This is a genomic window from Bombiscardovia coagulans (assembly GCF_002259585.1).
Lineage (GTDB): Bacteria > Actinomycetota > Actinomycetes > Actinomycetales > Bifidobacteriaceae > Bombiscardovia > Bombiscardovia coagulans.
Window position 1 is genome coordinate 114,205 of the sequence record NZ_MWWS01000004.1, and the last position, 57,671, is coordinate 171,875.

49 protein-coding genes and 3 tRNA genes (1 of these 52 running past the window's edge) are annotated in these 57,671 nt (G+C 46.0%); 8 read left to right on the forward strand and 44 right to left on the reverse strand.

What is annotated here, in order from left to right:
- The 17 genes from BOCO_RS02250 to BOCO_RS02330 form a co-directional block, all read right to left on the reverse strand.
- Positions 1-658 carry the 5' portion of a carbohydrate ABC transporter permease gene (locus BOCO_RS02250; RefSeq protein WP_244568712.1) on the reverse strand. The gene continues 47 nt to the left of window position 1, outside the view, so only the first 658 of its 705 coding nucleotides appear in the window; it begins with the start codon at positions 656-658; the stop codon falls past the left edge of the window.
- A gap of 190 nt (positions 659-848) precedes the next feature.
- Positions 849-1,790 carry a carbohydrate ABC transporter permease gene (locus BOCO_RS02255; RefSeq protein ID WP_244568713.1) on the reverse strand — a complete coding sequence of 314 codons (942 nt, stop codon included), beginning with the start codon at positions 1,788-1,790 and terminating at the stop codon, positions 849-851.
- An 8-nt stretch (positions 1,791-1,798) separates the two neighbouring features.
- Positions 1,799-3,082, reverse strand: coding sequence for an extracellular solute-binding protein (locus tag BOCO_RS02260; RefSeq protein ID WP_094722491.1), 1,284 nt, complete (start codon positions 3,080-3,082; stop codon positions 1,799-1,801).
- Between the two features lie 1,301 nt (positions 3,083-4,383).
- Positions 4,384-4,456: transfer RNA gene (locus tag BOCO_RS02265), tRNA-Asn, on the reverse strand.
- A 112-nt stretch (positions 4,457-4,568) separates the two neighbouring features.
- Complete coding sequence (locus BOCO_RS02270; RefSeq protein ID WP_094722492.1) at positions 4,569-4,865, reverse strand: transcriptional regulator; 297 nt, start codon at positions 4,863-4,865, stop codon at positions 4,569-4,571.
- Between the two features lie 5 nt (positions 4,866-4,870).
- Entirely contained in the window at positions 4,871-5,623 is a 753-nt protein-coding gene (locus BOCO_RS02275) for a hypothetical protein (protein WP_094722493.1), read from the reverse strand.
- A 326-nt stretch (positions 5,624-5,949) separates the two neighbouring features.
- Positions 5,950-7,002: a tRNA (adenosine(37)-N6)-threonylcarbamoyltransferase complex transferase subunit TsaD gene (gene tsaD / locus BOCO_RS02280; RefSeq protein ID WP_094722494.1), complete on the reverse strand. Its 1,053-nt coding sequence runs from the start codon at positions 7,000-7,002 to the stop codon at positions 5,950-5,952.
- Positions 7,003-7,012: 10 nt separating this feature from the next.
- Positions 7,013-7,525, reverse strand: coding sequence for a ribosomal protein S18-alanine N-acetyltransferase (gene rimI / locus BOCO_RS02285; protein WP_094722495.1), 513 nt, complete (start codon positions 7,523-7,525; stop codon positions 7,013-7,015).
- Entirely contained in the window at positions 7,522-8,343 is an 822-nt protein-coding gene (tsaB, locus tag BOCO_RS02290) for a tRNA (adenosine(37)-N6)-threonylcarbamoyltransferase complex dimerization subunit type 1 TsaB (protein WP_094722496.1), read from the reverse strand. The genes rimI and tsaB overlap by 4 nt, the downstream gene beginning before the upstream one ends.
- Positions 8,340-8,888 (reverse strand): tRNA (adenosine(37)-N6)-threonylcarbamoyltransferase complex ATPase subunit type 1 TsaE, encoded by a 549-nt coding sequence (gene tsaE / locus BOCO_RS02295; RefSeq protein ID WP_094722914.1) that lies wholly within the window; start codon positions 8,886-8,888, stop codon positions 8,340-8,342. Before tsaE ends, tsaB begins: the two co-directional genes overlap by 4 nt.
- Before the next feature lie 68 nt (positions 8,889-8,956).
- Positions 8,957-9,931 carry a DNA polymerase III subunit delta gene (gene holA, locus BOCO_RS02300; RefSeq protein WP_169711880.1) on the reverse strand — a complete coding sequence of 325 codons (975 nt, stop codon included), beginning with the start codon at positions 9,929-9,931 and terminating at the stop codon, positions 8,957-8,959.
- A gap of 53 nt (positions 9,932-9,984) precedes the next feature.
- A complete protein-coding gene (locus BOCO_RS02305) occupies positions 9,985-11,841 on the reverse strand; it encodes a ComEC/Rec2 family competence protein (RefSeq protein ID WP_158520392.1) in 1,857 nt (618 codons plus the stop codon).
- A gap of 113 nt (positions 11,842-11,954) precedes the next feature.
- Positions 11,955-12,623: a ComEA family DNA-binding protein gene (locus tag BOCO_RS02310; protein WP_158520393.1), complete on the reverse strand. Its 669-nt coding sequence runs from the start codon at positions 12,621-12,623 to the stop codon at positions 11,955-11,957.
- A 107-nt stretch (positions 12,624-12,730) separates the two neighbouring features.
- A complete protein-coding gene (gene leuS / locus BOCO_RS02315) occupies positions 12,731-15,634 on the reverse strand; it encodes a leucine--tRNA ligase (RefSeq protein WP_244568743.1) in 2,904 nt (967 codons plus the stop codon).
- A gap of 160 nt (positions 15,635-15,794) precedes the next feature.
- Positions 15,795-16,664 (reverse strand): glutamate ABC transporter substrate-binding protein, encoded by an 870-nt coding sequence (locus BOCO_RS02320; protein ID WP_094722500.1) that lies wholly within the window; start codon positions 16,662-16,664, stop codon positions 15,795-15,797.
- 10 nt (positions 16,665-16,674) lie between these two features.
- Entirely contained in the window at positions 16,675-17,625 is a 951-nt protein-coding gene (locus BOCO_RS02325) for a magnesium transporter CorA family protein (protein WP_094722916.1), read from the reverse strand.
- 251 nt (positions 17,626-17,876) lie between these two features.
- The gene (locus BOCO_RS02330; RefSeq protein ID WP_094722501.1) at positions 17,877-18,902 is read right to left on the reverse strand and encodes a D-2-hydroxyacid dehydrogenase; all 1,026 of its coding nucleotides are present in this window, start codon (positions 18,900-18,902) and stop codon (positions 17,877-17,879) included.
- Positions 18,903-19,018: 116 nt separating this feature from the next.
- Here BOCO_RS02330 and BOCO_RS02335 point away from each other — a divergent pair.
- Together BOCO_RS02335 and BOCO_RS02340 are read left to right on the forward strand one after the other, a co-directional pair.
- Positions 19,019-19,091: transfer RNA gene (locus BOCO_RS02335), tRNA-Ala, on the forward strand.
- Positions 19,092-19,408: 317 nt separating this feature from the next.
- On the forward strand, positions 19,409-21,424 hold the full coding sequence (locus tag BOCO_RS02340) for an AMP-dependent synthetase/ligase (RefSeq protein WP_420835395.1): 2,016 nt from the start codon (positions 19,409-19,411) through the stop codon (positions 21,422-21,424).
- Positions 21,425-21,453: 29 nt separating this feature from the next.
- Here BOCO_RS02340 and era read toward each other — a convergent pair whose 3' ends face one another.
- The 6 genes from era to BOCO_RS02370 all read right to left on the reverse strand — a co-directional run bounded on the left by era (position 21,454) and on the right by BOCO_RS02370 (position 26,925).
- Entirely contained in the window at positions 21,454-22,455 is a 1,002-nt protein-coding gene (era, locus tag BOCO_RS02345) for a GTPase Era (protein WP_094722502.1), read from the reverse strand.
- Positions 22,456-22,560: 105 nt separating this feature from the next.
- The gene (locus BOCO_RS02350; protein WP_094722503.1) at positions 22,561-23,928 is read right to left on the reverse strand and encodes a hemolysin family protein; all 1,368 of its coding nucleotides are present in this window, start codon (positions 23,926-23,928) and stop codon (positions 22,561-22,563) included.
- Positions 23,925-24,488, reverse strand: a complete 564-nt coding sequence (gene ybeY, locus BOCO_RS02355; protein ID WP_094722504.1) for an rRNA maturation RNase YbeY — start codon at positions 24,486-24,488, stop codon at positions 23,925-23,927. Before ybeY ends, BOCO_RS02350 begins: the two co-directional genes overlap by 4 nt.
- Complete coding sequence (locus BOCO_RS02360; protein ID WP_094722505.1) at positions 24,485-25,591, reverse strand: PhoH family protein; 1,107 nt, start codon at positions 25,589-25,591, stop codon at positions 24,485-24,487. Before BOCO_RS02360 ends, ybeY begins: the two co-directional genes overlap by 4 nt.
- Positions 25,592-25,676: 85 nt before the next feature.
- Positions 25,677-26,039, reverse strand: coding sequence for a histidine triad nucleotide-binding protein (locus BOCO_RS02365; protein WP_094722506.1), 363 nt, complete (start codon positions 26,037-26,039; stop codon positions 25,677-25,679).
- A 97-nt stretch (positions 26,040-26,136) separates the two neighbouring features.
- On the reverse strand, positions 26,137-26,925 hold the full coding sequence (locus BOCO_RS02370) for a 16S rRNA (uracil(1498)-N(3))-methyltransferase (protein ID WP_094722507.1): 789 nt from the start codon (positions 26,923-26,925) through the stop codon (positions 26,137-26,139).
- 168 nt (positions 26,926-27,093) lie between these two features.
- On the opposite strand from BOCO_RS02370, the gene BOCO_RS02375 reads away from it, so the two are divergent.
- Both BOCO_RS02375 and BOCO_RS02380 read left to right on the forward strand, forming a co-directional pair.
- A tRNA-Leu gene (locus BOCO_RS02375) sits at positions 27,094-27,181 on the forward strand.
- Positions 27,182-27,331: 150 nt separating this feature from the next.
- Positions 27,332-28,189, forward strand: coding sequence for a TrmH family RNA methyltransferase (locus BOCO_RS02380; RefSeq protein WP_094722508.1), 858 nt, complete (start codon positions 27,332-27,334; stop codon positions 28,187-28,189).
- Between the two features lie 87 nt (positions 28,190-28,276).
- On the opposite strand, the gene BOCO_RS02385 is transcribed toward BOCO_RS02380, so the two are convergent.
- The 11 genes from BOCO_RS02385 to aroC form a co-directional block, all read right to left on the reverse strand.
- Positions 28,277-29,569, reverse strand: coding sequence for a uracil-xanthine permease family protein (locus tag BOCO_RS02385; RefSeq protein WP_094722918.1), 1,293 nt, complete (start codon positions 29,567-29,569; stop codon positions 28,277-28,279).
- 154 nt (positions 29,570-29,723) lie between these two features.
- On the reverse strand, positions 29,724-30,206 hold the full coding sequence (locus BOCO_RS02390; RefSeq protein WP_420835396.1) for a metal-sulfur cluster assembly factor: 483 nt from the start codon (positions 30,204-30,206) through the stop codon (positions 29,724-29,726).
- A 30-nt stretch (positions 30,207-30,236) separates the two neighbouring features.
- Complete coding sequence (gene sufU, locus BOCO_RS02395) at positions 30,237-30,839, reverse strand: Fe-S cluster assembly sulfur transfer protein SufU (RefSeq protein WP_169711881.1); 603 nt, start codon at positions 30,837-30,839, stop codon at positions 30,237-30,239.
- Positions 30,840-30,902: 63 nt separating this feature from the next.
- Complete coding sequence (locus BOCO_RS02400) at positions 30,903-32,174, reverse strand: SufS family cysteine desulfurase (RefSeq protein ID WP_094722510.1); 1,272 nt, start codon at positions 32,172-32,174, stop codon at positions 30,903-30,905.
- A 57-nt stretch (positions 32,175-32,231) separates the two neighbouring features.
- Complete coding sequence (gene sufC / locus BOCO_RS02405) at positions 32,232-33,011, reverse strand: Fe-S cluster assembly ATPase SufC (RefSeq protein WP_094722511.1); 780 nt, start codon at positions 33,009-33,011, stop codon at positions 32,232-32,234.
- A gap of 1 nt (position 33,012) precedes the next feature.
- On the reverse strand, positions 33,013-34,239 hold the full coding sequence (gene sufD / locus BOCO_RS02410; RefSeq protein WP_094722512.1) for a Fe-S cluster assembly protein SufD: 1,227 nt from the start codon (positions 34,237-34,239) through the stop codon (positions 33,013-33,015).
- A gap of 1 nt (position 34,240) precedes the next feature.
- Positions 34,241-35,740 carry a Fe-S cluster assembly protein SufB gene (gene sufB, locus BOCO_RS02415; RefSeq protein ID WP_094722513.1) on the reverse strand — a complete coding sequence of 500 codons (1,500 nt, stop codon included), beginning with the start codon at positions 35,738-35,740 and terminating at the stop codon, positions 34,241-34,243.
- Positions 35,741-35,945: 205 nt separating this feature from the next.
- Positions 35,946-37,607 (reverse strand): CTP synthase, encoded by a 1,662-nt coding sequence (locus BOCO_RS02420; protein WP_094722514.1) that lies wholly within the window; start codon positions 37,605-37,607, stop codon positions 35,946-35,948.
- A gap of 337 nt (positions 37,608-37,944) precedes the next feature.
- On the reverse strand, positions 37,945-38,430 hold the full coding sequence (locus BOCO_RS02425; protein ID WP_094722515.1) for a type II 3-dehydroquinate dehydratase: 486 nt from the start codon (positions 38,428-38,430) through the stop codon (positions 37,945-37,947).
- A 46-nt stretch (positions 38,431-38,476) separates the two neighbouring features.
- Positions 38,477-40,102, reverse strand: coding sequence for a bifunctional shikimate kinase/3-dehydroquinate synthase (locus tag BOCO_RS02430; RefSeq protein ID WP_169711882.1), 1,626 nt, complete (start codon positions 40,100-40,102; stop codon positions 38,477-38,479).
- Positions 40,099-41,301, reverse strand: a complete 1,203-nt coding sequence (aroC, locus tag BOCO_RS02435) for a chorismate synthase (protein WP_094722516.1) — start codon at positions 41,299-41,301, stop codon at positions 40,099-40,101. The genes BOCO_RS02430 and aroC overlap by 4 nt, the downstream gene beginning before the upstream one ends.
- Before the next feature lie 46 nt (positions 41,302-41,347).
- Between aroC and BOCO_RS07645 the strand changes: the two genes are divergently transcribed.
- Complete coding sequence (locus tag BOCO_RS07645) at positions 41,348-41,833, forward strand: prepilin peptidase (RefSeq protein ID WP_420835389.1); 486 nt, start codon at positions 41,348-41,350, stop codon at positions 41,831-41,833.
- 11 nt (positions 41,834-41,844) lie between these two features.
- Here BOCO_RS07645 and mltG read toward each other — a convergent pair whose 3' ends face one another.
- The 7 genes from mltG to rpsD all read right to left on the reverse strand — a co-directional run bounded on the left by mltG (position 41,845) and on the right by rpsD (position 48,560).
- Complete coding sequence (mltG, locus tag BOCO_RS02440) at positions 41,845-43,038, reverse strand: endolytic transglycosylase MltG (RefSeq protein ID WP_094722517.1); 1,194 nt, start codon at positions 43,036-43,038, stop codon at positions 41,845-41,847.
- On the reverse strand, positions 43,031-43,516 hold the full coding sequence (gene ruvX / locus BOCO_RS02445; RefSeq protein WP_094722518.1) for a Holliday junction resolvase RuvX: 486 nt from the start codon (positions 43,514-43,516) through the stop codon (positions 43,031-43,033). Before ruvX ends, mltG begins: the two co-directional genes overlap by 8 nt.
- Positions 43,517-43,525: 9 nt before the next feature.
- Positions 43,526-46,204, reverse strand: a complete 2,679-nt coding sequence (gene alaS, locus BOCO_RS02450; RefSeq protein ID WP_094722519.1) for an alanine--tRNA ligase — start codon at positions 46,202-46,204, stop codon at positions 43,526-43,528.
- Between the two features lie 99 nt (positions 46,205-46,303).
- A complete protein-coding gene (locus BOCO_RS02455; protein WP_094722520.1) occupies positions 46,304-46,558 on the reverse strand; it encodes a hypothetical protein in 255 nt (84 codons plus the stop codon).
- Positions 46,558-46,989, reverse strand: a complete 432-nt coding sequence (locus BOCO_RS02460; protein ID WP_094722521.1) for a DUF948 domain-containing protein — start codon at positions 46,987-46,989, stop codon at positions 46,558-46,560. Before BOCO_RS02460 ends, BOCO_RS02455 begins: the two co-directional genes overlap by 1 nt.
- A gap of 80 nt (positions 46,990-47,069) precedes the next feature.
- Complete coding sequence (locus tag BOCO_RS02465; RefSeq protein WP_094722522.1) at positions 47,070-47,741, reverse strand: histidine phosphatase family protein; 672 nt, start codon at positions 47,739-47,741, stop codon at positions 47,070-47,072.
- Positions 47,742-47,933: 192 nt separating this feature from the next.
- The gene (gene rpsD / locus BOCO_RS02470; protein ID WP_094722523.1) at positions 47,934-48,560 is read right to left on the reverse strand and encodes a 30S ribosomal protein S4; all 627 of its coding nucleotides are present in this window, start codon (positions 48,558-48,560) and stop codon (positions 47,934-47,936) included.
- A gap of 934 nt (positions 48,561-49,494) precedes the next feature.
- On the opposite strand from rpsD, the gene BOCO_RS02475 reads away from it, so the two are divergent.
- Both BOCO_RS02475 and BOCO_RS02480 read left to right on the forward strand, forming a co-directional pair.
- A complete protein-coding gene (locus tag BOCO_RS02475) occupies positions 49,495-50,784 on the forward strand; it encodes a nucleobase:cation symporter-2 family protein (protein WP_094722921.1) in 1,290 nt (429 codons plus the stop codon).
- Positions 50,785-50,916: 132 nt separating this feature from the next.
- Positions 50,917-52,242 carry a CAP domain-containing protein gene (locus BOCO_RS02480; RefSeq protein WP_158520394.1) on the forward strand — a complete coding sequence of 442 codons (1,326 nt, stop codon included), beginning with the start codon at positions 50,917-50,919 and terminating at the stop codon, positions 52,240-52,242.
- 99 nt (positions 52,243-52,341) lie between these two features.
- Here BOCO_RS02480 and BOCO_RS02485 read toward each other — a convergent pair whose 3' ends face one another.
- Together BOCO_RS02485 and BOCO_RS02490 are read right to left on the reverse strand one after the other, a co-directional pair.
- Entirely contained in the window at positions 52,342-54,930 is a 2,589-nt protein-coding gene (locus BOCO_RS02485; protein WP_094722525.1) for a UvrD-helicase domain-containing protein, read from the reverse strand.
- Between the two features lie 180 nt (positions 54,931-55,110).
- The gene (locus BOCO_RS02490) at positions 55,111-55,338 is read right to left on the reverse strand and encodes a hypothetical protein (RefSeq protein ID WP_094722526.1); all 228 of its coding nucleotides are present in this window, start codon (positions 55,336-55,338) and stop codon (positions 55,111-55,113) included.
- Between the two features lie 265 nt (positions 55,339-55,603).
- Here BOCO_RS02490 and BOCO_RS02495 point away from each other — a divergent pair, with 265 nt between their 5' ends.
- Positions 55,604-56,191: a xanthine phosphoribosyltransferase gene (locus BOCO_RS02495; RefSeq protein ID WP_094722527.1), complete on the forward strand. Its 588-nt coding sequence runs from the start codon at positions 55,604-55,606 to the stop codon at positions 56,189-56,191.
- A 155-nt stretch (positions 56,192-56,346) separates the two neighbouring features.
- Here the strand turns inward: BOCO_RS02495 and BOCO_RS02500 are convergent, their stop codons facing one another.
- On the reverse strand, positions 56,347-57,531 hold the full coding sequence (locus BOCO_RS02500; protein ID WP_244568714.1) for an aminotransferase class I/II-fold pyridoxal phosphate-dependent enzyme: 1,185 nt from the start codon (positions 57,529-57,531) through the stop codon (positions 56,347-56,349).
- Positions 57,532-57,671 lie beyond the last annotated feature (140 nt).

Below are 57,671 nucleotides of genomic sequence, written 5' to 3' on the forward strand. Positions count from 1 at the left end.
GGAAGATGAAGAGCAAGAGTATTGGCGTTACCACAAGCACGGCACCAGCTAACAGAACACTATAATTGGTGGCATTTTGCCCAGTCGAGTATAAGGATAAGGCCACTGGCAAGGTATACATCGTATTCGATTGTGCAGCAACTAAAGGCCATAAGAAATTATTCCAGGACGATAAGAAGGTTAGAACCGCCAAAGTGGCTAGGGGCGGCTTGCACTGTGGTAAAACTATTTGGAAAAAAATTCGTAATTCACTCGCTCCGTCTATACGTCCAGCTTCCAAAAGGGCGTCAGGAATCCCCTGCATAAACTGCCGCATAAGGAACACGCCTATCGGCTGTGTAAGGAAGGGCAATATTAGAGCAAAATAAGTGTTTAACATATGTAAGTTCGATATGATCACAAAGAGAGGAATAAAAGTTGCAACACTTGGCACCATTAGGGTAATCATAACCAACAGGAACAGGATATTCTTACCAGCGAAATCAATCTTAGCTAGCGCATACCCAACCATAGAACAAAATATCAGATTCCCCAACATCGTAAAGAAAGCGACTATGAAACTATTACTAAAGTAATTACCAAAGTGAAGCTGTGTAAACCATTGAACAAAGTTTGCTAATGTTGGATTTTGCGGAAGCAAGGTTGGAGGAACTGCCATAATTTCTCTTTGGGTTTTTAGCGAACCAAGAACCATCCAGAAAAATGGAAATACCCATATGATCCCAACAATGGTTAAAACAACATACGTGATTCCATGTGCCTTTCGAAACCGCTTCCACAAACTTATCCGATTGAGCTGAACATACTGGGGTAACTTCGTTGATACATCTGACATATTCTCCCCTCCCCTAATCCTCTGACTTCAGAATCTTGAATTGCAAGAGACTTACCACCGCAATAATGATGAAAAGCACATAGCTTGCCGCTGAAGAAATACCGTATTGCCCGAATCCAAACTTTTCGTAAATATAGTAAGAAGCCGACAAGGTTGAATCCAGAGGACCCCCTTGGGTCATTACGAATGATTCCTCAAAAAATTGCAAGTAGACAACCGACTGCAAAACTGCCCCTAAGAGCAAGGTAGGCTTTAACAAAGGAAGCGTGATACTACAGAATGTACGCCATTGTGAAGCACCATCCATTTGTGCTGCTTCCAAAACTTCTTCAGAAATAGATTGAAGACCAGCCAAGAAAATAATCATTAACGTACCCATATTCCGCCACAAGGTCATGATCATGAGTGCAGGCAAAGCGGTTCTGGTGTCGTGTAACCAATCTGGTCCCTGTATTCCTACAAAGGCCAAAATTGTATTCAGTAAACCGTCTTGCTGTAGGATGTACCTCCAAACAACTGAAACAGCAACCGTACTGGCCACAACCGGCGCATAAAAAAGAGCTCTAAAGAAGGCATTAAGATGACGTAATCCTTTGTTTAATGCCATCGCAAAAGCCAGAGCCACAATCATAGTTAGCGGCAAGCCCACAATCACAAACATACCTGTTGTTCCCAACGAATGTAGGTACCTGGGATCCTGGAAAAGATGAATATAGTTGCTTAAACCAGTAACATTAACGTTAAATGGCGTCTGAATGTCCCTGGCTGTTATATCCGTAAAAGACATCAACAATGAGGCAAGCAAAGGAATCAACATAAATATAGCAAAGACCACGACGAAAGGTAAGGAAAATCCCCAGGCAATAAGAGTTCTTCTACGACGAACGAATTGCATTGAGCCGTTCTGAGTAGAAGAACCAATTCGCCTGTTGTCTAAACGAGGCAAAGAACTCATAGCAGACCTTACATTCCTGTCCCTATAGAGTCCGCCTGTTGCTGGAGTTCTTTGAGCCCTTCATCGACAGAAATTGTGCCTTTGTTCATCTTTTCGTAGATAGTGTCGGCGGTCTTGCTCATTTCACCCCAGGTATACGTGACAGGCATTGACTGCACGTGTTTAAGCTGTTCTCCAAACGCTTGAAGTTTCGTGTTTTCAGTAAGTTCTTTATCTTTCCAAGCCTGATTCGAAGCTGGTAAATCAGCAGTAACCTTATACCAATTAACTTGCGTTTTCGGCTGAACGAACCACTGAATAAATTTCCAAGCAGACTGCTTATTGTTAGAGGACTTGAATACAGACAAGTTGCAGCCTCCTACAAAGGAAGTAGAAGATGTCTTTGCAGGCATAACAGCTGTAGCATACTTGTCGGAAAAACCTGGACCTCCCAGTTCGTTAATCTGCCCAGCAGCTGTCGGCCCTTCGAGCATCATCGGCGTTGCTCCAGAAACAAACTGTTGCATGTTAGCACCCGGAGTTACATCCGCATTGACATTTGCCAGACCATCTTTGAAGAGACTCGTTGTATAGTTCAGTGTTTCTTTAAGCTCAGGAGTATTAAATGTATAAGACTTGTTGTCCTTGCTCACAAACTGCGAACCAGCTGAGAACGCAAAAGGAGACATGCCTTGGAAGCTATCGGTTCCCGTGGGGAACATGAAAAATCCAAATTTGACTCCATCGACTTTCTTTAAATCCTGAGACATCTTCTGTAGTTCATCCCAGTTCTTAGGAGCATGTCCCCAACCTGCCTGCTGAGCGATATCAGTGCGATAATACAAGACTCTTGTATCTACATACATAGGAACTCCTACCTGCGTATTACCTACTTTGCCACTTGATTTCAGTCCTTCGTTCAAATCCTTCATATCCAAGTTTGATGGAACTGGAGAAAGTGCCTTGGAATATGTAGCCATATCCGTATTTCCCATCATGGCAACATCTGGACCAGTACCTGCAGCAATGGCTGTTTGAAACTTGTCCTTGTAACTAGACCACGGGATAGAGGTGACAGAAATTTTGACGTCAGGGTTCTCCTTTTCAAACTGCTTTATAAAGCCGCCCATCTTCTCACCCTCGTTACCCATAGCCCAGATAGTCAACTGACCGTTGGCTTTTGAACTATCAATACTCGTCACAGCAGTATCATCTTTTCCCGCATCCTCTTGAGTGCGTCCACATGCAGTGAGCGAGACTAAAGCAGCAATGCTGACCATCCCTGCAATAAGAGTATGAAAACGCGATATCATCTGAACCTCCTTGATCAGGTATCTAAACGCTTAGATAGCAACATCAGTATAAACGATTAGGTGCACTCGTGTCAACTGTTTAAGGCACTACAACAATGAGCAAATAACAGACTTTAGACATACTGAATTTATCCATGTATGTCCGTTAACTAGATGCCGATATGTAGCACTTTTCTGAGTAGAAATAACAGCATGTAATACAGTGCTTGTTACTTACGTTCACACTCACCATAGATGAACAAGAAACAATCGAAACTGTTACCATATCTTGTCTGAGACATTCATAGGCTCGGAGAGTCTCACTGCATACGTTCATCAGTCAGAACACAGAATGAAACATTCTGTCATGTACACTGATAAGTAGAGAAGAATCGCTTTTTCAGCGTGCATGTACTATTTCGCCAATAACCACAGCGTCAACAAGACTACCAGCTATCCGTCATGCAACTGTTTCTTCCGCATCAGCAGCTTCAGCAGGTTCTTCTTTCCAATACTTACGCATAGGCCAAGCAAGAAGTGCAGCTATGAATGAAATCACAGCAGCCAGCAGAAAAGTCTCTCTAAAACCAAAATACGTAGTAACAAATCCCGCTGCCTGGGAACCGATAGCAAATCCGATAACACCCTGTCAGCAAGCGTTGATAGTTCTTCTTCACTCAACTTATTCCAGATGACAAACGCACAATCCCCAAGTTGTTAATTTATCCTAATACTTTCTGGTCATTTTACTGCCAGTATGGTGAACCCTCCTCTGAGCTTGTCCAAAATGTGGACTGTAGTGGAAAATACTTATCTGCGAAGACAACCTTATCAGCACAAGAACAGAAAAGTCGCTTGCAAAGCTGACTTACCGGAATAATAAATGAATTGTTTCCAACTTTTTTGCGGATGTTTCTAGTTGTATTTATACACATACGACGTCCTGCATATGGTCTATCTTCAGGGCAACCACCGTCTCTACGAAAACTAGTTGATCGATTCTCTTATTTTCAGTATTACTTTTTCAAGTAATTATGGAAGATCGACCATTCCTCAGCAAATTGGAATGAGACAGTATGTTGCTCAAGTTCATACCCATTACCAGTAACTAGGAGGAGTATTTAGTACCTGCATAATCATATGCGAACACCACATATACCAGCCAGGCAATCATAAGAGATAAAGCACTATGATCTCCCTGCCCAGCACATCCAAACCCAACCTCTTGACCGAGTACAGCTGAGTCCTTGTCGCTTGAGAGTGAGAAGCAATGGTTGGAGAGAAGCAAAATAAAAGCCGCCGACGTATCGGCGGCTAGTGAGCTCCCGCGGCTGGGCTTGAACCAGCGACATTTCGATTAACAGTCGAACGCTCTGCCAACTGAGCTACGCGGGAATGTAATCTTGCTTAGCGATTACTAAGCACAGTTTCTATATATTAACAACCGACGTACACTCTCGCAAGGCGGCGTGTCGAGTACTTCCCTACATTCAGGGATAACGAATCCTCAGTCTTCCCCTAATAGTTCCTTGAGGTTTGTTAGATATAGCTGAAAGGCAGCCTGTCCCTGACTCGTTACACTAACATACGTGACTGGCTTGCGTCTTTCAAAAGTCTTGAACATGGTCACATATCCAGCATCTTCTAATTTAGTCAGATGGACAGAAAGGTTGCCAGAGGTCATTCCCAGCATGGTACGAAGCTTTTCAAAGGACAACTGCTCTTGAGTTCCGATTTTGGAAAGCACCGTCATGATTCGCAGACGGGAAACAACATGGATGACAGGATCAAGTTTTATAGCCATATCACCTATCTCCTTGTATGAGTGCTGCCCATACCTCTTCGACCCCGAAAGACAAGAGCTGCAAGAAGCAAGAACGAACCACCACCTATGACTGCCATCGTAAAGAAACCAACCGTCCCAGACAGGAAAGGCATGAACATGCCCATAAGCAACATCAGCAGACCGCCAAGGAACATAGGTAAATCAAATGCATCGAGGATGCTGCCAGACATGTACAAAATACCGACAATAAGAACAGCTATGCAATTATAAAGAATAGCTATCCGATCATCCGACAGATTCAATCGCTGAACTAAACCAGTGCACATGAACATGCCAGATACGAACGCTAAACACCAAGACCAGCCATAGACAGTACCTCTGACCTTTGATTGTCCCCTTCTACCATGAACGGACTTGACACCACATACGATGCTCACTACTACCCCTGCAAGAAGCAACAATCCGTAGATAGTAAAAGCTAGCCCACTGGGCCCCCCAACATTTCGTAAGGATGAGATAGCAAGCACTAGGTAAGCCACCACCCATACCAAACCCCAGGTCACATACAAGTTCTGTCCGCTGGAAGCAAACAAAGCATCAAGCTTACGATTCTCAGCCTCAACTAAACCTAAAGCATGAGCTGGGTCTGTGATGACAGAATCATCAGACGGGTAACTGTTTCCGTTAACCTGAACTGTTTCAGAATGTTCCGATTGAATTTGCCTACCTTCTTCATTTTTCATCGTGTGAAGCTCTTTGGTTTTTTGAGCACTCATAGGGACTCCTTATACCTTATAGACAGTAAGAACTTAATGTTTCTATGTTAACTTTACATCGCAAAGTTGTTTACTGCAAAATTTGAGATACGTTGTGTCTGTTTATTTGGTTGTTTCCACACCAAGAGAAAGAGGCGGCTTAAGCTCTCACATACCACTCAAGGCAACGAATACGAAACTCAGCAGGTTTTGTTTCTATAAACACACACCGACACTGTTTGTTTTACTATCAAATAAGCATTAGTTGCTACTCAGATGCATCCACTTACCCGTTATACCAATGTGGACCATACCAAAATCAACAAACAATCACGGAAGCTCTGCTCCTACCTGCTGTATTGGTAAATTTGCTCCATCGGCATGGCAGAGTCAATAGAGAAATTCATAGCTGAAGGTCGAACGCCCGCCTCAACCAAGTTAACTCCCAACATGGCCACCATGGCACCATTATCAGTACATAGCCTAATATCAGGTACGCGCACGTCGACACCACACTCCTGACCAAGCTCTAGTAGCTTAGACCGAAGTTGGGAATTCGCAGTGAAACCACCACCCACAATCAAGGTATGTGAATCGTATTGTTTACAGGCTTTCATGGCCTTTTTTGATAAGACACTTGCCACAGAATCAGCCAGAGATGCACAGATATCATCCACAGGTATTGCTCTGCCTTCTGCCTCCTCCCCCTCAATCCAGCGAGCCACTGCGGTTTTCACACCAGAAAAACTGAAATCATAAGGGTGCTCCTGACCTGCTTTACCTTGGGTTAGCCCCTGCGGCACACGAATAGCATGAGGATTTCCTGCCATAGCATGACGATCAATGTGAGGCCCCCCAGGGTATGGAAAGCCGAGCAGTCGTGCCACCTTGTCAAAGCATTCGCCAGCAGCATCATCAAGGGTAGTTCCGACCACATCGACATGCTTGGCAATATCTTCCACATGAAGGAGTGATGTATGACCTCCGGAGACAATCAGCGCTAGGGTATCAGCTGGAAAAGGACCGAATTGAAGCTGCGTTACGGCTATATGCCCTATGACATGATTTACCCCATATAGTGGTTTCCCTGCCGACCAAGCAAGAGCTTTGGCTCCAGAAACTCCTACTGCCAGACAGCCAGCTAGTCCAGGACCAGCTGAGACAGCTATTGCATCCACGTCAGAAATGTTCATATCTGCCTGAGCTAAAGCCTGTGAAACTACAGGAACGAAGGATTCTGCATGCGCTCGAGAGGCAATTTCGGGAATAACACCTCCATAACGAGCATGCTCATTCATGGAAGAGGCAACTACATTTGATACGAGAGTGCCACCGCGAACTACAGCCGCCGCCGTCTCGTCACAAGTAGACTCTATTCCTAACACAACTGCTCGGCTCATGTCCTTATCCTTATTCCTGTTCATTAATCACTGCGTTCATATGAGTTGCGCTCTCGTTACCAGATTCAGGTGATATATCAGAAGCACCTATATTCACAGCCATAGTGTAGGCGTCAATACCCTCAGGCTGGTAATACCGTTTACGTAGTCCTAAACGTTGAAAACCAAACGAACTATACAAGTTGAGAGCTGGCTCATTGTCTACACGAACTTCCAAGAGCATACGCTTGGCACCTTGTGAGCCAGCTCGCGCTATGAGCTGGGCAAGCAATTGCCTAGCTAATCCTTGCCTACGGAAGTTCTGCGATACACCGATGGTCATCAGTTCTGCATCTTGCCCGTCATACCAAAAACCACCATATGCTGCTATACCATCTGCATCCTCATACAGCAAATATGTGCGTGCCGGAGCGTTAAATTCTTGCTGGAGCATTCCAACTGTCCACGCATCAGCACCAAAAACCTCTTTTTCCAACTCAGCAAGAGAGACTATGTCATCAGCCTCTATATGACGTAACTTCATACCTGCATCACATGCTTCGATGGGTTTGGTATCGAAATGTCTGGCCTGCGCAAGTAGAGCGGTTCTATACTCCTAACAGGCTCTAGGGCACTGGTTTGCGCACAAGCAACAAAACAGTCGATACCATCCAGCCCGTGGTCAAATAATGAATCCTCCTGCACAACTCCAGGGAAAATGAGGTTATGCCAACTATCAGCATACTTGTCAACACCTCGACCAGTCACGTTGACTACAATTCTAGAATTAGGGTCAGCAGATACAATCTGTGAACACATCTTATTAACCCGATCAACAATACGGTCAGGATAGTCAATATCCATTGTTAGTAGAGGCTTTCCGCTCTCATAACGCGACGGTACTGGTGAATCATACAATGCAAAATACAGTTGCCGTCTTCGAGCATCGTTAACCACCAGTGTCAGTTGACGTACGGGCTCCGAAGCTTTACCTACTATCATTCCATTTGTCTGCATGCAGGAAGCTGCCCACACTGCCTGGGCACTGAGAATGTCTTGTCCTAGTAGCTGAGAACCCACAGTATAAGCAATAGCTTTCGCTGCAACGATACCAGTACGCAAACCAGTAAAAGGTGCTGGTCCGATACCCACAACAATGGTGTCAATATCTTGAGGCTGCTTACCTGCATTACTCATCAGTTTGGCAATTGTAGGTTGCAGCAGTTCAACGTGCTGATGAGAATCGTGTTCAACGATGACATCTTCACCTGCAAGACCCACAGTCAGACCATAGGAGGTGTCAATAACAAGAGTTACTGAACCCTTATTACTTCTTTTATCGTGGTTGTCAAGTTCTATCATTGTGCCAGTGCCTCTTCTAGCTGTGACATACGGCCTGTCCAAGTCGAGCCTACCGCATGAATAGAAACGACGCGCAAACCATCACTACTCAGTACACAGTCGCTATTTTCACTTGCTGTTGAGCGAACTGATAGAGGCCGTTCAATATACACTTCCAACCGCTCTTGTGCTAAGGCTGACGCCATTTGTTGACCCCACTCCATCAAAACCACAGAATGTTCGTCAGGATCTTCTAATTCTTCATCCAAGCCTAACGATTCAAGCTCATCAAGCAACCTATCGGCACTATTTTGTCCTGGTTCATACTCTGTAGAACCTAAGCGGTAGGCATCGACATGAATGAGACGTACAGGTTCTCCCAGTACAGTATGCCCATGAAGTTCTCTAGCAATAGTAAAAGTAGGTGAAACCACCGGAGCATCTACGTGCAATCCTTGCCCAAACCCCTGGGTCAATGTTGTTTTACCAGCACCTAGTGGACCAGAAAGAACTATAACCTCTCCACCTGTGATTTGACCTGCGAGAACCCGTCCAAGTTGTTTCATTCTTGCAGTTGTTGGAACATTTACCCGGAACACATGTGGTTTTCCGTTATTATTTTTGATGCTCACTGTTACCGTCCCTTCCGAGCTATCAGTAAAATAGCTCGTTCAAGAGCGTAAACTGGGTCTCCACCTACCCCTTTGGCTTCTGCATCCGCATGGGCAAGCGATTCAATAACAGCTGACATGCCACCAGAAGTCCACCCTCGCAGTTGGCGGCGAGCAGATCGTATTTGCCAAGGTGAAGCTCCCACTTGACCCATAGTTATTTTTCCCGCGTCTAGGCTGGCTATTTTCGCTAACAATCGTATCTTGTATGTAATAGCACCTACCATAGCTAAAACGTCAACCCCTTGTTCGATACCTTGACGCATCGCTAAGACAGCTTGAGATCCTTTTCCGTCCACAGCCAAATCTGCTACTCGGAAGCCACTCGACTGCGGATTGTCTGTGAGATACTGCTCAACAAGAGTTAATGGGACAGGGTCTTCATCAAAGTCGAAGCAGACTTGCTCACACATAGCTGCCAGTTCGTCTACACGGTCTCCAAGCACACTGACAAGCACTTGTGCAGCTTGGGGCTCCACCTGCCGTCCGTATCGTTGAAATTCAGACATAACGAAAGACAGCTTCGAATCAGCTGTTTTGAGATCAGCTACTTTTTCTTGATAGGCACCAGCCTTGCATAGATTCGTAACAAGTTGCTTGTTCTTGTTACCCCCTGCATATTGACAGATTACGATACTACTCTCTAATGGTGTTGCAGTAGCTTCTTTACAGAAGGCCAATAGCGATTTTTGTAAAGCTTCGTTCGCGTTCTCAAGATGATCTACAAGCACTATTGCTGATGGTGACAGCAATGAAGGACTCACTGCCTCTTCAAACGAGTAAGCGTCACAATCATCTGCATCCAACGTTACAGTATCTGCATCTGGCCTGCTCTCAAGGGCCGATTGCTTGAGAGCATGGAATGCCCTATCCCTAAGGAAAGCGTTGCCACCAGCCATAATAGTGACTGGTGCGAGCGCGGCTTGAACTGGTGTCATACAGCTAATTTCTCCCGATAGGTGGACAAGATGCTGATTATGCAGATGTTCTATCATCCATTGCGGTTAGAACTAATAAGACTCCAACTCTGAGTCCACCACTGCCGCAAACGTTCCCACCAAGAACGGTTGTATGGAGCTCCATACCTGCCAGTCAGCATTTCTACTGGTTCCCTGCCCCATCCAGAATCCTTTTGCAATAATCGCAGTCGCCATTGGATCAGCACCATCCTCATTAAAAGAATCAGGGCAAGTTCAATCACTACTGCACACAGCGCACCAACACACCCACTAGGCCATGGAAGAGATCCTACACTCGAACCACCCAACCAACTCGCGGTAAAAGCCATAACAGATGTGCCCAAACTCGCAAGTTGCACAAAGACCAAAGCTAACCCAGGCAGGCAGCATGCAGTCATCAGCCCTAATAACCCACAGACCGTAGCAAAGTCCACAAACGGCGAAACCATCAAATTAGCCAAAGGTGAAAGCAGAGGAACCTGTGGCGACATCAATATTTGAATCGGCATTGTCGCTGCTTGCGCCATGAGCGTTGTCGCTAAAGACTCAGCTATAGTTCGGGGTAAATGCCGTGCAAATACAATCGAAAGCGGCTGTGAACATGTACTTATAGCTAATACCGCTGCGCACGAGAGAGCAAAACCAAAAGAGCATGCCATTGAAGGATCAAAAAGAATAACAGTTATGGCTGTCCACGATAAAACACTAATTGTTTGCGATCGGCGCCCTGAAATTGGTATAACAGCAGCCATGAGCCCCATAGCTTGAGCTCGCAACACCGAATCCGAAGGATACATAACTCCTGCCAGAGCGATAATACTCGTTATGTGTAATGACGCTTTTAACCATTCAGGGAAGCGCAGACAGACACATATTTTACGAACAAATACTCCTAGCAGCAAAAAATGGCCTCCAGATACTGCCATCAAGTGCATAATACCTGCTTGTTTACAATCACGAGTCAGCTGTGCAGCGTATGCGGGAACAATGTCATCATTGTCATTGTTGGTATCAGATTGAACTGAAATAAAGGGATCTTGTCCCATCACGCCCATGGTCAACCCGGGGACTAAGATCTTTCCTTGATCATCTAGCCTTCGGGTCAGCCGAAGAAAAGTGTCTTGCATCCTAGTGACCATTGTGCTGATTGAATTTGCAGGTGAAAGCTCTACAAGGTTGCTCCTACTATTCTGACCACTGGAGTGGTTTGCATCACCTGATCTCTTCTCAGAAATAAGAGTTAACCAGACGCGCGATTGACCAAAAGTTGCCATCTCAACTTGCGCATGCACCTGGTAAACAGCTTGTTGTTGAACTCTACAGTCTGAACGGTTAGCATACATACGTGCTTTAGCGTTACTGTGAGCAGATACTCCACTAACTGTTATGGTTTCCACTCGTATATCATTTCTACAATCGAAACCACGGCGTTCTGAAACCATAGTCGGTGACAGCACACGAACCCTCGCATCTACGACTGTTTTATGACTTGCGGCAGTCAAAACGGCAACATCACGGTCACGCACGATACAATGCGCAAGCCCCGTGGATGCCGATGCAAGCAGTACAGAGCACAGGAGCATAAGGTGAAGCCCGAGGCCGAATAGATCAGTCCACAGACTACCGCCCTGATTCTCTTGAGCATTGTTCAAGAGAGATTGAAATCTGTGAGTTCCTCCTACTAGAGTTGCTCGTATCCATAGAGCAGTAACAATAAGACAACAAACCAAGAGTGTGAGCGATAAAATAAGCGATGGTGTTCCTACTACGTCATAAAGGTGTGTACTGAACACTTGTTGGTGCGCTGCCGTGATGGGACTGAGGTAACGCTCAAACAGTACTTGACTGGTAACACTTCCGAACCACACAGCCAGTAAACAGGATATCATCCGCCAATCTTTGCTGCCACATTCGCATGCGGCATATCGTACAAACTTCGAACAATAGCCTGTTTTTGCATTACCGAATTGATCGTCTACTTTTTGAGCAGGTGGTACGGAGGTCATTGCACTACCAAACTTGACCGAATCTTGTCTAAGGTTTTAGCTCCTATACCATCTACTTGTAGGAGTTGATCGATTGAAGTAAACCCTCCAATCTGCTTCCGATAATCTATGATTCGCTGAGCCATGACTGGACCGATCCCCTTGACTGTTTCCAGCTCATTACGATCAGCAGTATTGATATTGACACGTTTTTGAGTAGGTACCTGAGGCTCAATAGGAGCTGTGGACGGAGACTGTACTTCCTGTGCTTGTTCATGTACCTGTTCACGTGCTGACTGAGAAGGTATCTGAGAGCGAGGAACTTTCCTCGTATTCGTGCTACTACTGTACTCTTGCTCGCTATCGGATAAGTTACGAGCTTGCTGTATAAACAAGGTCAAACTAGCACATAAAGCGACTGTCAGTATTAACATGACAGCAAACGCATGAGACGGAGTAAATAGTAACCGGGGTTGTTGGCGCTGTCTTGCTCCGCTACTTACGAAGTTGTCATGTGCTGTATCTTGCTTGCGAACACCCACTAGCGTGGATAAATTAACTTCACTACGTTTCCACGGTTCAACGGCTTCCCCTTGTGAAACTGTAGGTTGCCTATGGGCTATCCCACCCAATCTGACAGGCGGTGGCGGTGGTATTGGTGATAGTGTGCCAAACCCTATTTTCATAGAGTCTGTTCTCATATTGCGAATGGAGCTGTGCATACAGCCAGTATTGCCGTATGACAGCTCCACGCAATAAGAAAAACAGGTATGTGGTTAAATCTGAACTAGTTTTAGATAGCCGGAACTATTGAAACTATCTTTGGTGCTTTCACGATAACCTTGCGAGGTTCCTGACCTCCTAAGCGCTCTTGAATGGCGGGTAATGCCAGAGCCTTTGCCTCAAGCTCATCGGCTGTAATATCCGGATTGACCTGTAGCTTAGCTCGCACTTTTCCTTTGACTTGGATAACAGCGGTAACCTGCTCTTGACCTAGGTATTGGTCATCATATGTAGGCCAAGGTGTATGTGCCAAGGATTGTGGGTGTCCCAGACGCGCCCACAACTCTTCACAAATGTGAGGAGCAATCGGAGATAGCATCAGTATTAAGGACTCTATAGCAGATCTTGGCACTTGTGTTAACCCGGTTAAGTGGTTATTCAAGACTATGAGTTTGGATATAGCAGTGTTTGGGCGCATGCCTTCCATCTCTTCAGTCACATCATGAATAGTTTGATGCAAAAGTTTACGTGTTTCTTCAGATGGAGCATTATCACTTACTATAACTTCGCCAGTGTTCTCATCGACAATGTTGCGCCATAATCTCTGCAAAAAGCGCATCCCACCGATGACGTTACGGGTATTCCATGGTCTTGACTCAGCAAGTGGGCCCATGCTCATCTCATACAGCCTGAAAGTATCTGCACCGTAGGTGGCGTACATATCATCTGGAGTGATGATGTTCTTCAGACTTTTACCCATTTTTCCGAATTCTCGGTTGACGTGTTCGCCTTGCCAGCTATAAGTGGTCTGTCCTTCTATTTCCACTTCTTCCACTTCGGCAGCCGGCACATACTGACCGCGATCGTCAGTATATGCATACGCCTGAATCATACCTTGGTTAAAAAGGCGGTGGAAAGGCTCACACGAAGAGACAAAGCCCAAATCATACAACACTTTGTGCCAGAAACGTGCATACAACAAGTGGAGCACAGCATGCTCAACACCACCCACATACAAGTCCACTCCACCAGACTGACCTGCTGTCGCATTGTGATTGGGACCCAACCAGTAGTCAAACTCCTCAGAATCTACCATATGCTGCTCATCTTGCGTATCTATATAACGCATGTAGTACCAGCAGGATCCTGCCCAATTAGGCATAGTATTGGTATCTCGGTGGTATAACTTAGGGCCATCACCCAAATCGAGAGTGATGTTCACCCATTCATCGTTACGACTGAGAGGCGCTTCAGGATTTGAAGCAGCATCATCAGGATCAAAAGTCTTAGGGCTGTAATCAGGCACTTCCGGCAGTTTGACAGGAAGCTGACTATCCGGAAGCAGATGCGGTAGCCCCTCATCATCATAAACAACAGGGAAAGGTTCACCCCAGTATCGCTGTCGAGAGAACAACCAATCACGCAAACGATACGAAGTTTTACCCTCACCAACTCCAGCTGCTTCTAGCCAAGATATAGCTTTTTCAATGGCATCATCTACTCGCAGACCATCGAGAGACAGAGGGTCACCCTTCGCATATGTCGATGCAACACTCGAGTTCATGACTATGCCATCATGAGAAACATACGGTGCCTTACCCCTGTATGCAGAAAGATCGTCACCCGAATCAGGCAGAGGTTGCACAGTGTAAATAACAGGTAGGCCAAACTTGAGAGCGAAGTCGTAATCTCTTTGGTCTCCACCGGGTACTGCCATGATAGCTCCGGTGCCATAGTCCATCAACACATAGTCAGCAGTGAAAACTGGGATAGAAGCTCCTGTAATAGGGTTAGTAGCATACAGGCCAGTAAAGAGTCCAGTCTTTTCACCAGCAGCGTCAACCCTATCTTTGGCGGTCTTAGACTCTGCCATCTTACGATATGCTTGCACCGCTTCCACTGGCGAAGAGTATCCACCCTTCCAACTATCAGGAATATCATCATCCCAGACATCTGGTACGTGTTGGAGCAAGGCATGTTCAGGAGAGATTACTGCAAACGTTGCTCCAAATAAAGTATCAGGACGCGTCGTATACACAACCATTTCCTGAGGGATCTGAGTGCCCTGGATAGGGAATCGGACTGTGGCTCCATGTGATTCACCAATCCAATTGCGCTGCATAAGCTTTACTTTTTCGGGCCAATCAAGTAAATCTAAATCTTCTATAAGACGATTGCCATACGCTGTAATACGCATAGACCACTGCTTGAGCTCACGCTGGAAAACAGGATAATTCCCTCGTTCAGAACGCCCTTCAGCTGTAACTTCTTCATTGGCCAGAACTGTACCTAAGCCAGGGCACCAGTTAACAGGTGATTTTGATATGTAGGCAAGCCTGAAATCGTTGAGAATATCAGATCGCTCGGCCTTACTCAACTGCTCCCAGGTTTGCCCATCGCTGTCATGTCCTGGAATAGGTTTAACTCCACTTGCAAACTTCTCTTCCAATTCAGCAATCGGCCTAGCCGAACCAAGACCACCATCTTTCCTACGGAATTCTGGGTCATACCATGCTTGGTAGATTTGGGAGAAAATCCACTGGGTCCATCGAATATAGTTATTATCGATCGTTGCAAATGAGCGTCTATCATCAAAGCTCAGTCCCATCCGATGCAGCTGCCAGCGCATATTGCTAATATTTTGCTCAGTAGTTACCCGAGGATGCTGTCCGGTTTGCACTGCATACTGCTCAGCTGGCAAGCCAAAAGCGTCATAGCCCATAGCATGCAAGACATTTTCGCCCTTCATCCGATGGTATCGAGATACCACATCAGTAGCTATATAACCAAGCGGATGCCCTACATGCAAACCTTTACCAGATGGGTATGGGAACATGTCTATAACATAGTATGGAGCTCGCTGGCCTGCGTGTTTTCCCTGCCCATCAGTTAGGTTACCCTTGACATTGGCAGCCCAGAAAGTACCTTCCTGTTCCCATTTTTCTTGCCACTTATGTTCAATGGACTGTGCCATTTGGGCATTGTACCGATACTGGGGCTCGCTGAAAGAAACTTCACTTCCTTCATGCTGAGGCGTATGTTCTACTGTGCTATTGTCATTGGCGGTCATAGGCAGAATTATCCCTATTCATCTGGACACAATAATCTATTAGATAGGACTGGCGTATTTAAACTCACCGGCTGCCTGTTGAGTTGCTGCCGTCAATCGCTCGAGGACGGTGATCACTGATAGTCATAGGATACGTCACACTTTGTGCAGCTTCTTGTACGATCCTCTGCCAAGTTCCATCAGCAATCATCGATGTAATAGCTGCATTAATTTCCTTAACCAAGGTTGGTTGCCCCTGCCTTACAGCTACACCGTAGTGTTCACTAGTAAATGGTGCCCCCAACACATGTAGCTGACCACCACCCCAAACTTTATTAACACCGTATAAAATAAAAGAATCAGCACTAACAACGTCTACTTGACCAGTCAAAAGAGCTGTAGCGCATATATCAATACGATTTCTCTCTTCTACTTGCACGCTAGGTGCATGCTCTTTGAGTCGGTTGGTTGAAGTTGAACCACTCACAGTGCATACTCGCTCATCGCTAAGGTCTTCAACACTACGTATGCGATGGTCATCTTTCCGAACCATTAAATCTTGCCCATCAATGAAGTATGGACCAGCAAAGTCGATCTGACTTTTACGTTCTTGGGTTATGGAATATCCACCTACTACCATGTCAAGAGTACCGTTTTGTAGCAGGCTTTCACGGTCAAGAGGTTCCACCGTGTGCCAAACAATCTCAGATGGTACAAATCCGAGCTCATGAATGATGTAACGGGAAATTTCAACATCTAGGCCTGATCGCTGCCCTGAACGGATAAAACCTATACCCGGAGCATCCTCAACAATACCAACATGGATCTTGGGGCCTATAGCACTAACATTGTAATTAGCTGACGAACTCCCGCAGGCACTCAATGCCAGTGTTAATAAACATGAAGTAAGGGCTGCCAGTAGTTTTCGCAAGCGCACCGTCAGTGAAATAGGCATGTACTCAACCTCACTTAAACAGCTTTGACCGAGTCAAGAACCAAGTTACCACACCCGTCAAAAGTGTTGAGATGATGACGACAGCAACAAAGCCCCATGGTTTATCCGTTAACGGCATTCCAAACATACCGTTTTGAAAGTTCATCCCATACATAGAGAAAATGAGTGTAGGTACTGACAGCGAAATCGAAATAATAGTGAAAATACGCATGACATTATTAACATTGTTAGACACGATAGACCCAAAAGCATCTGTCATACCTGCAAGCACGGATGAATAAATATTTGCCATCTCAATCGCCTGCTTATTTTCTGTGATTACATCACCTAAGAGGTCTTCGTCGTCAGGATATTGTTTGATACGGTCTAAACTCATCAGCTTTTCTAATACAATTTCATTGGATTTTAAACTTGTCGCAAAATAGACCAAAGCTTTGCTAAGCTCAAGCAACATCAAAATCTCACGATTTTGCATTGAATACCGTAGCTTCAACTCGAGTTTGTCTGACTCACGATCAATGATACGAAGATACCTCAGATACATGGTGGCATTGCGATATAGAATTTGCAATATGAAACGAGACTTCATGAAGGTGTTGAAGCCACGGATAGTTCCCTCCATAAAAGGATGGAGCAGGATGGTATCTTGCATGCAAACCGTGATGATCAAATCTTCTGTCACAATAATTGACAAAGGAATGGTCTCATAAAAATCACGACCATCACGCTCTTCTACGGTGGGGATGTCTACGATGATCATGGTGTAATCATCTTCTACATCCACACGGCTTCTTTCCTCATCATCAAGTGGAGCACGCAAGTCAGCTAGATCAATACCGGTACTCTGCGCTGTGTTGGCGAGCTCAACGTCGGTAGGCTCAGACAAACATAACCATGCTCCCTTTCGGGGCTTTTCTATTTGCTCAATATGCCCGTTCATGGTGCTGAATACTCTCATCATTGCCATCACCGCCTCTCGCCCTACAACCACGACCGTCATACATGTCGTGATAGCCCTCACAGAGCCACTCATTGCATTGAACAGTGGCAGTGTGGGTTTGGAATCATCACCGCTAACCAGCTTATAGGTGTACCGTATAAGCTTGAGTCTAACCCTATAAGAATAGTCTGCATGTGGACTTCGACACGACAGGACAGCATTCCTATATTGACGATAAGGGAATCGTGTTAGCAGCTACCAGTACCAGGACACTACCGCATTCTGTTACGCAGCGGCAGTCCCGACAGATAACGCTGCACGTTATCGAGTGCGATATTGATAGCTTGCGTTCGAGCTTGCGGTAAATGGTATCCACCTGCTATGTGCGGAGTGATAAGGCACTGAGGTTCGTTCCAGAGCTGGTGATCCTTAGGCAGCGGTTCTGGTTCAGTCACGTCTAAACCTGCAGCTCCAATACTTCCTGCTGCCAAGTATTCTGCTAGAGCTTGGCAGTCAACGGCATCTCCCCTGCCCGCATTGATAATTATGGCATGTGACCTGATAAGACTCAGTCGTTTTCGATTGAGAATATGGTAAGTATCAGGTGATGACGGCACAACCAAAGCCACCACATCCACCTGAGGTAGCAGCTTGTCGAGATCTTTGAAACCAAACATGGTATCAATACCAGGAGCAGCTTTCCTAACATCTCTGCGAATTCCGATCGTATTCCCCCCAACAGCCTTTACTAATTGAGCAAAATGCGAACCAATATCACCAGTGCCGACGATAAGCACCTTCGCACCTCGAACCGTAGCAACCGGACCCCTATCCTGCCATATGTTTTCGCGTTGCTGATCACGATAGTTCGGTAAACGCTTCATCAGAGCCCACATCATTGCGAACATGTGTTCAGAAACTTCTTGACCATAAGCTCCGGAGGCGCTTGTTATCATTGCAGTTTCTGGTAAGACACCATCCACTTCATAGTTGTTGACACCAGCAGAAGCTGTCTGCATCCAAGCTATACGTTTGCATCGCTTGACCTGCGAGACCTGTAAGTTGCCCAAAATGACAGTTGCCTTGTCAGTGAGCTCAGAAGACAGATCCTTATCGAGGCCTTCATCACCCACAAAATACTGTTGGACACCTGAAGCCACCTCTTTGAACGTGAGCTCTTCTTGCTCAGTCAGGGGCAGAGCATTAATAATACATACCTCATGCCTGTTTACCAAGCGAGAGCTACCAGCACTGGCACCGTGAGACCAGCCACCCGACAGACCATGTAAGTTCTTCATGTCCCTATCATAGGTGCACTTATAAGCACATACAAACGTACGATACCTTCTCAAGTGCGACACACTGACTTGTGCTATTTACCCATACGGGTGTAAACTGTTTTAGGTTCATATAAGGGGCTATGGCGCAGCTGGTAGCGCGTCTCCATGGCATGGAGAAGGTCAGGGGTTCGAACCCCCTTAGCTCCACAGACAGGGTTTCCACGGTTGTTTCGGAAACCCATTTTTATTTTCTCCTGCACCATTCAATAGTTTTCATGAGAATACTGTGGATCCGTATCACTGATGGTGATTGGCTCGAATAAGTTTTCTCTTGTTTTCCAAAAGGTTGGCTCGAATATACGCTCATCTAACTAGGTGTAGGCAACTGGTAGATCCACAACATCGAATACCGCTTCACCTTTCACCTTCTTATCGCACGCTGACATGTTTCTGTCAGCGAATCTCCAAGTAACAGGCTAGTCTAGGAAAGTATCAATTTGGGTTAAGGAGCACAGGTGGCATTGTTGAATTCAATTAGATCTTACGCTGCAAAAACAACTGACCGCGTAAGGAAAACCAACCACCGGCAGGGTGCAGAAAATGGACGAGATGGTATAGTACAGGTAAACACTTCTTTCCCCGAGCAATCTGAAACTATTACTCTTCCACATACACACGACTGGTCTCATGGCTACCCAACAAGCACCTTCATTGACAAAAAAACAGGTCTGCTGACCGCTCGCACCGATGGCGCTGGGGAAATAAACGACGATATGACCGTCTACAAGATATATGAGAACCGTGCCCGAAGAGCCCCTGATTCCCCTATGCTTCACTTCAGACAAGGTGATACCTGGGTCTACCGCACAGGCAGTGAGGTTTTGCGAGATATTCGCATGACTGCGAAAGGTCTCATCCACTCAGGATTCAAAAAGGGTGACACCGTTGCTTTTATGTGTCAAACCTCATACGAATGGGATATCATTGATGCTGCTGTTCTTTCAATTGGTGGTGTCATCGCCACCATCTACGACACAGATTCTGCTGAACAAATTCGCTTGATCGTCAACAATTCTGACGCTCGCCTACTCATCGTTCAGACCAAGCAAATGCGGCAGAAAGCCGATGGAGCAATTGATGACTGCCCCACCTTGCAGAAAATTGCCTGCTTAGAAACTGGTGCACTAGAAGAACTCCAAGCATACGGAGAATCTGTACCAGATGAAGTTCTCGACGAACGCATCCGCTCTGTAAAGAAAACAGACTTGTGCTCGATTGTTTATACCTCTGGCTCAACCGCCGCTCCTAAAGGAGTGGAAATGACCCATGAACATTACTGCACGTTAGCAAGAAATCTGACAGCATTTATACCAGATTTGACTGACGATGAAAACGGTTCTATCCTGCTCTTTCTCCCGCAAGCACATACATTCGCACGAGCTATATCTTACGGCGTCATCTCAGCCTCCATGCAAGTGTATATATCGAAGGGTTTACAAAACCTGCTTTCAGATTTGCAAGAATCTAAGCCTACCGTCATTATTGGCGTCCCTAGGGTGTTTGAAAAGATATACAATGCGGCTACACAAAAAGCAGGCCATGGCATTAAAGGAGCAGTTTTCGCTAAAGCAGTTGTTTCCGCACGAGATTATATGGACGATATTACTCAGCTAGGCAAGCCAACTCCCAAAAATGCACTACGTCGGGCAGCCTTCGACTCTGTCGTTTATAGCTCATTGAGAGAAGTCTTAGGCGGTAGAGCCAAGTGGATTGTATCTGGAGGCGCTCCCCTTGATCATGCCCTCTTAAGCTTCTTCCGCGGAGCTAACATACCAGTGTATGAAGGTTATGGCCTGACTGAAACAACTGCTCCATGTGCTTTTAGCCCTCTTGGCACTCCTTACAAAGAGGGATCTGTAGGTATTCCCTTCCCAGGATTCTCAATTCGAATTGCCCACGACGGCGAGATCCAGGTGAAGGGTACCTGTGTATTCAAACGCTACCATAAAAACCCGGAGGCAACCGCGGCCGCATTTACCTCTGACGGCTGGTATGGCACTGGCGATCTCGGTCGACTGAGCAATGACGGCTTCTTGTACATCACTGGTCGGAAGAAAGATCTCATCATCACTGCTGGTGGGAAGAATGTATCACCACGTCCGATTGAGGAGATTATTGAACGGTCACCGATTGTCTCTCAGGCGCTAGTCTTAGGAGATAAGCGACCGTTCATTTCAGCATTGGTAACGTTGGATGAGGAAGCTCTCCGCTCTTGGCTACAAACTCAAGGTCTTGATGATCAGATGCCTATGGAGGAAGCAGCACAGAACGCCGTTGTACGCTCGGCAGTACAGGAGTATGTTGATAAGGCAAATGATGGTGTTTCCAGAGCTGAGTCCGTTCGTAAATTCATCATTCTTCCAGAAGAATTCTCCCAGGAAAACGGTTTGATGACACCTTCCATGAAAGTCATTCGACCAAAGGTCATACAACGTTATGCAGACCTGTTAAACAACCACATGTACACTCCAAAGAAGTAACACCAGAGTTGGAAAGGTAAGCCCAGCAGCTAGAATCCAAGTTTTTGGAGCTGCTTGGGGTTGCCCTGCCAGTTTTTCGCTACCTTGACATGAAGATCGAGTTTAGCCTTGTGTCCAACAATTCGATTGACATCGGTGCGGAGTTTCTTTTTTACCTTTACTAAGTGTTCCGCGCCGCGTCCTATGATGATAGGTTTTTGAGAATCTCGTTCAACGTATATGGAAACCCGAATTACTGCCTTGCCGGTTGTGTTCTGAACCCAGTCGTCTTGATCTTCAGGCATTTCAATATCATCTACAACAACAGCCAATGAGTGAGGCAGCTCATCGTCCAGTTCTTCAAGGAAGGCGCCCCTAACCAGCTCTGCGATCCTATCTTCAACCCCCTCCTCGCTAACCTGCTCTGCTGGATACATTTGAGGACCTTCAGGCATGGCTGAAACTAACACACCACGTACTTCTTCGACATTATCACCATCGAGGGCACTTACCGGAACAATCTCGGTAAAAGCAGCAAAAGCATCAATTTCGTTGAGTTTAGCAACCAGTTCTGTTCGGTTTATTTCATCAATTTTGGTAACAATAGCTATGAGCGGTATGGTCCATTGCCAATGACCATCTTCGCTCTTGCGTCCAAAGTCCTGCCTCAATCTACTCAAAATACGTCGGTCACCTGGACCGATCTCCTGATCTGCAGGAAGCAAAAAAGCTATGGCGTCAGCTTGAGAAAGTGACTCTTGAACTATATCATTAAGTCTGCTACCCAAGAGCGTTTTCGGTTTATGAATACCCGGCGTATCCACTAGCACTAATTGAGCATTCGATCTAGTCATGATACCGCGAATAGCTTTGCGAGTGGTTTCTGGACGAGAAGATGCAATAGCTATTTGTTGACCGACTAAAGCATTGATGAGAGTCGATTTGCCAACATTAGGCCTCCCTACCACTGCCACGAAACCTGAGCGGTATGGCTCTTGTTGACTGTTGTTCTGATTCAAATCAGAAGTTCCTCTCTGTGCAGCAGTACTCATACAATACTCTCCGATATTACCAATGCTTTTACTCAATTGCTAGATGCTGGAACCAGCAGAAGTGTCTAGATATACGCATCACTCATACTAGCGAACAAAAAGACATTACCCTTCTACATCGTTATCTTTGGGCTCAGAGTCCGAAACTGATGCTGGCTCAACAATAATCGTTGCTATTTTTTTCCGTCGTCCAGCAGAGTCGGCAGCGGTCAAGCGTAGACCTCGGTTGACCGCGCTTGAACCCACAATGGGAACAGACCCAAGAAGTTTGGTAAGGAGTCCATATACCGTGTCAACGTCATCCTCATCAATATCTATTTCAAACAGCTCTTCCAAATCAGCAATCGGCGTTCTTGCTGGCAACTTCCAAACATTGTTACCTATCTGGACAGGTTCTTCATGCTGGATACGGTCATGCTCATCTTCTAACTCTCCAACGATTTGCTCAATGGCATCCTCGATAGTAACTAAACCAGCAATTCCTCCATATTCGTCCACAACGACAGCTAAATGGTGCCGAGTCTTTTGCATGTAATGAAAAAGATCATCTACTGGTTTGGATTCTGGCACAAGTACGGCTTTACGTGCGAGGGGGCCAACTTCATGTTCCTTCATGTCGGAATCAAAAGCTATAGCTTTGACAACATCTTTCAAGTAGAGCACCCCAAGCAAATCATCAACATCATCACCGATAACTGGAATGCGGGAGAAACCGGACCGAGAAAACAATTTTAATGCTGACGATAAGGTCGTATGCTTGTTGATACATATCATATCCGTTCGAGGGACCATGATTTCTCTAGTCAAGGTAGTTGACAAGGTCAGAACATTATTCAGCATCTCAGAAATTTCTGGGTCAAAAGCGCTGGCTTCTACCAACTGGTCAACCATTGCACGACCTTGTTCAATTTGGATTTTCTCCAATTCCTCGTCGTCGGATAAATCCCCATTCCGAGAGGTTTTAGCCTTTATTTCTGCTGAAGAAGACCGAGAAAAAGGGGTAAGAAATACCGCTAAAGAAACAACTCGAACATGTTTCAGTAAAATATCAAGAGGCTTGCGGGTACCACTTATTCTAGGCCTGACCTTGACAGAGATGAAAGCAATGACCAGGGCAAACACTAGACCAGACAGCAAAGACACCCACAAGGGTAAAGCCAAACAAGCAGAAATACTGGTTACTAATACACCAGTAAGAATATTGCATGTAATTCTGAAGAAGCTACATGAACCGGTGGTTGCATGGCGGTCAACGATCAAAGTCTGCACTTTATGAACTTTTCCGATGCGCTTCATTCTGGAAAACTGGCTTAATTCGCTATCCGTTTGTAGACCTAAAATCAAATTGTTTAAGCTTGAACGTGTTACACGAGCTACAGCACCTTCAGTGGCTGCCATAACTAATGAGAGCCAAACCAGTACAACTGTTCCCATTGCAAGAGCCGCAAACACCAACATATCAGGCATGCTCATTGGCTTTCTCCATTGTTAGTTTGACCCTTAACAGTTTTGGTGTGCGCGCGTTCGTATACTGCTAGTGCATCACTGACCCCTATGGGTAGTTCAGCTTGTTCCATAGGACCGGACCGCTGTGCCAAGAAGGTTAATAGAAGCTGTCGTTGTAATCCAAACATCTGACGCTCTTCCTGACTGTTTGTATGATCATAACCCAATAGGTGCAAGGTGCCATGAATAGTGAGCAATAGCATCTCTTCCATCGTTGAATGTCCAGCAGATATAGCTTGTTGATGAGCAACCCAAGGGCAAATAACTATATCTCCCAAGATTCCTTCAGGTTGACTACTGACGTCTCCGGGCCTCAGTTCATCCATAGGAAAACTCATAACGTCGGTTGGGCCTTCCAACCCCATCCATCGCTCATGCAACACAGCCATAGGATCAGGATCATTAAAGATAATTGTCATATCTGACTGTGTACTGACCTGCATCTGCTGTAACACCCATAATCCTAAATCGGAGAATACCTTAGGATCTATGGACCATTGTGTTTCATTAGTCACTTCTATGCTCATGACTGCTCTTCCGAAGGTTGCTTATTGTTGGCGTGCTTGCCCTTACCTTGTGCTGAGGCATACCTGTCGTAGGCTTCAACAATATGCCCTACAAGCTCGTGCCGGACCACATCGTGGGAGCCTAAATGAACAAATGCAATATCATCTACATCCTGCAGAATTTTTTCAATACTTACTAGACCTGACGAAGGTAAACCTAAATCAATTTGGGTTGTGTCTCCTGTAATTACCATAGTGGTATTGAACCCTAGACGGGTTAAGAACATTTTCATCTGCTGTCTGGTGGTATTCTGGGCTTCATCCAGAATAACAAACGCATCATTGAGGGTTCTTCCACGCATGTATGCCAAAGGAGCTACCTCAATAGCTCCTGTTTCCATAAAGTGGTGCAGCCGGTCCGCACCGAGCATGTCAGAAAGAGCGTCATACAGTGGGCGTAAATAGGGATCCACCTTTTCAGCGAGACTACCAGGCAAAAATCCCAGGTTTTCACCAGCTTCAACTGCCGGTCGAGTCAAAATGATCTTACTTACTGTTCTTGATTTGAAAGCCTGTACCGCCTTCGCTACTGCTAAATATGTTTTACCCGTTCCAGCCGGACCGATACCAAAGGTAATCGTATGAGTGTTAATAGCACTTACATAAGCACTTTGACCTCTGGTCTTTGGCATCACAGGGCGGCCAGCAGCGTACGCAAGTACTTTTGAGGAACGTGGAGTTTTGCTGACCTTTGTCCGCTCTTCATACGTCACTGACTGTGCAGATGTTGTAGTTCTTGAATGAGCCAATGGTGTAACAGTTATCGTGCCAGAAGTGCTGTTATCACCTATTCTTGCATGATCCAAAAGGTGTTCAACCACCTGTACACTCGCCGGAGCAACTACTGCGGCATCGATGAGATTCGAAAGCAGTTGTATAGCCTGTATAGCTTGCTCGTCAGCTTCTGTGGAGGTAGCTTTCAAACGAATTTCGTCACCTCGTACAAAAAAATCGACTTTGGGGAAAGCATGTTCAATACGGTTGAGAACAGAGTCTGACGGCCCTAGGACGAAAACTGGATCCATACCAGCCGGAATACGGATAATACGTGTTGAAGTAGCCAATGAAACCTAACTGTTGAATGTGCTTTGTAGTAATAAAAAGAAGAGGAAAACTACTGTTGAAATAGACTCGCTTTGAGTTTGAGCTTTACAAACTCGTGTGGCTTGCTGACAAATCCTCACCAGTAAGCACATGAGCATGGGCGTGAAAGACAGTTTGACCTGCCTGCTCACCAGTGTTGAAAACGAGTCGGAACTGACCCAGATATGCTTCATCTGCAATCTTCTGAGAAACATCAACCATATGTGCCAACAGCTCTGGATCAGCTTTTGCAACCTCATCGACGTTGCGATAATGGTGCTTGGGAACCACTAAAACATGCACTTTGGCCTTCGGTTCTATATCGTTAAATGCATATACCGCTTCGTCCTCGAACACCTTGGAACTCGGTACCTGCCCATCAATGATCTTGCAGAAAAGGCATGTATCTGATCCCTGATCTTCGCTCATGAATGCTCCTTCGTTCAGTTCGAGCAATTGCTGTTGTCCCTATCTTATTGCGGGAGAGGGATAAGCTGATTGGCATTGAACTTACATCCACAATCACTCAGCCATCGAAGCGTCCCAGCACATCAGACATGGCAGCTAATGCCAGAGGACCCGCTGTTGAGGCACGCAAAATATTATTTCCTAAACGTGTTGCCTTAGCCCCTGCCTCTACAAAAGATGCAGCCTCAGCTTCGCTAACACCTCCTTCAGGGCCAACAATTACAGACACCCGATACTCATGCCCGAGCCCTACAAGATGTTCAAGTTGGCTACGTACCTCGGGCCAAGAATGTAAGGCATCTTGATGAAGCAATATCACGACATTCCCTCGAGCGCTTTCTTCTTGGCAATAAACTGCTAATTGCCGAGAACTCATGCACGCTTGTAACTCTGGCCGCCAGGCACGTCTTGATTGCTCACTAGCTGAATCTAAAAGATTGTCCCATTTACGTCCTGTTTTTTCACTCTTCCATTTTGCGATTGAACGGTCTGCCTGCCAAGGAATAACAGCATCGACTCCCACCTGCGTTGCCATATCGACGGCTTGTTCATCGTGACCACTCTTTGCTAAAGCCTGAACTAGCACTGTAGAAATTATAGGACGTGGTTCTTTTCCGACAGCCACAACTTCAACCAGACCAGACTGCGGATCTTGAATACTGGCATGAATTCGTAAACCTCGTCCATCCGACAGTTGGAGGCGGTCTCCCTTTTTGAGTCTCATGACTTGGATTGCATGCTTACGGATATGTGATGGCAGACTGAGCTTCCATCCGGTATGAAACTCGTCACAATTCACTGGTGAATTGTCATGAGAAGGATCAAGAAGGAAGAGCGGTTCAGTCATACTTGTAAAGAATAGCGGCAAGTCCAGAACTCAATAATGCCGCAATTGAGATATAACATATTGCCAGTTCCATCAAAACATAAGGAAACAAAACGACGACACGCTCTACAGATAAGTCGTGTAGTTTATGCAATTGGGTGCTATAGTATACTTGTTGTGATTTCACCTGTCCGGGTGGCGGAATGGTAGACGCGCTAGCTTGAGGTGCTAGTGCCTATTTTATACAGGCGTGCGGGTTCAAGTCCCGCTCCGGACACTCTTAAGCCAGAGGCTCTTTTCTTCATACCAGCTTATTTCAAGTCGAGAAAATGAACGTATGCTCATCACCTGCTATCATGCAACATTGTCTACATATTTACCTGACACTTGCATATAGTCGACGATAAGAAGTAAAAGAAGGCAACAGATGCGAATTGTGAAGGTTACTTCAATCGATGATGAGGCATTATATGCATATACCCATCTGACTGATTTGCAATTGCGCAACCGATTGGAGCCCGATAAGGGGTTATTCATCGCGGAATCACCTAAAGTCATAACTCGTGCTTTGACAGCCAACGTTGAACCTATCTCCTTATTAGTCGAAGAGCCTTGGCTTGCACAGATGGAAGAGACCTTCCATCACATAGATGAGGTCTGGGGTCCTGATATACCAGTATTCGTTGCTTCACCCGATCAACTCAAAAGTATAACTGGGTATCGCTTACATAGAGGAGCCTTAGCTGCTATGCGTCGGTGGCCGCTTCCTAGTATCGAGCAAATCTGTAACAATGCGCATCGCATTGCCATTATGGAAAATATAGTCGATCATGCAAACGTGGGCGCTCTTATACGTTCTGCAGCTGCTTTGGACATCGATGCAGTTGTAATCACTCCCTCCTGTGGAGACCCCCTCTACCGAAGAGCAGCCCGTGTATCCATGGGTACTGTATTCCAGGTTCCTTGGACACGAATTAACGAAGACGACCCGCATGGGTGGCCAATTCAAGGGCTCCAACAGATACATAATCTCGGTTTTACCACAGCAGCCATGGCTTTGAGAGACGATTCACTCAGCCTAGACCAGCTGGTCCAACGTTTAGATTCCGGCAGCATCGACAAACTTGCTCTTATTTTTGGAACTGAAGGCGATGGTTTATCTGATCAGACGATCTGTCATTCTCATCTGACAGTCCGTATTCCTATGAGTCATGGAGTTGACTCACTTAATGTAGCTGCATCTTCTGCTGTTGCGTTCTATGCTACAAAACCAAAACTCGCTTAGTGCAACGAAAGGCATATCTTCCTCTGAGAATGAGACTGGTAGGAAGATATGCCTTTACATAGGACGTTGAAAACAAGATCAGTCTTTTTAATCCTGCTTGATATAGTCGTCAGCATCGACAGTGCCACGGACCCGACCTATGGCTTTAAGGCCATGGTACATGATGAGTGTTGCTATTGAACCAATAGCAATGCCATTGAAAGAAATACCCGAGATGGCAAAGGTAAAGTCAGCTATACCAACCACCATAACGACCGCTGCAACGGTCATATTAACAGTTTTACCAAAATCAACTTTGTTCTCCACCCAAATACGCACGCCTAACATACCTATCATGCCGTACAGAAGAGTTGTTACACCACCCAACACTCCCCCGGGTATAGTGTTGATGACCGCACCAAACTTCGGGCATAGACTCAATATGAAAGCAAACAAAGCTGCACACCAGTATGCTGCTGTTGAATAGACCTTTGTGGCCGCCATGACGCCAATGTTTTCAGCATATGTTGTAGTACCAGATCCCCCGCCGAGGCCTGCAAAGAAAGTTCCTAGTCCATCTGAAAGCAAAGCAGTACCGATCCGATTATCGTAATCTCGTCCGGTCATTAAGGAAACTGATTTCACATGTCCGATATTTTCTGCGACCAATACCAGCACAACCGGAATAAACATCGCTAATACTGAGAAATCAGCTTCCGGTAAATGAAACTTCGGCAAACCAAACCATGCAGCTTCTCTCACCGCAGTAAAATCAACTTCATGTCGGGCCACGGCGAAAACGTATCCAACTATAACTCCTAAGAGTATGTTAAGCCTGCCCAGAAGACCTTTGAAAAGCACAGAGATAAACATAACTGCCAGCAAGGTTACCAGAGCAGTGATGGGCGCAACTTTGAAATTATTCCATGCAGAAGGAGCTAGGTTGAAACCGATAATAGCAACAATGGCACCTGTCACTGTGGGAGGCATGAGGACATCAATCCATCGGGCTCCTACTACATGAACGATGAGTCCAATAATTGCTAACAGTCCGCCTGTGACCATAATGCCAAATGACGCTACAGCCAAACCTTTATGGGCTGTGGTTACGGCCATAATTGGGGCTATAAAACCAAAAGAGCTACCAAGATAACTTGGTAGCTTATTCGCATTCATTAACAAAAACAGCGCTGTGGAAAGCGCTGTAAAGAACAATGTGGTGGACGGATCAAAACCCGTTAAAATAGGAACTAAAAATGTGGAACCAAACATAGCAATGACATGCTGAGCTCCGATACCAGCCGTGCGCGGCCAAGTCAACCGCTCATCCGGTTCAACAACCTCGCCTGGAGCTAATGTTTTACCGTTGCCGTGAAGTTTCCAGCCCGCGAAAATAGACATGTTCAGTGCTTTCTTTTCATTCGCCGTGCCAGCCACGGCGGACCGGAAACCTCATAGTATTATGAAAGGCTGACAGTTTACTATCAGGCAACGGTCGAAAAACAGTCATAGCTGTTGCAACACGCCAGATATTCACTCGTCTAGTTCTGGCAATTTACTGTGCAACAGGAAGATTATCCACATCGAGACCGATAGCGGCCAACTGTTCCTTGCCTTCAGGAGTAATCATTGTATACGACCATCTGGGTTTCCAGGTCCATTCTATTCTGAATTCTTCAACTATACCAGCCAGCATTTGAGCACATTGATCTTCAATGAGACCAGTTAAAGGACAGGCTGGAGTCGTGAGTGTCATGGTGATAATGGCACGGCCGTTATCGTCTATCTCCACACCATACACCAATCCTAAATCGACGACATCCACACCCAGCTCAGGGTCGATGACCTGATGAAGTGCTTCTCTTACGTCTCTAGCGGTTACCCTTCCTATCTCATTGACTGCCTTGAGTGGTATAGCTTCTTCCCCCTCACTACTGGGAGCAATGGCGTTGTCAGAAGTCATACTATTGTTTTGTTGAGACTGGGTCGCATGAGGATGAGATGCGCTTGCACTATCTGGTCTTGTGTCAGTAGTCATTCTTTTGTTTTCATCTGTCATGTATTCTTCTCATTTCTGCGACTTGACCGCTGGTACATCCGCAGTTTCAAACTGAGTCATTGCCTGTGCTATAGAAGCTTTCATACCTTCCCAGCCCAAGAGAGCACATTTAATTCTCATGGGGTATCGTGATACCCCCTGGAAAACAATTGCATCCCCTAAATCATCATTGGCTTGGTTATCGTCCAAGCCGACCCCACGAGAGTGCATCAGTAACTGAAAATCCTGAGCAAGTGCCATAGCCTTATCTACAGTCTGCCCCTGAACTAAGTCGACCATAATTGACAAACTAGCCTGCGATATAGAGCACCCTTGACCGTCCCAAGCTATACGTTCTATACGATAAGAATTCCCATTGGAACCGCTAGACACTTCTACATACACTGTTGCTGTATCACCACAGGTAGGATTGAACTGCTGTGACTGAGCAGTTTTGCATGCTTCATGTCCGGAAGTCAACGTTATTCCACCATGAGCACCTATAGAAACCGTTTCCAAACTAGAGTCGGCTCCTGAAACAATCTTTCCATGCGGGTGTTTTGACGCATCCAGAATAACCTCTTGATACATCTCCTGAAGTTCTTGTTCGCCCATTCCAAAATCTTCTACCATGGTCTCAAACTTACTTCTAACTCTCGTCTTGTTGATCGTATCTGTACTGCAACCGCATGCGGATCAGACTCGGAAGAATGATCTGACGTCTGACACAGCATTCAGTAACTTGTCAACGTCATCAATGGTGTTATACACACCTATAGAAGCCCTGCTAGAAGAGTACAGCCCAAAGTGTCGATGGACTGGCTGTGCACAGTGGTGACCCACTCTAATCCCGATTCCTCGGGCATCAACAAACTGGCCTACATCATGCGGATGTACCCCATCCACATCAAATGCGACGGTACCGATGCGACCTGAGCCTGTAGAAGGCCCCAAAATACGAATTCCCTCAATACCACCAAGCTTAAGCATTTCCTGAGAAAGGACCTTTTCGTGAGTAACAATACGGCTCAAACCAATCTCGCTCAACCATTCTGCTGCTGTAGCAGCAGCTACCATCTGCGCTACGGGTTGCGTACCTGCCTCGAAACGTGCCGGAGGCGCCATGTACTGAGCAGGCCTGTCCATAAAAGCCAATTCAACCATGGAACCACCGAAACTTGCAGGAGGTAAAGCTTCCAAAAGAGCTCTCTTACCATATAGGAAACCAACCCCTGTTGGACCATACATCTTATGAGCACTCCATACAGCGAAATCAACGTCCAATGCATGAAAATCAACTGGAATATGTGGAACCGACTGACATGCATCCAGGACCACGAAAGCACCTACCTCATGAGCCCGGCGCACAATGGGTGCTATGTCTGTAACCGCACCTGTCACATTTGATATATGGGTAATGGCTACGATTTTGGTTCGTTCTGTAATTACTTGTTCAGCTGTATCAGAACGGATTCTTCCTTCTTGATCAAGCTGAAACCATCTCAGCTTAGCTCCAGTACGGTAGCTCAATTCTTGAAAAGGCAAAAGGACAGAGTGATGCTCTGCCTCACTTACAACAATTTCATCACCTTCCCGTATAGCAAACTGTTGTGCTGCAGAACCTCCCCTACCTTGGCTAGCATAAGAAAGTGCGGCAGCAAGTAAGTTAAGACCGGCAGTAGCTCCTCCGGTAACGATGATTTCCTCCAGTCCGTCACCATACTGAGCTCCAACCAAAGCAGCCACCTTACTACGGGCCTGATCGAATGCATCTGTAGCTCTAGCAGCTAATTCATGAGTTCCTCGGTGTACGCCAGCATTTTCATACTCATAAAAATGTGATTCTGCATCAATAACACATTGGGGTTTTTGCGCTGTGGCCGCAGAATCTAAGTAGATGAGAGGTTGGCCATGTATTTGTTGCTTTAAAATAGGAAATTGAGCACGAACTTGTGCAAATTCATCCATGACACCTGCCTCCTCATATACGGTAGATAGCTGAAGCTTCTAGAGGGCGAGAATGTATCAAGCTAAAGCAGATTCGGAATCAGCACCATCAGGAAGGTATTGATCATAGCCTGCCTCTTCCAGTTCGTCAGCCAAATCTGGGCCACCTGTTTTAACAAAACGTCCATCTGCAAAAACGTGCACAATATCAGGCTTAATGTATTTGAGAATTCGAGTGTAGTGGGTCACCATTAAGATCCCCAGTCCCGTAGTCTCTTTAGCCCTATTAACACCCTCTGAAACGATACGTAGAGCATCTACATCCAAGCCAGAATCTGTCTCATCCAAAATAGCAAACTTGGGTTTCAATATCTCCAGTTGTAGTACTTCAGCACGTTTTTTCTCACCACCAGAGAAACCTTCATTCACTGATCGTTGGGCAAACTTTGGATCCATTTTCAGCCGTTTCATAGCAGCGTTAAGGTCCTTTGTCCACGTCCGTATTGCAGGAGCTTCTCCATCTATCTCTGTTTTAGCGGTACGTAAAAAGTTGGTCATAGAAACGCCAGAAACTTCTACGGGATACTGCATGGCAAGAAAGAGACCAGTCTTGGCACGTTCATCAACGGTCATTTTCAACAAGTCTTCCCCATCAAGCAGGGCTTGTCCAGAATCGACGATGTACTTGGGATGACCTGCTAACGTATAAGCAAGGGTTGACTTGCCAGAACCATTAGGTCCCATGATTGCGTGAGTCTGTCCAGATTCAACCGTCAAATTAGCACCTTTTACAATCTGCTTACGGCCCTCTTTCGTTTCAACAGAGACGTGCAGATCCTTAATTTCTAGTCTAGACATATTAGTTACCCTCCAAAACGTGTTTCATGGCTTCACTCTCACCTTTTGACAGTCTGCGGTCAATAACTTCCATAAGGTGACCTGCAACACTCGGAACACCTATCTCTTCGACGAGTTCTCCAAAGAAGCCTCTAACAACCAATTTACGGGCTTCAGCCTCTGGGATCCCTCGGGACTGTAGGTAGAATAGTTCTTCCTCCTCAAAACGCCCAACCGAACTGGCATGTCCGGCGCCGATAATGTCACCATTTTCGATTTCTAGGTTAGGCTCAGAATCAGCTACAGCTCCTGGCGTTAGCACCAGATTCCTGTTTAATTCATATGAGTCTGTACCTGGTGCCGAAGGCTGAATGAGAGCATTACCCACCCATGTTGCATGTGCTTTCGCTCCATCCAGTGCTCCCTTATAGACAACACGAGACTTGCAATTGGGGTGGTTGTGAACCACCATCGTTCGATGCTCCATGTGTTGTCCAGGATCAACAAAGTATATACCGAGCATATTGAGCTCTCCACCTTCGCCACCAAACTCTTGGTCCATACGAATACGAACTGCATCTCCACCGAGAGTGACAACTGAATGTCGCAAACTGGCACCAGGACCGATGTGTATACGCTGATTGCCAACTTCTTTTGATGTTGTCCCCCATTCCTGCACAAAGGTAGTTGAAATATGCGAATCAGCACCTGTCACTATTTCAACGCCTTCTGTGAGATAAGCATCGCCAGTATGCTCAACTACGACATCAGCATAGGTACGCTCCTTTGCCACAATGACCAGGTGTAAAGCGTCTAACTGGAGGCCTCCTCCAGTAATGCGAATCAAAATCGGCTGTTCAATCTCACCTTGAAGAACAACAACGTGCGACGCTGTGGCAGATGCCCACTCAACTGCTGACACCCTGTCATTGGGTTTTAAAACAGTGCCGAAAGGTTCCTGCATAATATCTGTGGTAGATACAGAAACCTGATCTTGCGGCGGTGTGCTACCGTCAATCGAAGTTACTGAAATAGTAGTTGTACCTGATGGCTTGAAGACATGGTAGAACTCTTCAAATCGTTCAACAGGGGTAAAACGCCAATCCTCTTGCTTACGTGTAGGAATAGCGTAGTCGTCAGGGTCAAAAGAACGAACTGCACGGTCTACACTTGATGGCATCCGAGCCGGAGCTAGGTATGGATCTGTTTTCTCTTTATCGATGTTTTGCTTCTGTATATTTTCAGCCATCTCAACCAACCGAACCTTCCATCTGCAACTCGACGAGTCTGTTCAGCTCTAGAGCGTATTCCATGGGCAATTCTCTCGATATTGGCTCCACAAAACCACGTACAATCATACCTCGAGCTTCTTCTTCACTGAGACCACGACTCATGAGATAAAAAAGTTGGTCTTCAGAAATTTTTGAGACCGTAGCCTCGTGAGACATTGTCACATCATCTTCTCGAACATCAACGTGAGGATAAGTGTCAGACCTGGAATAGTTATCGACTAACAGGGCGTCACACACCACAGAAGATGAAGACTGCTCAGCACCTTTCACGATTTTGACAAGGCCCCGGTAAGCTGCCCTGCCTAAATTGCGAGATATGGACTTAGAAACGATAGTCGATGAAGTGTGGGGAGCCAAATGTATCATTTTCGCCCCCGTATCTTGATACTGTCCTTGTCCTGCAAATCCCAAAGACATGGTCTCACCCTTTGCATATGGTTCAGCCAGAATACAGGCGGGATACTTCATGGTCGCTTTCGAACCAATATTGCCATCCACCCATTCCATGGTGCCTCCCTCACGGACATATGCACGCTGGGTCACCAAGTTGTATACATTATTAGACCAGTTCTGAATAGTTGTATAACGCACACGCGCATGCGGTTCAACAATAATTTCTACTATTGCGGCATGCAAGGAATCAGTCGAATAAATAGGTGCTGTACAACCCTCTACATAGTGAACATAGGAGCCTTCATCGGCAATAATTAGCGTACGTTCGAATTGGCCCATATTTGGCGTATTAATGCGGAAGTATGCCTGGAGAGGAATGTCAACATGCACACCCTTAGGAACATAGACAAAAGAACCTCCAGACCAGACAGCAGTATTCAGTGCAGCGAATTTATTGTCATCAGCTGGAATGACAGTGCCGAAGTATTTTTTGAACAAGTCAGGGTGTTCATGCAAGGCTGTATCGGTATCCATGAAGATAACTCCTTGCTCAGTGAGATCCTCACGAATCGAATTATAGATAACTTCAGACTCGTATTGAGCCGCGACACCAGAAACGAGCCGCTTCTTCTCAGCTTCAGGAATGCCAAGTCGGTCATAGGTATTCTTAATGTCTTCTGGTAAGTCCTCCCAGTTCTGGGCCTGCTTATCAAGCGGTTTAACATAGTACTTGAAGTCTTGCGCATCAAAGTCGCTTAAATCAACACCCCACTCAGGCATCGGTTTTTCGAGAAAAGCACGGTAACCTTGAAGCCGACGTTCAAGCATCCATTTTGGTTCATGCTTATCAGCCGAAATAGCACGAACAACATCCTCATCGATACCCTTTTGAGCGGCTTCGCCTGCGGCATCTGAATCATGCCAGCCGTAATTGTAGTCACCGAATTGAGAAAGGATCTCGTCATCTTGCTTAATCTTGTCTTCATTGACGCGAGATCGGTCAGAAACGTACTGGCTCATTTCCACATCTCGCGTTATATCCGTCTGCTTTGAGCTGGTACTCATATGCACAGACCTCCTAACACCATTCAGCCGCAAATCAGCAACCTTGTCGTTAGGCTTAACAATAGCGACCAAAACGAGAAACCGCCAGAACTAATTTCAAATAAATAAGAACAGTATAGTGTTTACAACAAAAATAACGTCCGTTGACCTTGAACGAAATCAAGAGCAACGGACGAAAGTTATTATTATGAGGTAGAAGACGAATTCAGTGACGGGCAGCCTCGTGGTCTAAGCTTGCTTTAACCAAACCAGCAAAAAGTGGATGAGGCTTTGTTGGACGGGATTTGAATTCTGGGTGTGCCTGTGTGCCCACATAGAATGGGTGAACACTTTCAGGAAGTTCCACAAACTCAGTCAACTTACCATCAGGGCTAGTGCCGCTAATATGAAGCCCAGATTCGTTGAGTCGGTCCATGTATGCAACATTCACCTCATACCGATGACGGTGACGCTCACTGACCTCTGTGCTCCCGTATAGACCAGCAACCAGTGAGTCAGCTTTGAGCACCGCGGGATATGCACCTAACCGCATAGTGTGCCCCATATCACCGTCGCCTTCAACAATTGACTTTTGCTCTTCCATGGTAGCAATGACAGGATTGGTGCAACCAGGCTCGAACTCTGATGAATTGGCATCTTCAAGCTTTAATACATTCCTAGCATATTCAATTACTATCGACTGCATACCCAAGCACAATCCTAAGGCAGGAAGCTTGTTCTCACGCGCATAGTGCAATGCGCCCATCTTTCCCTCAACACCGCGTGAACCAAAACCGCCCGGAATAATGATTCCATCGACATCTGCCAGAGCCCGCTCAGCATCTTCCATGGTTTCGCATGAGTCCGCGGTAATCCACTTGACATTAACCTTGGCCCAATTAGCAAAACCACCTGCCTTGAGAGCTTCTGAAACTGATAGGTATGCATCAGGCAGGTCAATATACTTGCCGACAATAGCTACATTGACCTCACGTTTTGGATGATGAACACGCTCCAACAAGTCATCCCACTCAGCCCAATCAACATCGTGGAATGGCAAACCGAGTTCTCTTACTACATAAGCGTCCAAGCCTTCATCATGAAGAATTTTTGGAACATCGTAAATCGAAGGAGCATCGACACAATTGATGACGCCTTCTTCGTTAACATCACACATCAAAGAAATTTTATCTTTAATGGATTGACTGAGCAGCCTGTCAGAACGAAGTACTAAAGCATCAGGAGTGATGCCTAGTTGCCGCAAAGCCATAACAGAATGCTGTGTTGGCTTGGTCTTCAGTTCATGCGCCGCAGCTACATACGGAACGAGAGATACATGGACAAACATGCAGTTTTCTGCACCAATATCTCGACGAACTTCGCGAGCTGCCTCCATAAAAGGCTGTGACTCAATATCACCCACAGTGCCACCAATCTCTGTAATGATGACATCTACATCGTCGCTAGCCTGCGCACGCATGCGACTCTTAATTTCGTTCGTAATATGAGGAATGACCTGGACACATTGACCTAGGTATTCTCCTGCTCGTTCCTTACGAAGGACAGACTCGTATATCTGCCCGGTGGTCACATTAGCTTTTTGAGTCAAGAAGACATCTAGGAAACGTTCATAATGGCCAATATCCAAATCTGTTTCAGCACCATCTTCCGTCACGTAGACTTCACCATGTTGGAAGGGATTCATCGTACCTGGATCCACATTAATATAGGGGTCCAGCTTTTGCTGAAGGACACGAATACCACGGCTACGGAGCAACCTTCCGAGAGAAGAAGCTGTAAGACCTTTACCGAGAGAAGACACAACTCCACCAGTAACAAAAATGTGCTTGGTAATGTGTTCTTGGGAATTTCCATGTTGTTTGACCATGGAACTTCAGCTTATCATTGGCATAGGATCTTATGAAAATAATCTGGAAGATAAAATCATACAAAAAGCTATAATGTCTTCTCCTCATTGAAAACTACCTGGACACGCCCATATACATCAGAAATAGCTCCGTATGAAACTATATTCCAGGTACCCCTAGTATATCGCAGGTCGCTGATTGTAAGATCCAGAAACCCTGGCCGCCCTAAATTCACGCATTGAGCAGCATATGAACCATAGTGTTGTGCAAATATGGACTCTCCATATCTCGATTCCGATGAACTGAAGAGGTTGATAAGACGCTGTATGTCCTTAATTTGTGAGATTTTTATCTGACTTAATCTTTGTCTATCTCTTCACTGAAATGTGCTACTGCTTCCAAAGCAAGTCGGTATCCATAAAAGCCCATCCCGGTAATAGTTGCTGTTGCAATGGGTGAGATAACACTATGCTTGCGAAAAGTCTCACGAGAAGCAGGATTTGAAATGTGAACCTCAATCAATGGCATTCCTGATTTACTTACCTGAGCAGCAGCGTCAGCTAGGCTGTAGCTGTAATGTGTAAAAGCAGCAGGGTTTATAACGACCGCTGTCTTTCTGTCTACAGCCTGATGCATCCAAGAGACCATTTGCCCTTCATCATCGGTCTGACGCACTTCAACACTTAAACCCAGTTCCTGCCCCCAAAGTAAGCAATCTTTTTTTAACTGCGTGAGGTCCTGATATCCGTATACCTCAGGCTCACGGACACCTAAGCGACCTAAATTCGGACCATTAACCACTACCACCCTGTGAGTCTTTGTCTCAATTTCCGCTTCAGTCATTGTTCTACCCCTCCTGACCACGTTTCAGCCGCTACTCCCAATAAAGTTATTCGGACCTGATTCGTTCAAAGGCCGCATGAACTGCATCAGTTGGCGGATTGTTTAAGTGCAACGGGTGCCCGATTCTATCTATTATGATAAAACGTAGCTGACTGCCTCTAGTTTTTTTATCCCGATGCATCACTTCAAGAACCTGCTCCCATGAGCCACCGGACCATGATGTTTGCAAGCCTAATGACTGTAAAAGCTCACGGTGGTATTTCACTAATCCTTGGTCACTATACCCCATGAGATTGGATAGCTCTGCTGCAAAAACCATGCCTACTGAAACGGCCTGCCCATGTCTCCATGAAAAATGCTCTATTTGCTCAATAGCATGACCTAACGTATGACCGTAATTCAGAAATTCTCTAGGACCAGACTCCTTCAAATCTACTGAAACATATCGAGACTTAACAATAGTGGATCGTTCGATTAATTCAGTAACTATATCGTTGATGCGATCATTGTGAACAGAACCGTCGAAATGACACAGACAATCTACCTGCTCCTCCAAAATTTGCAAAATGCGCTGATCCATAATAAAACCGCACTTAGCCACCTCACCTAATCCTTCTATGAAGATATCTCTAGGCAAGGTACACAAGGTTCGTATATCAGCTAAAACTCCTACAGGAGTGTAAAAAGATCCCACCAAGTTTTTCCCTTGAATGGTGTTGATCCCTGTTTTGCCGCCTACAGAAGCATCGACCATGGCAAGAAGAGACGTAGGGCAATTGACATACTTGATACCACGCATCCAAGTGGCAGCAACAAAGCCTGCTAAGTCTGTGGCTGCTCCCCCACCCACGCCTACTATTGCATCGGAACGGGTAAAACCGTCCTCTGCTAAACGTGACCACACACCATTAGCAACCTGTACCGTTTTACCTGCCTCAGCATCGGGAATTGTAATGTCACTGACTACGTAGCCAGCCTGTCGCAACAGTGATCTGACATGATCTGCATGGCGTTGAACAGTACGTGTATGTATCAGGGCTACACGGTGGGTCTCGTTTCCCAGCAGAATACGCAAACGCGAGGTCGCTCCTGGACCAATATGTACATCGTAAGGTTCTACACCACTCACATGAACAACCCGTTCCTTAAGCACATCTGCTAAGCGCTGAGCCATCATTTTAGGAGTTGTTCCATGTGAAGGAATAGAAGCCGTTGCTAAGCTTTGATAGACTGGCTGTCGTTCTTCGTACAGTTCCATCCATCTCTGTTTGGCATTATTTTCCAGAAGTGGTCGCTTCAGACCATGAACAGCTCGAGCGCTTGCTTCTTCTGGATCAGCATCGATATGGATAATGATGCCACCCTGGTGCCGATACTGCATCAATGCATCATAAATATCAGGGGTCATGGGAGAACCGCCTCCCAAAGCAAAAATACCCCCTTTGAAACAATGCAAGATACGACAGACAACATCACTCTCAATCTTGCGGAAGTATTGTTCACCATCTTCTCGCACGATCTCCGAAATTGTTCGACTGGCCCTCTGCTCAACTTCTTGGTCAGCATCTGTAAAGGGAAGATTGAGTATCTGTGCCGCTAATTTCCCAACACGTGTTTTTCCTGCGCCAGGCATACCGATGAGTACGGCCACAGGCATGTCTTCCCAGTTCATTGGAGATGCTCCGGCCATGCTTGAAGGTATGACACAACGTTAGATGAGAGTTCTTGAACACTGTCTCCTGCGAATTTATCCATAACGTATTGAGCTAGAGTAAGATTCATCATCGCTTCACCAACAACAGCAGCTGCTGGCACAGCTGTGCTGTCTGATCTCTGATTGATAGCCGTTGCAGGTTGACCTGTTGTAATATCTACAGTTCTCAGGGCTCTCGGAATAGAAGAAATAGGCTTCATAGCAGCCCTAACTCGAACGGGTTCTCCATCCGACATCCCGCCTTCTATCCCTCCGGCCCTATTGCTCAACCTTCCCAGTTTACCCTCGTCAGTTGAAACAATCTCATCCTGAGCCTGAGATCCTAGACGATCGGCCTCAGTAAAGCCATCACCTATTTCCACCGCTTTCATTGCTTGAATACTCATAAAAGCTCCAGCTAAAGCAGCATCAAGCCGGCGATCAGATTCAACATAGGTACCGATACCTGCCGGAACACGGTAGGCTATAACCTCAAAAACACCACCAAGTGTGTCCGCGTCACTTTTAGCCTGGTCAATCCGTGACATCATCCGATCCTGAGCGTTTTCATCCAGAGTCCTTACTGGGGAAGCATCCAAGGCAGTCACATCTTCTGGTTTAGGCAAACGGTATGGCTGATTTCGATAGTCGATGCCAACACCACCAATGGTGAGTACATGCGAAACTACTACTATTCCCAAAGCCTGCTGTAAGAGCTTGGCCGCGACTGTACCCACAGCCACCCGGGCAGCAGTCTCACGGGCACTAGAACGTTCTAAAATTGGGCGCGCATCGTCAAAACCATATTTGCGCATGCCAGTGAGGTCAGCATGCCCTGGCCTAGGCCTACTAAGAGGGGCATTGCGACCTACAGGCGCAAGTTCAATCCCCTCTTCAAGCGGATCAGCGCTCATCACTTGCTCCCACTTAGGCCATTCTGTATTTTCTATCTCAATAGCGATCGGAGAACCCAGGGTCACACCATGTCTCACTCCAGTCAACAAATGTACCCGATCTTGCTCAAACTTCATTCTGGCACCCCTACCATAGCCGAGTCTGCGACGCGCTAGAGCATCTGCTATGTCTTGGCTACACACCCTTACGCCGGCAGGCACTCCCTCAATCATTGCTATGAGGGCCTTACCGTGTGACTCTCCAGCTGTCTGCCAACGCAACATGTGGTCTCCTTTGGTATCCGGTGCATATTGATGTATATCTTATTAGATGGTCTACCTTGTACCCATTCCTGGACTATGTATCTTGGGCCTTGTGTCGGTTCAAGATATACGTTCCAGACAAGTTCATCGTTCTTGGATCCTATTGGGCATTCTCGTTCAGCTCGCATCGCTGTTGGGATATTGCGTTACGAGTCCTCTAGGTTATTGGCCATTAGTAATTGCTTTCAGCATTACTCTTGTTTCAACACTCCTTCAATCCACCTTGGCTCTCATCCGCCCTGGGGCCCTTGGCCTTGGAGACATAACCTCAACCGCACTCGCAGCATTTTCCATCGGCGTTCTAGGTTGGGCCTCCACTATACTATTCTGGTTTTTAACAGGGACACTAGGACTTTTAGCCATAAGCCTCTATTACTGGCTCAACCGTAAAGCAAAATGTGCAACAGACAGGGCAGAAGTATCCTTCCCCTTTGTCACTATCCTTTTCACTGCGGCTATCGCAACGGATATCATAACTTATCTCATACAATGAGAATGTTGCAATTAATAGGTACTGTGTTCAGACTCCCATTTTTTATATTCTTTTACATACTCATTAAATTCGCCTTCACTGGAAGTAAATTTAGTTTCTCCAGAAGTTAGATTGACGGTTACGAAGTAAATCCAGTCTCCAGGCTCAGGATTGCTGGCAGCACGAATAGCTAAATCACCAGCATTGCCTATTGGAGTAGGCGGCAGTCCTTGACGTACTCGGGTATTATACGGATCACTGCTATCGTTAAGCATATCGTTCGTCAACTTGAGTGCCGATACATTCTTACTGTATGCAACAGTGCTATCCATACCAAGAGTCATGCCTTTTTGCAGACGATTATCAATAACACGAACAACTTTACCGTAATACTCAGGCCTGTTGACTTCTGCTTCAGTAATAGAAGCAATATTCAGTATACGTTCACGTTCTTCACCCTGAGCGACTCCTAAGCTGTTTAACTTCTCGATTCGCTTATCCACTAGCGTCTGCAAAATAGTCCGTGCCGACTTCATCTCTTTGACGTTATAAGATCCAGGTTCCATCCACCCCTCAAAACTTCCGTGTGCTTCAGAAGGTAAGATGCCGCTTCCATGATTATTTACAATGGCCTCAAAATCTGCTTTACTCACACCGGAGATCAGAGCTGCTCGTTCAATGACATCACGCGACCGGTCACCAGCACGAACTTCTAAAAATCCACTAGCATTCTTAGGATTAGTTAAAATCGTTACTACATCAGCAGCTTTCATATGTTTTTTTAACTGGAAAGTTCCTGGTTGAATCTTCCCAGCAGCTCCTTCATTCTCCAGTGCTTGTACAAACGCTTGAGAAGATTTAACCACCTCAGCTTGTGTCAAGTTATGGGCAATAATGTCTGCTCCTTGCCCAGACTGCACTGAGAATTCGACTGAACCATTACCGGGACCTGGCCAGTCCGCAACTGTACTCTTTGTTGCCTGAATACGGTGAGATAACTTACCAGCATAATTACTTACCACGATCACACAAGCTATAACTACAATTACGGCTGCTATAGCTGCCCACAATTCTATGACCTTTTTCCTCCTAGATTGTTCTCGGTCCTGCCGAATTTGCCGACGAGAACGCTGCGAAGGAGGCGGTGGCGGTACAGAGGAAGCGTGATCTGCAGTCTCTAACCACTGATCTGATGCATCAAAAAAATCCTGCAAATCGTCAGCCAATGTTGCTCCTCTGGTCTCTTGCTAACTCATCCAAGGCCTCTTGAAGCAGGATAACAGCCGACTGTTGATCTACTTTTGGCCTATGCATCCTACTACCCACGCCAGCCTCGTGCAGTTGCCTGTGAGCAGTAACAGTAGTAAGTCGCTCATCTTTCAGTTCAACTACCGGTACATGCACTAACCTGAGTTGGCCTTTACTCGCCAACATTTCAAGCCTATTCCTCAAGTTTTGCGACCACCGTCTAGCCTTTTTTGCGCTGGGTCCTTCTTTTCCATTCAGCAAAAGCGGATAGCCCACGACAATATGATCAACACTGTCATGTTCTGCCTGCTCGACTACAGCATCTAGAGCTTGGAAGTAGTCACCACCGACTTCAATATTGCCGGCTGGGTGAGCTAAAGTAAGTTCAGGGTCAGACAGGGAAAGACCTACGCGAGCATCGCCTAGATCTATTCCCATCCATCGTGTCTGGCTCATCGGAAATCCTTAGACCCTTTCCACCTGATCACTCAGGACTTGTAGAGCTTGATCAATAAGAGAGGCATCTTGGCCACCACCTTGAGCGAAATCTGGCTTACCGCCGCCACCGCCACCCAAAATAGTGGAAGCCGTACGTACTAAATCGCCAGCCTTGAGTCCCAGCTCTCTTGCTGATTCATTGCAAGCTACGACCACAATTGGTTTTTCTTCCTCACTTACCCCGGCTAGGGCCACTACTGCAGGTTTGTTTTCTCCTATACGAGCACGAACCTGTGTAGCAGTCTTACGCAAGGCTTCAATTGAGCCGAAGTGCCCTACATTCTTAACAGCCAATTGAACGGGAGTACTCGAATGTGCGGCAACATCAACTAGTTCAGGAACGGTTTGCGCAAGTTGATGTTCATACATTTGCGCTAAACGACGATCTGAATCTTTGAGTTTTGCCAAAAGCGTTGCAATGCGATCAGCTAAATCATCAGGGCGCGCACCCAACTTGTCAGATAATTGAGAAACTAAAGCATGCTCACGAGCGTTATACTCGTATGCGCTTTGACCTACTACAGCATCAACGCGACGCACACCTGTGCCGACAGATGCCTCAGACATGATAGAAACAGTTCCTATCTTGCCTACATGATCAACATGAGTTCCACCGCACAACTCACGGCTCCACCCATCGGAACCTATAGTTACCACACGGACAATGTCACCATATTTTTCACCGAACAAGTGCATAGCGCCCAAGGCAATCGCATCATCGAACTTCATCTCTTGCGTGCTCACTGCTAAGTCATCACGCAATCGTTCATTCACCCTTGCCTCTACTGCGTTCATAACTTGACTGCTTGGTGCTTGAGACCATTGAAAATCGAAACGCAACCTATTTGGAGCATCTTCTGACCCTCGCTGTGTTGCCTGTGGTCCAAGTTCTTCCTGAAGCGCTTTATGGACCATGTGTGTGGCAGTGTGAGATCTGGCGATAGCTCCGCGACGGTTCTGATCAATTGTCGCTGTAACCTGGGCGTCGAGATGCAACGTTCCTTCTGTAAGACGGCATTGGTGTACTATCAAACCTTTGATAGGTTTTTGTACGTCATCTACTTCTAATGCAGCACCATCATCAGACAGAATCTCACCCTGGTCTGCTAGCTGCCCTCCAGCTTCAGCATAAAATGGTGTTCGATCAAGAATGACTTCCACATTTGCGGGAGCATTAATCGCAGGAACTGCACCCTTTCCTTCTTGTATGATGCCGATTACGCGAGCTCGGCTGGAAAAGTCAGAGTAACCTAAGAATTCGATAGGTTGTTCGAGCTCTTTCTTCAAATCGTCGTAGACTGATAAATCGACATTATGTCTCTTTTTCAAAGCATCAGCCCGGGCTCGAGTCTTTTGTTCCGCCATCAGTTCACGGAACCTGGTTTCATCGACTTTGACTCCCTGCTCCTGTGCCATCTCGAGAGTTAGCTCTATCGGGAAGCCATACGTGTCATGCAGGGTGAAAGCATCTTGTCCAGAGACCAGCGAATTTTCGTCTTGCTTTGCTTTATTGATAGCAACGTCAAGGATGGTCGTACCGTTCTCTAACGTTCTACGGAAGGCGTCCTCTTCTCCATATGCTGACTCTGAAACCTCTGCAAACGTATTGTTGAGTTCAGGATAGGAAGCAGCCATGGCATCTTTGGAAACCGGGAAGAGCGAAGGCAAAACAGGTTCTGTTACCCCAAGCATGCGCATTGAGCGGACAGTCCTACGCAAAAGACGGCGAAGAACATATCCTCGCCCCACGTTTGATGGACGGACGCCATCGCTCATGATCATCAAGGCTGAGCGTACGTGGTCCGCAACTACACGCATCCTCACATCAGATTCTTCATCCTTACCATACACATGGCCGCTGAGTTTACCCGCAGCCTCTATGACAGGAAAGACCTCATCTGTTTCGTATATATTTTGCTTGCCTTGAAGTAGGTATGCCAAGCGTTCCAAGCCTGCACCAGTGTCGATATTTTTATGTTCCAGTTCTCCAGCTATGTGAAGGTCTGTCTTTGATTTAACATTATCGACCTGGAAGCTCTCAAAAACTAAGTTCCACACTTCGATAAAACGATTATCATCAGCTGCCGGACCGCCATCTTTGCCGAATTCAGGTCCACGATCGACATAGATTTCTGAACAAGGCCCACCAGGTCCCGGTCCACCGGTGGTCCAAAAATTATCTTCCATTCCGAAAATCTGCATGTGCTCAGGGTCAAAACCTTCGTTCTTCCATATAGAACGGGCTTCTTCATCATCCGTATACGTAGTCACCCACATCTTTTCAGGGTCAAAACCATATCCGCCTTGCTCTTGTGGAGTTGTCAACAGAGTCCAAGCGTAGTGAATAGCTTCTTCTTTAAAGTAGTCACCAAAGGAAAAATTACCCAACATTTGGAAGAAGGTTCCATGTCGGGTAGTCTTACCAACTTCATCAATGTCTAATGTTCGCACACACTTTTGATTGGAAGTAACACGTGTTGCTGGTGGAGTTTGTTCACCCATCAAATATGGAATAAAGGGAACCATGCCGGCGATGGTAAATAAGATTGACGGGTCTGAGGAAATCAAAGATGCTGAAGGTTCTACCAAGTGACCTTGCTTTTGAAAATAAGTAAGAAAGCGTTTGGCAATTTCTGATGTACGCATACTGTTTGTTCTACTCCTTGCGGGGAACTCCCCCGCTTTCCAGCCTTACTATTCTGCTTACCCCAAGCACAAGGCGGTTCATGTATATTAAATGTCTTTCTATAGTGAACGCTGACGGGCTTCAAACCGTTCAGTATACTGATTGTTGAGCTCATCTTCACGGGTTTTCATCACTTGTTGAAACTGAGTCAGCAAACCAAATAAAGTCCGTTGTCCAACGTTATCTTCATCTGGACCTAAAATGAATTCTCGAGCCTTTTGCGGCGTATTCGCTCTGACATATGCTTGAGCCTTTGAAACGGCTACCACGCCTACAACAATTCCCGTGCCTATCCAAAAAACACGTTTAAACATTAGACCTCCCGGACTCGTTCCTTACCAGCAGCCTGAGCTGTCTGAGACGGAGCATTATTGGCATCAGAGTTATTTTTCCCACCATTGAAGAAGGACTGGAAGGTGACTCTTATGGCGTACAAGGCTGCTGCAAGTTTAATCAGAGGCTTACCTAACATTGATCCGTACAAATCAGTTAAGGCACCTACATTGTCTGCAGTAGTCGATGCTGCCGCAGAAATACGATTGATATCCTCAAGAGACTTATTAACCTGGCGCACTGTAGTGGTTGACTCGTCAATGGCCGGTATAGCATGACTGCCTGTTTGACGAACTGTATCTGCAATTTGATCAAAGAGTCTACCTAGTCTAATGAGTGGATAGATTAAGAACCCTGCAAGAATTGCAAAAGCGATGGCGGCTATAAGGCCCGCAACCTGACCAATGTCCATCTTATAACCTCTTTCCCAGGTGACACATATATCTGTTAAGGCTATCACGCACCCCGTATACCCCACCCACTAACCGTCAGTTACTGACCATATGACACTATGCGGATAGATTCCTCAAAACTGAGATTGCTATCAAAATCAAAACAAGTAACGGACCCATTCTTCGGCCGCTCACTATGTTCATATGCACTACCACCAAATCGGTGCACAAGACTGAGAAGAGAATTTCCATGCCACACTATGAGCACACGATCATTATCCAAGAGTTGAGGATCCGATGCAATGACTTGAAAACCTTGCTCAACGCGACGCCAGTATTCTGTATCTGATTCTGCATCGTGAAAGGGATCTGCCTCTTTGAGAAAGTCTCGAGTCGCTGCAAGTCCGAACTGTTTTACAATCTGTGTATAGGTCGGTGCACCATGAGGTCCGCCAGCCGCCAACCAAGCTGATCCCATATCTTGCCCTTCAAAATAACCATAAAATTGTTCTCGAAAGTTCATGATAGCTTTCAACTCAGGCCGAGGCTGAGAAGCAATATTTAATTTCAGTATGCGCTGTGCTGTTACCTGAGCTCTATCTGTATCTGAACTGTAGGCTGCACGAAAGTTAATCTGACTGAGTCGTTTTCCTACTTCGTCTGCGTCTGTGATACCTTGCGCAGTCAATGGAGCATTTGACCAGCCTTGCAATCTGTTGTATCGATTGAAGTATGTCTGTCCGTGGCGAACTGCATATATATGGAGCTTCATATCTATTATTATGACACGTGGCAAAGTTGTATAATCTGTGGATACGCAACTCAACGATGAGACTTTCGAAAGTACCAATACCTATGGAACTTACTACGAATGCGTACTGAACTATTTATAAGACAAGATTGTTTATAACAGTAAAGCCCTACACCATACGGTGTAGGGCCACATATAGATAGCAGCGTGAATCTATCGAGCGTAGAACTCCACCACGTACTGAATGTTAACCTGAACAGGAATCTCAGATACATCTGGAACTCGGGTCAGAGTAGCCTTCAGTGAAGCTATATCAACATCCAAATATCCGGGAACTGCTGGTAAGACATCACGGTGTACGCCTTCAGCGGCGATCTGGAAAGGTACAGTAGTTTGGCTCTTTGGCTTGACTTGGATAGTCTGGCCAGGCTTAACGTGGTATGAAGGGCGATCCACAATATTGCCATCAACCATGATGTGGCGGTGTACCACATACTGACGAGCTTGAGCAGTGGTACGAGCTATACCAGCTCGCAAGACTAGAGCGTCAAGCCGTGATTCCAAATCACGCATCATGGCATCACCAGTCTGTCCCGCTTCGTGGGTACCACGTACATAAGCTGCACGCAGTTGCTTCTCTGAAACACCGTACTGTGCCCGCAATCTCTGCTTTTCACGCAGACGGATAGCATAATCAGATTCAGTGCGGCGACGAGTGCGGCCATGCTCACCAGGAGCGTATGGGCGCTTCTCGAAGAGGCGCTGTGCCTTAGGAGTCAGCGCGATACCAAGGGCTCGCGATTGACGAACCTGACGACGTGAACGTTGAACGTTTGTCATAATCTTCCTTGTACTTTCTGTCGTTATCTGAACGCAGACGGCTTTCACCGCCGAGTCAGGCCTCTCCAATGCTTGGTCGTGCGATGCACGAACGACCTTACGGCCGCCGACCCATTGACGGGCTGAGACTCCAGATAGGTAATTGCGTACGCAAATACCAGTTAAAATCTAACCACTGACCCAAGACCATATTTATAACAGCTAGGAAAACGGATGATATACGTCAGCAGCACTCAATGAAGTTCTCATGGGTTACGTCCAATGACGGATACAACATACCCTACTGTGACCTAGGTCCTAGGTTTCGTGCGTTACCAGGAATTGCTAACCTATTCACACTAACAACCATCGACACTAATAGGTCGGTTTCTCACCATTATGCTTTACCATCAACGGTTATTGATTACATACGGTTCAACTATGCGCTTTCATACTTGATGAGGGTAGGAGCATCCAAGACACAGATGGCTATGTAACTGACTACAATGGACAGTTATGCAGACAGGTCCTCGCATGGTAAGGCGATGCTACGGTTTCCATATATGCCATGCTGATGCTGACACGCCACACCATAGACTTCAGAAGTTCTTGAGCGCAATTCAGGTCCTTCATGTAATCTTCTCCAGCAAGGTCATTCATTATCAAAATATGTGGTCTCGCTCTTTACTCTGGATACAACACATGCTTTCCAAAGGGCCACCGTAGATCGATCCCCATAACTTACTAGTTTCATTGTCGAGCGTAAGCCCACCGTCGGTTAGTTATAGCATTGTAAAAGAAGGCAAGCATGAATAGTAAACTCGATCACCCCGTAAATCCAGAGACAACAAAGCAATCTCATACAGAGAAAAGCAATCAAAGACAACTACAAAATCCCACTGACTCTTCAGTTACGTCACCTTCTCAGACCGTATCGGTTCAAGCTTTAACTTCAATGGACGCTCACATACCGTTTTGGAAGGGACTTCCATTCGGCTTACAACATGTCTTGGCTATGTTTGTAGCTAACCTAGCCCCCATCTTCTTAGTAGCAGCCGCTGCAAAAATGACACCAGAGCAGTCAGCTGCACTCATCCAGAACGGTCTCCTCGTCGCAGGTTTAGGTACCTGTCTTCAACTCTATCCCCTATGGAAGTTCGGCGCTCGTTTGCCTATGGTAACTGGCATTTCTTTTACCTATGTAGCCGCGGCTGTAACGATTGTGTCCCATCAAGGATATGGGACCGTTATTGGAGCAGTTATCGCTGGCGGTCTCGTCGAGCTGATATTAGGACTAACCGTCAATTACTGGCGTCGTTTTGTACCACCAATTGTCTCCGCTATCGTTGTAACTTCAATCGGTTTCTCATTACTTTCGGTTGGCGCTCAATCATTCGGTGGTGGTGCAGGAGCACCAGACTTTGGGTCTTGGCAAAATCTCTTACTAGCAACTATTTCTTTGGTGGCGTGCTTGGCTTTCCAGCTACTTGCTAAAGGTACTGCAAAGCAGCTTTCTGTCCTTTTCGGCTTGGTTGTCGGCTATCTTTCAGCACTGGTCTTACATATGGTTGACTTCTCCAACTTCCAATCACTCGATATTGTTTCAATGCCCCACTTGATGCCTTTCAAGCCAGAATTCGATGCCGGCGCCATTATCTCTTTTGCTTTACTATATGTCGTTTCATCAGTTGAAGTGATTGGCGATACTACTGCATTATGCAAGGTCGGCTTAAACCGTAGCCCGTCTGATAAAGAAATGCGTGGTGCAATATCTGGAGACGGAGCCATCTCAATCATTTCTGGTGTTTTTGGCTGCCTCCCATTGACTTCGTTCGCACAAAATATAGGTCTGGTAGCTATGACCAAAGTCGTTAATCGTAAGGTAATTTTCTCAGGCGGACTCATACTCGTCTTAGCCTCATTCATTCCCTGCATTGCTGCGGTGTTCAACTCGCTACCTCAAGCAGTACTGGGTGGTTGCACCATTATGATGTTCGGCAATATCATACTTTCAGGTTTTCAAATGATTGCAGAAGCCGGATTCTCCCAACGTAACATTACTATTGCAGCTCTGTCACTCACCATAGGAATCGGATTTACTCAGGTTCACGATATCTTTGCCACCTTTCCCGTTCTTTTCCAATCCATTTTTGCCTCGAACTGTATAGCGGTAGCATTTGTGGTAGCGGTAATAGCAAATGTCGTTCTACCAAGCGAAGACCACTTTCTCATTACCCGTTCTTGAAGATTACCTACTCCGCATGTATCTCACATAAGGAATATTTGACTGTGCCCTCATATATGCTGTGGAATGCATAGAGAGAGTTAGCATGAATATTACATCTTTCATAGGTTAGGAAGGGACAACATGAGCTTTATGGGTAGTAAATCTGCAGCGCGGCATGCCGATAAGAAAAACTGTCCAATACGATTACTTACCGTTGGCATAGCAAGCATTGCGGCTGGAGCCACTCTCCTAGGCTTCGTTTCTCCCGCACTTGCTGCAGACAATAGTACTGATCAGAACACAGTGAACGAACAAATCGCAGCAGCATCGAAGGCACTTGAAAAGGCCAAAGCCACTCTAACTGATAAAAAGAATGCAGCAGATCAGGCAACTGCTTATAAAGCACAAGGAACTGCGGGTTACTTTAAATACGTTGGAGCCACCGGTGCTTATCAGGTTCTCACAGACTCAACCGTCAACGGCAAGTTAGCTCCTTCCATTAAATTGGGAGACCCTAAGGATGCAACAAGCATAGATAACATGGTCGCGACCATGGAACAGCTGCAAAAAGCAAACCAACTGCGTGTGAATGAAGGAAAGCCAGAACTTAAGGTCTCCGATACCCTAATGGCTATTGCCCAAGCTGATGTTGACTGGGCATCAACGAACATAGATCATCCCCAGCAGTTCACCGTTGGAGAGAATTTGTCGTGGGGTAACATTGACCCGTTTATCAGCTGGTATGACGAAGAAAAGGCTGCACATGACTTTAACGTAGCCCACCCTTCTGATCCTCAGAAGATTGATGGCCACTACCTTAACATTGTCAGTGACAAGTATGACATAACTGGTTTCGCAAAGTCTCAATATCCTAATCCATACAACAACATGACATACGGGCAAACCTTTTACATGAGTTCTGCCATAAAGTCTGTTGCACCTGCCAGTTATGAGGAAAAAGATAAGTCTCAGCTTGTCAGTGCTTCCTACACACATCCTGCTGCTAATATAGCCACCCCAGCCTCAGTATTCACCGCTGCAGCTGACACCAGCAACATCTATGCGGGTTCAAGAACAATGACAGTTGCCGATTATACTGCCAATCTTAAAACCTATCAGAATTGGATAGCTGATCCTCAGAAAGATGTTTCTTCTGCTCAAGCAGCCGTGGATAATGCTCAAGCAGCTTATGATGCTCTTATAGCAAAGCAACAGCCAAAGCCAGGTAACACCCCCACAGCTCCTAAGCCACCGACTCCAGACCGCATCAATCGAGCCCATGGGACAGCACCAGGTTCAAAGCCAGTATCTGATCCTGTGCAAGGAAGGGCACTACCTAAAACGCGCACCTCAGCTGATCCAGCTAAGACACGCTTAGCACAAACTGGCAGTAATATATTAGGCGTAGTCGCCGTAGCCATAGGACTGTGCTTGACTGCGGTATCTGCCTTTGTACTCAAGCGCAAGGCGGTCTAAGGCCGTTATCCATAACGCACTATTCCCAATCGGGGTTCTGCTAGCTGATTGTTGTCACTAGCAGAACCCCTTTTCTGTTATGAGTTATGGGAGCTGAAATTAGAGTTTTTCTATAGGAGCCAACCGTAACAATAAACGTTTTACTCCGTCTGAGCCAAAATCCACAGTCAGCACAGAGTTGTTACCTTTATCCTGTATGTCAACAACCGTTCCCAAACCATACTTATCGTGAGCCACCTTGTCGCCAACACAGAAATCTGCGATGCTCAGTTTCGATCCGGAAGGTTGAGTTGCTGTTGGCGCAGAACGCCGAGCGGTAACTTTCCTAGTGGTCACCTTCCCTGCCCGGCTCGAACTGTATTGGTGTCTTTGGCTGCTCAACGAACTTGATGAAAATCGCTTATAACCGGATCTACCAGAACCGTACGAACTATTAGCATTATATCTTTCATTCGAGGGACTGGCGGTAGCTGATCTGGAAGAGCCAAAGACTGATGATGAATCGAATTCGTCATCTTCATATCCGGAGAATTCATTATCATGCTGATGTCCCCAAGTTCTGTGCATGCGTTCAGTACTTGACTGTTTGCGTTCCCACTCGATGAGTTCATCTGGGATATCATCAAGAAACTGACTAGGCAACATTTCGCTAGACTGACCCCATTGAGCCCTCACAGAAGCACGAGTAAGATACAGACGACGTTTTGCACGTGTAATGCCCACATATGCAAGGCGACGCTCTTCTTCCAATTCGTTTTCGTCTTCCAGTGAGCGCGAGTGAGGGAAGGTGCCCTGTTCCATACCTGGCAAAAAGACAACTGGATATTCTAGACCCTTCGCAGTATGCAAAGTCATAAGAGTTACTTTACCGTTATCTTCACCTGTATCGGGCAACTGATCTGAATCAGCTACCAAGGCAGTTGTCTCGAGAAAACCTGCTAAGGTAGCGTCGGGTGTTTTTTGCTCAAACTCTGCAGCTACCGATTGTAGCTGAGAAAGATTTTCCACACGAGAGGCATCTTGAGGATCACTTGACTGACGCAATTGGAGGAGCATATCTGAAGCTTTCAAGACCTCAGCAACAATTTCTGATGGCTTATTGTCGTGTTCGTTAGCGAATACTCGCAAGCTTTGCATTAAGGATCGGAAAGATTCGAGTTTTTTAGCAGTTAACGTAGGTATGTTGTCAATCTGCTCGTAGTGCTCTATGCCTGACCAAAAACTGACGTTATGAGTATCTGCAAATACACTAATCAACGCTTCAGCTCGTGAACCCAATCCTCGCTTAGGCACATTGAGAATTCTCCTCATATTCACGTCATCATCGGGATTAGCAATGACTTGCAGATAGGCTAAAGCATCCTTGACTTCTCGACGCTCATAGAATTTTGTCCCACCAACCAATTGGTAAGGAATGCCTGCATTGATAAGACCCTCTTCTAGAACTCGGGACTGAGCGTTCGCACGATACATAATTGCCATATCGGAGTATGCTATACCGCTTTCAGCACGAAGACGGGCAATCTGAGTACAAATCCATGCTGCTTCTTGCTGAGCATTATCAGCAGCGTAGCCCACAATCGACTCACCCTTGCCTAAATCGGTCCACAGTTTTTTAGGTGTTCGCGAGGAATTCTTAGATATTACTGCATTAGCCGCATCCAAAATTGTTTGCGTGGAACGATAATTTTGTTCCAGCATAATTGTTTTGGCACCAGGAAAGTCTGATTCGAAGTCACGTATATTGCTAATATCAGCCCCTCGGAATGCATAAATTGACTGATCAGAGTCGCCAACTACTGTAATCCATGCCTGACCTTCTTTACCAGCAGCAACCGGCCTAGCTATCGATTGTTCCTGATCCGACTGTCTATTTTGAAGATGCTGACCATCAACGCCTGCGAGTTCACGTAAGAGCACATATTGAGCATGGTTAGTATCCTGATACTCATCGACTAAAATATAACGGAATTTGTGATGGTAATACTGCGCAACCAAAGGAGATTTTCGTAGCAATTCAACCGTACGTACTATAAGATCGTCAAAATCTACAGCATTAGCTTGGGCTAAGCGATACTCATATTCAGCATAAAAGACTGAGTAAAGTTCTTCTTCGTTGCCAAAACGCACAGCAATTTGTTGTCCACGCTGACCGGGCTTGTAATCGGGTGCAAACGCTTTACGTTGTTCCTGCCACGTTTGCAAATTATTTTTATAATCAGAAATATGCGACAGAATGTTGCGGGGCGTATATCGTTTCATATCCACATTAAGATCCGCACCGATGAGTTTAATTAAACGCTCGCTGTCAGAAGTATCATAAATAGAAAAACCGGACCTGAGACCAATCTCACCACCATCACGTCGTAATATACGCACACAGGCTGAATGGAAGGTAGACACCCACATGCGCTCAGCAACTGGGCCTATGAGCTGACCTAGACGTTCTCGCATTTCAGCTGCGGCTTTGTTGGTAAAGGTTATCGCAAGAATCTGGCTAGGCCACGCACCAAACTGATTAAGAATCCAAGCAATTCTACGAGTTAGTACGCGGGTTTTACCTGACCCTGCCCCCGCTCCTATTAACAGTGCGGGTCCTCGATATTGTACAGCTTGTGCTTGCTGTTCGTTCAGTCCAGAAAGCAAATCATCAGCACTGCGTTGCATCAAGTCAGGATTGTCAAACACTTAGAGCCTCTCAATATTCACTTGGTCGTGTCACTCATAGTCAGGTCAAAATAGAGACCCCAAAGACTCAGTTCTACCACATACGAAGGTCATCTAACATGCAACTATCACTGCAAAAACGCAAAGCACCTCGGAAGATAATAATCGTTCCGAGGTGCTGAGAATAGAGGACAGCTCCAATTACTGGTCCATCTGATCCTTTGCCTTATTCTTCATGTCCGTGGCGCTCTGCTCTGCTTTGGCCTTAGCTACATTGGCATCTGCCTTAGCTTGGTCAGCCGCGTCGGACATTTTATCTTTAGCTGTCTCTGCAGCATCAGACATCTTGTCTTTTGCAGCATCTGCAACATCAGATATTTTATCCCCTGCTGCCTTCATGGCATCCTTTGCACTATCTAAAATACTCATCTGGTCCTCCTTGTTTTTGATATACGCGACATTAATAACGCGTGACCAATTGAGTCATTTTCTATTTTAGCAGAGAAATTACAAAATTTTGACAACTTTGTAAAAATCCTTATTTTAAGCCAAATGGTCACTTAAAAACAAGAAAACTACAAACACTCTTAGGTCAAGCTGAGCGTCTATGCTAGTCAGCATTAAGGTGGGTTCGACAAGTAACAAGCTTAGTTCAAGCCCAACAGGTGTATTCGTCACAACCAAAAGGATTTACATGAAGGAATTAGAGGATCGCATCCGTCGTGATGGAACCATAAAGCCTGGAAATGTGCTCAAAGTAGATGCTTTTCTCAACCACCAATGTGATGTAGCACTATTCGACGCTATGGGAGCACATTGGGCTCAACTGTTTGCAGGCCGTCAGATTGATAAGATTCTCACGATTGAAGCTTCCGGTATCGGAATCGCATGTGTTGCAGCTCGCCATTTCGGAAATGTACCAGTTGTTTTTGCTAAAAAAACGCAGTCCATTAACTTGGACGGAGACCAATACGTTTCCAGTATTTATTCTTTTACGAAACAGCGTGAGTACCCAGTGATTGTTGCTAAACGATTCTTGCAGGCCGGAGAACATGTGCTTCTTATCGATGATTTCCTTGCAAAAGGCAATGCGCTTCACGGACTCATAGACATCTGCAAGCATGCTGGTGTCATTGTCGAAGGCATAGGTATAGCGATCGAAAAAGGTTTCCAAGAGGGTGGCTCAAAACTACGAAAAGAAGGTTATGACGTTAAGTCTCTTGCAATTGTAGAAAAGATGGATGCTGATACCGGCAATATAGAGTTCGCAACGACTGATTGAAACTAGCTAGCAGCTTTTCTACAACTAGCACATTGCGACCTAACCAGCGCTGCCGCTTGTGTTTCTACTGAGTATCAATCCGGCAGAAACACAGTGACATTCCAACAGAGTACTTTGTTGAGTCAAACTTGGCACAGTTTTCAATTGTACGTAGTTTAGTGTGCTTCCATATAAGAGATAATTCGATCTACACCAATCCGCAAATCCTCCATAGAGGCCGCATAAGATATGCGCACATAGCCGTCTCCCCCAGCTCCGAAGCTTGCACCTGGTATAACTGCAACTTTACCTTCTCGAGCAAGACCATAAGCAAACTTCCAAGAGTCTCTCATTCGTTCTGGGAGTTGAAGAAACAGGTAAAACGCTCCTTGTGGTTCCACCACCCGCAGACCAGCATTCCGTAGAGACCTCAGCATAAAATCTCGGCGATCCATGTAGACATTCTTCATAGTCTGAGCATCAGTTCTACCTTGACTAAAAGCCTCTGCAGCAGCATATTGGGCATTAGCAGTCACACAGGTGATGGTGAATTCGCTCACCTTCGCAATTTCAGTGATGACATCAGCAGGTCCTGCTACGGTGCCAATGCGCCAACCCGTCATAGCATGAGATTTGGAAACTCCATTGAGTACGACACTTTGCTCAGGTAGAACTTCCCCCATAGAGACGTGTTTACCAGCATACGTTAGTTCTGAATAAATCTCATCGGAGAGCACAAATATCCCATACTGTTTAGCTACCTCTCCCAATTCTTTAAGCTGGCTTTGTGTGTATGTAACTCCTGTAGGGTTACTTGGATAATTCAGAATTACAACTTTTGCAGAATCACGATGGGATTCTATTGCGTTTTGTAGCTTTTCTGGTGTAAGCAGAAAACCATCAGCTGAGGTGTCAATGGAAACTACATGACCCCCTGCCAGTTGTGTAACAGGAAAGTAGAGGGGGAAAATAGGTGTAGGAATAAAAACGGTATCCCCCTGATTCAACATTGCCGTCAAGCTAGAATATATCCCACCTGTAGCACCTGCCGTTACAAGAAGTTCCCTCTCCGGATCATACCTAGTGCCATATTGATCAGCAAAAAAATCACTCGCTGCTTGACGAAGTTGTAACAGTCCACGACTGTCCAGGTAGTGAGATTGGTCAGCTTCAATGGAAGCAACCGCTGCAGCCTTAATATGGTCCGGTGTCGTAAAGTCAGGCTCTCCCAATGTCAGCTTCACAATGTCTTGAATCTGACTAATCTCTGCATTAAATTGCAAGATGTCACTAGTTGCTTGAGCCCTTACCCTGCGATTCATCTGTTCTGCCAAACTCATGCCCTGATTCTCTGCCTCCATATAACTCTTCAGTTGCTTAATTGCGGTATGTACCATGCCAACAAGACTTTCAACATACGTTCTTTGCCTCGACCGTACAGAATTTCTCCATCCCCGCCCTGTATTTACCTAGTTGGTGTTACGCACATAGCTGGTATTGT

Excerpts from the sequence above, each read along its gene's own strand:
- BOCO_RS02480 (WP_158520394.1), top strand. The coding sequence starts at position 50,917 with ATGGGTAGTAAATCTGCAGCGCGGCATGCCGATAAGAAAAACTGTCCA.
- BOCO_RS07645 (WP_420835389.1), top strand. The coding sequence starts at position 41,348 with ATGGTCTACCTTGTACCCATTCCTGGACTATGTATCTTGGGCCTTGTG.
- holA (WP_169711880.1), bottom strand. The coding sequence starts at position 9,931 with ATGACACCAGTTCAAGCCGCGCTCGCACCAGTCACTATTATGGCTGGT.
- era (WP_094722502.1), bottom strand. The coding sequence starts at position 22,455 with ATGAGTACTGCTGCACAGAGAGGAACTTCTGATTTGAATCAGAACAAC.
- BOCO_RS02270 (WP_094722492.1), bottom strand. The coding sequence starts at position 4,865 with ATGGCTATAAAACTTGATCCTGTCATCCATGTTGTTTCCCGTCTGCGA.
- BOCO_RS02500 (WP_244568714.1), bottom strand. The coding sequence starts at position 57,531 with ATGGAGGCAGAGAATCAGGGCATGAGTTTGGCAGAACAGATGAATCGC.
- sufD (WP_094722512.1), bottom strand. The coding sequence starts at position 34,239 with ATGGCTGAAAATATACAGAAGCAAAACATCGATAAAGAGAAAACAGAT.
- sufC (WP_094722511.1), bottom strand. The coding sequence starts at position 33,011 with ATGTCTAGACTAGAAATTAAGGATCTGCACGTCTCTGTTGAAACGAAA.
- tsaD (WP_094722494.1), bottom strand. The coding sequence starts at position 7,002 with ATGAGCCGAGCAGTTGTGTTAGGAATAGAGTCTACTTGTGACGAGACG.
- BOCO_RS02370 (WP_094722507.1), bottom strand. The coding sequence starts at position 26,925 with ATGACTGAACCGCTCTTCCTTCTTGATCCTTCTCATGACAATTCACCA.
- BOCO_RS02420 (WP_094722514.1), bottom strand. The coding sequence starts at position 37,607 with ATGGTCAAACAACATGGAAATTCCCAAGAACACATTACCAAGCACATT.
- BOCO_RS02260 (WP_094722491.1), bottom strand. The coding sequence starts at position 3,082 with ATGATATCGCGTTTTCATACTCTTATTGCAGGGATGGTCAGCATTGCT.
- BOCO_RS02475 (WP_094722921.1), top strand. The coding sequence starts at position 49,495 with ATGGACGCTCACATACCGTTTTGGAAGGGACTTCCATTCGGCTTACAA.
- aroC (WP_094722516.1), bottom strand. The coding sequence starts at position 41,301 with ATGTTGCGTTGGCAGACAGCTGGAGAGTCACACGGTAAGGCCCTCATA.
- BOCO_RS02385 (WP_094722918.1), bottom strand. The coding sequence starts at position 29,569 with ATGTCTATTTTCGCGGGCTGGAAACTTCACGGCAACGGTAAAACATTA.
- BOCO_RS02490 (WP_094722526.1), bottom strand. The coding sequence starts at position 55,338 with ATGAGTATTTTAGATAGTGCAAAGGATGCCATGAAGGCAGCAGGGGAT.
- ruvX (WP_094722518.1), bottom strand. The coding sequence starts at position 43,516 with ATGAGCCAGACACGATGGATGGGAATAGATCTAGGCGATGCTCGCGTA.
- tsaE (WP_094722914.1), bottom strand. The coding sequence starts at position 8,888 with ATGAAACAACTTGGACGGGTTCTCGCAGGTCAAATCACAGGTGGAGAG.
- ybeY (WP_094722504.1), bottom strand. The coding sequence starts at position 24,488 with ATGAGCATAGAAGTGACTAATGAAACACAATGGTCCATAGATCCTAAG.
- BOCO_RS02430 (WP_169711882.1), bottom strand. The coding sequence starts at position 40,102 with ATGAACTGGGAAGACATGCCTGTGGCCGTACTCATCGGTATGCCTGGC.
- BOCO_RS02305 (WP_158520392.1), bottom strand. The coding sequence starts at position 11,841 with ATGATATCCTGTTTACTGGCTGTGTGGTTCGGAAGTGTTACCAGTCAA.
- sufB (WP_094722513.1), bottom strand. The coding sequence starts at position 35,740 with ATGAGTACCAGCTCAAAGCAGACGGATATAACGCGAGATGTGGAAATG.
- BOCO_RS02320 (WP_094722500.1), bottom strand. The coding sequence starts at position 16,664 with ATGCCTATTTCACTGACGGTGCGCTTGCGAAAACTACTGGCAGCCCTT.
- BOCO_RS02275 (WP_094722493.1), bottom strand. The coding sequence starts at position 5,623 with ATGAGTGCTCAAAAAACCAAAGAGCTTCACACGATGAAAAATGAAGAA.
- BOCO_RS02350 (WP_094722503.1), bottom strand. The coding sequence starts at position 23,928 with ATGAGCATGCCTGATATGTTGGTGTTTGCGGCTCTTGCAATGGGAACA.
- leuS (WP_244568743.1), bottom strand. The coding sequence starts at position 15,634 with ATGGCACAGTCCATTGAACATAAGTGGCAAGAAAAATGGGAACAGGAA.
- BOCO_RS02325 (WP_094722916.1), bottom strand. The coding sequence starts at position 17,625 with ATGATGAGAGTATTCAGCACCATGAACGGGCATATTGAGCAAATAGAA.
- BOCO_RS02460 (WP_094722521.1), bottom strand. The coding sequence starts at position 46,989 with ATGGACATTGGTCAGGTTGCGGGCCTTATAGCCGCCATCGCTTTTGCA.
- BOCO_RS02330 (WP_094722501.1), bottom strand. The coding sequence starts at position 18,902 with ATGAAGAACTTACATGGTCTGTCGGGTGGCTGGTCTCACGGTGCCAGT.
- BOCO_RS02425 (WP_094722515.1), bottom strand. The coding sequence starts at position 38,430 with ATGACTGAAGCGGAAATTGAGACAAAGACTCACAGGGTGGTAGTGGTT.
- rimI (WP_094722495.1), bottom strand. The coding sequence starts at position 7,525 with ATGAAGTTACGTCATATAGAGGCTGATGACATAGTCTCTCTTGCTGAG.
- BOCO_RS02380 (WP_094722508.1), top strand. The coding sequence starts at position 27,332 with ATGCGAATTGTGAAGGTTACTTCAATCGATGATGAGGCATTATATGCA.
- rpsD (WP_094722523.1), bottom strand. The coding sequence starts at position 48,560 with ATGACAAACGTTCAACGTTCACGTCGTCAGGTTCGTCAATCGCGAGCC.
- sufU (WP_169711881.1), bottom strand. The coding sequence starts at position 30,839 with ATGGTAGAAGATTTTGGAATGGGCGAACAAGAACTTCAGGAGATGTAT.
- BOCO_RS02255 (WP_244568713.1), bottom strand. The coding sequence starts at position 1,790 with ATGAGTTCTTTGCCTCGTTTAGACAACAGGCGAATTGGTTCTTCTACT.
- BOCO_RS02495 (WP_094722527.1), top strand. The coding sequence starts at position 55,604 with ATGAAGGAATTAGAGGATCGCATCCGTCGTGATGGAACCATAAAGCCT.
- BOCO_RS02465 (WP_094722522.1), bottom strand. The coding sequence starts at position 47,741 with ATGAAGCTCCATATATATGCAGTTCGCCACGGACAGACATACTTCAAT.
- BOCO_RS02400 (WP_094722510.1), bottom strand. The coding sequence starts at position 32,174 with ATGGATGAATTTGCACAAGTTCGTGCTCAATTTCCTATTTTAAAGCAA.
- BOCO_RS02455 (WP_094722520.1), bottom strand. The coding sequence starts at position 46,558 with ATGTTTAAACGTGTTTTTTGGATAGGCACGGGAATTGTTGTAGGCGTG.
- alaS (WP_094722519.1), bottom strand. The coding sequence starts at position 46,204 with ATGCGTACATCAGAAATTGCCAAACGCTTTCTTACTTATTTTCAAAAG.
- BOCO_RS02310 (WP_158520393.1), bottom strand. The coding sequence starts at position 12,623 with ATGAAAATAGGGTTTGGCACACTATCACCAATACCACCGCCACCGCCT.
- BOCO_RS02390 (WP_420835396.1), bottom strand. The coding sequence starts at position 30,206 with ATGACTACTGACACAAGACCAGATAGTGCAAGCGCATCTCATCCTCAT.
- tsaB (WP_094722496.1), bottom strand. The coding sequence starts at position 8,343 with ATGATAGAACTTGACAACCACGATAAAAGAAGTAATAAGGGTTCAGTA.
- BOCO_RS02365 (WP_094722506.1), bottom strand. The coding sequence starts at position 26,039 with ATGAGCGAAGATCAGGGATCAGATACATGCCTTTTCTGCAAGATCATT.